We start from the raw sequence: 57,671 nt of genomic DNA, 5'->3' as shown, positions 1-57,671 counted from the left end.
ACTACGAAGAATTTTACCAAAGGGAGTATGCCTTCCGGGAGATGATGGGGTATCCGCCAGCGGAGCACCTGCTAGCGATTCTTCTTAGTTCGCCAGAAGAGGAGCTCTTAGAGAGAGGCGCTAAATACCTAAAAGACTTTACGAAGCTTCTTAATAAAGAGAACCTTTATGGCATCATCGGTCCGGCCACTCCGTACGTGGCTAAGATTAAAGACGTTTATCGCCGGGTAATTTATATAAAAAGTGAAGAATATCAAGCATTAATTCACGCAAAAGACAAAATTGAGGCTTATACTTCAATTAACCGTGGTTATAATAAAATATATATACAATTTGATTTTGACCCTGCCCAGGGAATTTAAGGAGGTAGTATGGCAGTTAGAGAAATACGAGAATTAGGAGATGACGTCCTATATAAGAAAGCAAAACCAGTCAAGGAAATGACGCCTAGGACTAGGGAGCTCATTGAGGATATGTTAGATACGATGTATGAAGCCTACGGTGTCGGTTTGGCCGCACCCCAAGTCGGGGTTTTAAAGCAAGTCGTCGTCATCGATGTGGGCGAGGGACCGATTATTTTAATCAACCCTGAAATTATTAAAGAAGAGGGCGAGCAGACCGGTTCTGAAGGTTGCTTAAGCGTTCCTGGCAAATACGGGATCGTAACGAGACCAGAATATGTGAAGGTAAGAGCCTTAGACGAGAATATGGAACCTTTCGAAGTTGAGGGCACCGATTTACTAGCTAGAGCTTTTTGCCACGAGATCGATCACCTACAAGGAAAAATGTATGTCGATCAAACCTTAGACGGTCTTCACGATGTAAGCGAAGAGCCGATAGAAGAAGAGGAGGAAGCGCTTTGAGAGTAATCTTTATGGGAACTCCCGATTTTGCGGCGCCCACGTTAGAGGCGATTGTAAAAGCCGGTCATCAAGTCGTCTTAGCGGTGACCCAACCGGACAAGCCGAAAGGACGGGGCAAGCAACTAGCTTTCTCGCCGGTTAAAGAGATGGCATTAAAGTGTCAGATTCCGGTTTTTCAGCCGGATCGCATTCGCAAGGAAGAACACTTAGAAGAGCTGCGTAAATACCCAGCTGATGTGATGGTGGTAGTGGCTTTTGGTCAGATTTTACCTAAGGCCGTGCTAGAGATGACCCCTTATGGGTGTATCAATGTTCACGCCTCCCTACTCCCTAAGTACCGAGGAGCCGCGCCGATACAGTGGTCTATTATCGATGGGGAAAAGGAAACCGGTGTCACCACCATGCAGATGGATGAAGGCTTAGATACCGGTGATATGCTTCTTAAGACGGTCATAACTATAGAAGATACGGAAACCGGCGGTAGCCTTCACGATAAATTACAAGTAGCTGGGGCCAAGTTACTAGTGGAGACGTTAAAGGGGCTAGAAGCGGGCACGTTAAAGCCCAAGTCCCAGCCAGAGGCGAGCCCAACAGCGTATGCAAAGATGCTAGATAAAGCCCTAGGTGATATTCAGTGGGAACAAGAGGCCAAGAGTATTGAACGCTTAATTAGGGGATTAAATCCCTGGCCCAGTGCGTATTCACGGATGGAAGATAAAGTTTATAAAATATGGCAAGCTGAGGTTTTAAACCAAGAGAGTGAGGCTCTTCCGGGAACGATTACCGAGACTACTAGAGACGGTATCACCGTGCAGACGGGCAAAGGAAGCTTAAGGATTACCCAGCTTCAGGCACCAGGGAAGAAGCGCATGAAGGCGGAAGAGTATTTGCGAGGCCATCAGCTAGAAATCGGCACAGTATTTAACAGGTAAGGAGGTATTAGAATGGGTTATGGAATGTTTTTTGATCCTACCTATATTTTGGTATTGATAGGGCTTGGCTTAAGTATGCTCGCTTCATCGAAGATGAAGTCCACTTTTGCGAAGTATTCAAAGGTTAGAAGTTTGACCGGGATTACTGGTAGAGAGGCGGCAGCGCGAATTTTACAAGCAGAGGGAATCACCGATGTGCGAATTGAGCACGTCAGTGGTAATTTGACGGATCATTACGATCCTCGGACTAAGACCGTACGTCTTTCTGACGCCACCTATAATAACCCTTCGGTTGCGGCCATTGGGGTAGCTGCCCACGAGTGTGGACACGTGATGCAGCACCATCAAAGCTATGCGCCCCTTAAGTGGCGGACGGCTTTAGTACCAGCGGCGAACTTAGGAAGCAATCTGGCGTGGCCACTAATTATTATCGGTCTTTTGATTAATTCCAGTTCTTCGGCACTACTTATCAACATCGGTATTGCTTTGTTTTCTGCAGCCGTACTCTTTCAGCTAGTGACGCTACCGGTGGAGTTTAACGCTTCTAGCCGAGCCTTAGAGGTGGCTGGAAAGGCCGGACTACTTAATCCTCAAGAGGTAGGCCAGACGAAAGAAGTGCTTCAAGCCGCTGCCATGACTTACGTAGCCGCCGCTGCTGGTTCTATATTACAATTACTACGACTGCTCATATTGACGCGAGGACGCAGAGACTAAGGAAGAATAAATGACAAATAACGATCGGGAAATAATTTTAGAAACCCTCCTTATGGTTACAAAGGAGGGGGCTTTTAGCCACCAAGCGCTGAAAAACGTTTTGGATAAATACCAATACTTAGAAAAGAAAGAGCGTGCCTTTATCACGAAAGTGGTGAGCGGCACGCTTGAGTTCATGTTGCAGCTGGATTATATCATCGATAGCTACAGCAAGGTAAAAGTCAAGAAAATGAAACCGGTTATTCGGGAGATTCTTAGAAGTAGCGTCTTTCAGATTATGTATTTGGACAGAGTTCCTGATGCGGCTATCTGTAACGAGGCGGTTAAGCTAGCTAAGAAGAAGGGCTTTAAATCTCTTTCAGGTTTTGTAAACGGAGTGCTGCGAACGATTAGCCGGGAGAAGGAGAAGATTAGCTTTCCGGATTTGGCTACCCGCTACGCCCTACCTCAGTGGCTAGTGACCTACTGGCAACAAGACTATGATAGTGAGGTGATTGCCACCATGGGAGCCGCTTTTCTTAGCCGGGCGCCATTAACGGTTCGGGTAAACGAAGGGAAAATCGCCGTCGATGCTTTGCTTACCAAGCTGGCAAAAGAAGGTATTACCGCTAGGAAAGTACCTGATTTTCCGGCGGCCATAGAACTGACAGAGATAGATTACCTAGAAAAGTCGGAGAGCTTCCGCGCAGGTGAGTTTTACGTCCAAGATTTAAGCTCCATGCGGGTCGGCGTGGTGGCCGCTCCGAAAGAGGGCGATTACGTCATCGATGTTTGCGGGGCTCCAGGTGGCAAGGCCTTACACGTGTCCGAGCTATTAAAAGGCAGTGGCCAGGTAAGCGTTCGCGATTTGACAGAATACAAAGTAGGATTAATTAAGGAAAACATCGCTAAAAGCGGTTTGACAAACATTCAGGCGAGGGTGCAAGATGCCCTTGTTCTCGATGAACAAGCCGTCGCACAAGCAGATATCGTCATTGCTGACTTGCCTTGTTCGGGACTAGGGGTATTGGGGCGAAAGCCGGATTTAAAGCGACGTATTACCGAAGCGGATTTGAGCGAACTAGCGACCTTGCAGCAAGAGATACTAGCCGTCGTGAAAGCGTATGTAAAGCCTGGTGGTAAGCTGCTTTATAGCACCTGTACCATTAACAAAAGGGAAAACGAAGATAATACCGGGAAGTTTTTAGCCGCCAATCCTGATTTTTCACTAGTTAGCGAAAAGCAGTATTTACCAGGGATAGACCCAGGGGATGGCTTCTACATTGCCCTGATGCAGAGGAAAACACATGGATAAAATAGATATTCTTTCTCTTAATCTAAAAGAGCTAAAAAGAGAAATGGAAATAATAAATGAAAAACCCTTTCGCGCCAAGCAGATATACGAATGGCTTCACGTCCATCTCGTAGGGGACTTTGAAGAGATGACGAACCTTTCTAAGAGTTTACGTCAAAGGTTAGTTGAACATTTTTATCTGCCGAAGATGGAGCTCTTAGAAGAGCAAGTTTCACAGGTTGACGGGACGCGAAAGTATCTCTTTGCCTTAGATGATAATCAGGTGATTGAGACGGTGTTAATGCGCTATGACTACGGAAATTCCGTCTGTATTTCGTCCCAAGCAGGGTGTCGCATGGGGTGTACCTTTTGTGCTTCTACCATCGGCGGCCTGATTCGGAATTTAAAGAACTCTGAGATGCTAAGACAGATTTACCAGGTCCAGACGTTAATCGGGGAGCGGATTTCCAACGTAGTGGTTATGGGGACAGGGGAACCTCTCGATAACTACGACAATCTAGTACGCTTTATCACGATGATTACAGGCGGCGATGGCCTTAATATTTCCCAGCGCAACTTAACCGTCTCTACCTGTGGTCTGGTGCCGGAAATGAAGCGCTTGGCTGATGAGAATTTTCAGATTACCCTGGCTCTTTCCCTTCACGGAACCACTCAGAAGAAGCGGGAGCAGCTGATGCCAGTAGCCAGGACCTCCCCGCTAAAATCGGTGCTTGGAGCTTGTGATTACTACTACAAAAAGACGGGACGGCGGGTTACTTTCGAGTATTCGCTGGTAAAAGGAGTGAACGATACCGATGAGGATGCCCGGGAATTAATCGCCCTTTTGAAAAAAAGACCATTCCACGTGAATCTGATTCCCGTCAATCCCGTTAGGGAAAGAAAATACGAAAAACCAGATGCCGCAAGTGCGCTGTCATTCAAAAATAAACTTGAAAAAAATGCAATAAATGTTACTATAAGAAGGGAACGTGGCACCGATATTGACGGTGCTTGCGGGCAACTTAGAAGACATTACTTGAATAAAGATGAGTAGAGGATATTAGATGAAACAATATGCGCTTACAGATGTGGGTAGGAAAAGAGAAATAAATCAGGATTATGTCTTTGTCAGTGACGAGCCGATAGGGCCTTTCCCGAATCTGTTGGCGGTAGCTGATGGTATGGGCGGGCATAAGGCTGGCGACTTCGCTTCAAAGTACGCCATCAGCGTCTTTAAGGAAGAGTTAGCAAAGACGAAGTTACGCAATCCTGAAGAAATTTTGCGAAGAATTTTTACCACGGTTAATGAAAAAGTGATAGAGGCGGCAGCTAGCGACATTAAGCTTGAAGGCATGGGCACAACGCTAGTGGTAGCAACGGTGATTGGCAACACCATGTATTTTGCCAATATTGGTGATAGTCGCTTATATTTAATCAGCGACAAAATCCTCCAGATTTCCAAGGACCACTCACTAGTAGAGGAGATGGTACGCTTAGGGGGGATTAAGGCTGAAGAAGCCAAATTTCATCCAGATAAAAACATCATTACGAGAGCAATCGGCGTAAAGTCGGATGCGGAAGCGGATGTCTATGAGTATCGCATCGAGAAGGGCGATATTATCTTGATGTGTACCGACGGCTTAAGCAATATGGTCGAGGATGAAGATATGTTTGATATTGTTAAGGGGGCAAGAGACTTAGTGGAGGCTGTACATATGCTGATAGAACAGGCAAATAGTAATGGCGGTCGAGACAACATCGGGGTTGTTATGGCCAAACCACTGGACGGTGAGGTGAATAATTAATGGGTAAGGGAATTGTATTAGGAAAAAGATATGAAGTGCTGTCGAAGATTGGTGCCGGCGGCATGGCAGATGTATATAAAGGTCGCGATCTGATGCTCAATCGGAACGTGGCGATTAAAGTGCTTAAAAAAGAATTTCGAGTCGATGAAAGTTTTGTGGAAAAATTCCGCTCAGAAGCTCAAGCGGCGGCCGGGCTAACCAATCCAAATATCGTTAACGTCTACGACGTTGGCGAGGATAGAGGCCTTAACTATATGGTAATGGAGCTAGTTGAGGGCATTACTTTAAAAGAGTATATTCACAAAAAGGGCAAGATTTCTTATAAAGAGACGATTAGTATTGCCATTCAGATTTGTCAAGGAATCGGCGCGGCTCACGCGGCCGGTATTATCCACCGGGATATTAAGCCTCAGAATATAATTATTTCCCAAGAGGGCAAAGTGAAGGTTACTGACTTTGGCATCGCCAAAGCCATGTCTTCTAATACCACCAGCTCTACGGTGATGGGTTCGGTTCACTATACTTCACCGGAACAGGCTAAGGGTCGCTATTCGGATATGCGAAGCGACATCTATTCGATGGGGATTACCCTTTATGAAATGGTAACCGGTGACGTTCCCTTTGATGGGGATTCGGCCGTAAACGTGGCGATGAAGCACTTGCAGGAAGAGCTGCCGCTGCCTTCGGATATCGTACCGGATATACCCTATAGCTTAGAGCAGATTATCCTTAAGTGTACGCTTAAGAATGCTCAGCGCCGGTATCCTAACACCCAGTCTCTGATTGCGGATTTAAAGCATTCCTTAATCGACCCGGAAGGCGATTTTGTGGAAATTGATCCAGTGGGCAATGCGGATACGGTAATGATTACCGATGTTGAATTAGACGATTTCCGTCGTCAGTACGATGATCTCGATGATGACGATTACGATGACGATGATTTTGAAGATAGTAAGATGCTGCGCAAAAAAGGAGATAAGCTTAATCCGAAGATGCGCAAGATGACCAAGATTCTAACGATTGTGGCCGCGGTTTTAATCGCTTTAGTCCTTATTTTTGCCGTTGGTCGAGCAGTAGGTATCTTCCGCTTCGGTCCCGGGACGTCGGCGGAAAGCTCTAAGCAGGTGACCGTTCCCGATCTCGTAGGGAAGACGGAAGCGGAGGCGAAAGCCGCTCTAGATAAGCTTAACCTAGGCTATAAGATTACCGAGCGTAAAGAGTCAGAAAAGTACGAAGAAGGTCGGGTTATCTCACAAGACCCGAAAGCTGGCAAGAAGGCTAGTAAATACAGCAAGATAAATATTGTTTTAAGCTCTGGCTTAAAGGGTAAGGAATTAACCGTGCCTGATGTTAAAGGTTTAAAAGATAATGAAGCAGAGCAAGCGCTAAATGATGCTGGTTTTATCCATATAGAATTAAAAGCTGAATTTAGTGATGAGGTAGAGCAAGGTCATATTATCAGCACCAATCCCGGTGCTGGCTCAAAGGGTACCAAAGAAACCACCATTACGATGTACGTCAGTAACGGTTCCGAGAAGGTAAAGGTGCCTAATGTAGTCGGTACCGATGAAGGAAGTGCGGTGGCGGCTATTCAAGGCGTCGGTCTAAATGCCAATGTAACCCGGGAATATAGCGATTCCGTAGCTATGGGTGTGGTTATCAGACAGAGTCACAGCGGCACGAAACAGTCAAAAGGCACCACCATTGATGTGGTGGTTAGTGATGGACCAAAGCCAGCAGAAAAAATAACGGTTCCTGAAGTAACCGGACAGACGAAAGAAAATGCAGAAACGTTACTGAAGAACTATGGATTTGCAGTTACGGTGATTCAGGAAAATAGTGACAAGACCCCAGGCACAATTACCCGGATGGATCCAAGCGCTGGCACCCAGCTAGAAAAAGGCGCTACGGTTACCATCTACGTGAGTATCGGTCCTGCAGACAATCCAGACGAGACGCCATAGGCGGATAAAGGAGCATATGCAAGGGAAAATAATTAAAGGTATCGGCGGATTCTACTACGTACACGTAGGCGAATCTGCCGTTTACGAGTGTAAGGCTAAAGGAATTTTTCGCAAGGAGAAAATCAAACCCTTAGTTGGTGACAACGTGGAGATTGAAGTTCTCGATGAAAAGGATATGGAAGGCTCGATTACCAAGATTTTGCCGAGAAAGAATGAGCTGGTGCGACCACTGGTTGCCAATGTGGATCAAGCTTTGGTGGTGTTTGCTATCAAATCGCCAGTGCCTCATCTAAATCTGCTAGACCGCTTCTTAGTGATGATGGAGTACCTAGAGGTACCGGTTATTCTCTGTTTTAACAAAGAGGATATCGCCGGCGAGGAAGAGATAACCGAATTAGGTAATATCTATAAAAATGTTGGTTATCCCGTTATTTTTACCAGTGCCGAAAGCGGGTATCACGTGGAAGAATTGCGCCAATTATTACAGGGCAAGACCACAGTAATTGCCGGGCCCTCAGGGGTGGGTAAGTCTTCGCTGCTTAATCGCCTCTACCCAGAGGCCCAGATGGAGACTGGCGCCATTAGCCGGAAAATTGAACGAGGAAAACACACCACCAGACATTCGGAGCTATTTCGCATTGCCCAGGATACTTATATTTGCGATACTCCAGGGTTTAGTTCCCTTTACGTGCTGGCGACGGAGAAGGAAGAGCTTAAATTTTACTTTCCAGAATTTGCTCCCTATGAAGGACAGTGTCGCTTTCAGACCTGTGACCATATCCACGAACCGGCCTGTGCCGTTAGGGAAGCGCTAGATAAAGGCCAGATTTCGAAGAGCCGCTATGACAGTTATGTCAATATGTACAATGAACAGAAAGATAAAAAGAGGTATTAAGAAAAGCCTATGAGTAAGCGAGTAGTGATTATTAGCGGTGGCGATATTACCGATGAGTTAACCCTAAGAAGCCTTTCAGGGGGAAATATTGGAGTTATCGGCGTGGACCGGGGGATTGAGTTTTTATACAGGCATAAAATAGTTCCCAACTATATTGTTGGGGACTTTGATAGCGTAAATGAAGAAGTGGCTAGGTACTTTCGGGAAGAGACCGATGTGCCGATTAAGGAGTATAATCCAGTAAAAGACGCTTCCGATACGGAGATTGCTATTCGCCTAGCGATGACAATTGGGGCGACGGAAATTGAAATTCACGGAGCCACCGGTGGGCGCCTAGATCACCTCTGGGCCAATGTGCAGTGCCTCTATATCCCATTAAAAAAAGATATTAAGGCAACGCTCGTGGATCCTCAAAACCGCATTTCTCTTCACGACGAGGATTTCGTTCTAAATAAAGAGGAAGCCTATGGCCAGTATTTTTCTCTCTTTCCACTAGGTGAGGTGGTACACGGTCTGACTTTGGAGGGAGCCAAGTATCCCCTGAAGAACCACACCATGGAGCCTCAGGATAGCCTCTGTGTAAGTAACGAGATTAAGGACGAGGCGGTGAAAGTGAGCTTTCGCACAGGAACGCTAATATTGATGGAAACAAACGATAAGGAAGGATTTTAAATCAATGAAATTAGGAATTGTAGGATTACCAAATGTAGGGAAAAGCACCCTGTTTAACTCATTAACTAAGGGGGGCGCCGAGTCAGCTAACTATCCCTTTTGTACGATTGACCCCAATGTAGGCGTGGTGACGGTTCCCGACGAGCGCTTACAGGTTTTAGGAGATATGTACCAGACGAAAAAAATCGTACCGGCGGTAATCGAATTTGTCGATATTGCGGGACTGGTAAAGGGAGCTTCGAAAGGGGAAGGGCTTGGGAATCAGTTCCTTGCTAATATCCGGGAAGTAGATGCCATCGTGCATGTGGTTCGCTGCTTCGAAGATACCAACATTGTTCACGTGGACGGCAGCATCAATCCTCTTAGAGATATTGAAACTATCAATCTGGAACTGATTTTCTCTGATTTAGAGATCCTTGAACGCCGAATTGCTAAGGCGACTAAGTTAGCGAGAAACGATAAAGCCGCGGCGAAAGAGTTAGGCTTCCTGGAGAAAATCAAAGCTCATTTAGAAGAAGGGAAGCTAGCAAAGACCTTTGCCGAAGTAGCCGATGAAGAAGAGCAGGAGTGGCTTAACAGCTACAATTTGTTGACATACAAACCAGTTATCTACGCCGCCAACGTCGGTGAAGAGGATTTGGCTGATGACGGCGCTAGTAACGCCGGGGTAAAGGCTGTTAGAGAGTACGCTCAGGCAGAAAATAGCGAAGTCTTTGTGGTCAGTGCCGGAATTGAACAAGAGCTAGCGGAACTAGATGCCGATGAGAAAAAAGAATTCTTAGAAGACCTGGGCCTTAGCGAATCAGGACTAGAAAAGCTGATTACCGCAAGTTACCACATCCTCGGCCTGATTAGTTACTTAACAGCAGGTGAACCGGAAGTAAGAGCCTGGACCATTACGAAGGGCACGAAAGCTCCTGGTGCTGCCGGAAAGATTCATACGGACTTTGAACGGGGATTTATTCGGGCAGAAGTAGTGTCTTATGACGATTTGGTCGCCTGCGGTTCTAACGCTGCAGCGAAGGAAAAAGGCTTAGTCCGCTTAGAGGGCAAAGAGTATGTGGTAAAAGACGGAGATGTAATTCTCTTCCGTTTTAACGTCTAATTAACAGGGAGTAGAAATGACAGTAAAATCAATTGATTTTCCAAATCTAGGAATCCATTTAGCCGACGTGGGCGATCATATTACCGTTTTTGGCTTTGATATCGCCTACTACGGTATGGTTATCGGTTTGGGAGTGCTTGCCGGCGTCCTCCTGGCTTATATGGAAGCAAAGAGAACGGGACAGAAAGCTGAAGATTATATTGATCTGGCGATTTTTGGGGTGATTGTCGGCGTCCTTGGTGCCCGCCTCTACTACGTGATCTTTTCCTGGGATCAATATCAGGATGACCTTCTTAGTATTTTTAATATCCGCCAAGGGGGACTGGCGATATACGGTGGCATTATCGGGGCGGTTATCGCCGTGCTTGTCTTTGCTAAGTATAAAAAGAAATCACCGCTACTCATTTTCGATACCATTGCCATGAGTTTGCCTATTGGCCAAGCCCTCGGACGGTGGGGTAATTTCTTTAACCGGGAAGTATTCGGTGAGTATACGGATAACTTGGTGGCGATGCGTTTGCCACTAGACGCTGTCCGGGCGTCTGATGTGAGTGAGAAGATGCGCGAGCATCTGGAAGTGATCGATGGAATCAAAACGATTCAGGTTCATCCCACCTTTCTCTATGAATCCCTGTGGTGTGTGATGATTATCCTAGTCATAATGGCTCTGCGCAGGCACAAGAAATTCGACGGCGAATTTTTCTTAATCTACATGTGCCTTTATGGTATTGGTCGTTTTATCTTTGAGGGTATTCGTACGGATACATTGTTTTTAATTGGTACGACCATACCCGTTTCTCAGGTATTAGCGGCAATCTTTGCGGTTATCGCGGGTGGCTTACTAATCTTTGGCTTAGTCAGAAGTAAGAGGAATAAAAAAGAAAACTAGAACTTTAAAAAGGACGTCTCAACGAAGAAACGTCCTTTTTTTGTCCTTAGCATAATTATTTGATAAACCCAAAACAGTTTAGAAGAATTAGAATCATTAAAGCGGGAATAATCACCGTTGCCAAAGCTTTATGAAGGGTACTAATCGTGCCGTCCCTACCATCAGCTGTTAGCTCCTTGCCGTAACCGTTAAAGCCCCACCCTTTGACAATGTAGAAGCAGGTTAGGAGACAACCAAGCGGCAAGAGCAGGTAGGCGGTAAAGGTGTCTAGCCAGTCGTAAAGGTTATAGAAGGCGATGCCGTTTACATCTAACCAAGGGAGCTTTACCATACTTAGGAGACCAAAACCTAAGGAAACGAAGATGCTAGCCACGAAGATAATAGCCGAAACCGCAACGGTAGCTTTCCGATGGGTGACTTTAACTGTTTCTTCAAACCACTTAATCGGAATTTCGATAATGGTGAAGAGGGTGGAAAGAACAGCAAAAATAAGGGCGACAAAAAATAGTAAGCCGATGAGGCGGCCACCAGGTAAATCATCGAAAATCTGAGTCATTACCACGAAGATAAGGGAAGGTCCGCTAGCTACGTCTACTCCAGCCCCGAAAGCCGAGGGGATAATTACGAATCCTGCTAAAAGAGCGACGGAGGTATCACAAATGGTTACCCACATGGAATCCCTTTTGATATTGTGGTCTCGTCCCAGGCTTGCCCCTAAAGTAACGAAGATTCCCCAACCGATACCGACGGAGAAGAGCACCTGAGTAGCGGCATCGGCAATCATCTTGATGCTAAATTTGCTAAAGTCGGGAACCAGGTAATACTTAAGTCCCTCTAGGGCGCCTTCGGAAGAAAAAATAGCCCAAACGCCACAGACCAGTAGCAGAACGAAAAGGGCGGGCATAATAAACTTCGTGACCTTTTCCACCAGGTTCGTTATCCCGAAAAATAAAAGAAAAGCGGTTACGATAATTAAGATGGCGGTATAGACTACCGGTTCTACAGGGGAGGCGATAAAGCCGTCAAAATACTGCCTGGTATCCACGCCAAAATCGGTGCCCGTAATATAAGCTACGGCGTATTTGATTACCCAGCCACCAACAACTACGTAGTACACATCGATACAGGTGGTACAGATGACGGCGATAATACCGATAAAGGTGTACTTCTTTTTGACCTTACCGAAAGAGGCGGCCACGTTGCCCCTACCGAAGCGGCCGATGGCTGTCTCCATCTCCACCATGGGATGCCCCATAAAAATGGCGATCAGGATGTAGAAGAGGATAAAGATACCGCCACCGCCGCGGTAGGCGAGAAAAGGAAAGCGCCAAATGTTACCAAGACCGATAGCTGCCCCGGCAGCTACCATAATATACCCAAAGCGTGAGCCGAATTCGGCTTGTTTCTTTTCTGTATTCATACACATCCTCCGATCTTTCGACTTAAAAGTTTCTGTTTGAAGCAGTGTTATATGGTAAATTATATAATTTTTAAGAAAAATCGTCAAGTTATCTGTAAAAAATATGCATAAAATAGAGAAGTCTGTCAATTGAAAAGCCGATTCTGTACTGAAAAATAAACAATATAGAGCGCTTTCTTCCTTGTTTTTTGGGCATTACAGCGATATAATGAAAGTACGCGCAAATTATTATAAATTTAACTGTTTATTTAAGGAGGAAATCCCAAATGGCAAGAAAAATGAAAACTATGGATGGAAACCAAGCAGCAGCACACGTGGCTTATGCGTACACAGAAGTTGCCGCTATCTATCCAATCACCCCTTCTTCAGTAATGCCTGAACACATCGATGAGTGGGCAGCTGAAGGAAAAGAAAACATCTTTGGTCAACCAGTTAACGTTACCGAGATGCAATCTGAAGCTGGTGCCGCTGGAGCAGTTCACGGTGCATTAGCAGCGGGAGCGATGACAACAACCTTTACTGCGTCACAAGGTTTGTTACTTATGGTTCCTAACATTTACAAGGTAGCGGGAGAATTACTTCCAGGTGTGTTCCACGTATCAGCAAGAACCCTGGCATCTCACGCTTTATCAATTTTTGGGGATCACTCTGACGTGTATGCCTGTCGTGGCACAGGTGCCGCAATGCTTTGCGAGTCATCTGTACAAGAAGTTATGGACTTAGCTCCAGTTGCTCACTGTGCAGCAGTTGCTGGTAAGTTACCATTTATCAACTTCTTTGACGGCTTTAGAACTTCTCACGAGATCCAAAAGATCCAGACTTGGGAATATGATGATTTGAAAGATATGATGGATCTTGAAGCTGTAGACGCTTTCAGACAGAATGCTCTGAATCCAAATCACCCAGTACAACGCGGTTCAGCACAGAACCCAGACATCTTCTTCCAAGCAAGAGAGTCTAGTAATCCATACTACAATGCCCTTCCAGGAATCGTTCAAGATTACATGGATAAGGTAAACGCTAAGATTGGTACAGATTACAAACTATTCAACTACTACGGTGCTCCAGATGCAGAGAAAGTAATCGTAGCTATGGGATCTGTCTGTGAGACCATCGACGAAACCATTGATTACTTAAATGGTGCTGGCGATAAAGTGGGTGTTGTTAAAGTTCGTCTTTACCGTCCATGGGTAAAAGAAGCGTTACTTGCAGCCATTCCAGATTCAGTTAAATATATTAACGTATTAGACAGAACGAAAGAACCAGGTGCTCTTGGCGAGCCTCTATACTTAGACGTTGTTGCTTCATTAAAAGACAGCAAGTTTAAAGATGTAGTGGTTAACTCTGGTCGTTACGGTCTTTCTTCAAAAGACACAACTCCAGCGCAAATCGTTGCTGTATATAACAACACCGATCAAAGAATGTTCACCATCGGTATCGAAGATGATGTGACCAATCTTTCTCTTAAAGTTGGTGAAGAAATCAATACCACACCAGAAGGCACAATTATGTGTAAATTCTGGGGACTTGGAGCTGACGGAACCGTTGGTGCTAACAAGAACTCAATCAAGATTATTGGTGACCACACAGACATGTATGCTCAGGCATATTTTGACTATGACTCTAAGAAGTCAGGTGGTATTACCATGTCTCACTTAAGATTCGGTAAGAAACCAATTCAGTCAACTTACCTAATCAAGCAAGCCAACTTTGTAGCTTGCCACAACCCATCTTACGTGAACAAGTACAACATGGTTCAAGAGTTAGTAGATGGTGGTACCTTCCTTCTTAACTGTTCATGGGATATGGACGGCTTGGAAGAGCACTTACCAGGACAGGTGAAAGCTTATATCGCTAACCACAACATCAAGTTCTACACCATCGATGGTATTAAAATCGGTAAAGAAATCGGACTTGGCGGACGTATCAATACGGTACTTCAGTCAGCATTCTTTAACTTAGCAAACATCATTCCTCAAGAAGATGCAATTAAGTACATGAAAGACGCTGCAAAAGCAACTTATGGCCGTAAAGGTGATAAGATCGTTAAGATGAACTACGATGCAATCGATGCAGGTGCTGAGCAAGCAGTAGAAATTAAAGTACCGGACTCTTGGAAATCAGCAGCTGATGAAGGACTTCACAGCTACGAAGCTAAGGGTGGAAGAAAAGAAGTTCTCGCTTTCGTTGACGGTGTTCAAAAAGCAGTTAACGCGCAAGAAGGAAACAAGCTTCCAGTATCTGCCTTTAAAGAATACGTAGATGGTACGACTCCTTCAGGCACAGCCGCTTTTGAAAAACGTGGTGTAGCCGTTGATATTCCAGTATGGCAAGCAGACAACTGTATCCAGTGTAACCGCTGTGCATACGTTTGTCCTCACGCAGTTATTCGTCCAGTAGCTTTAACGGAAGACGAGTTAGCTAAGGCTCCAGAAGGAACGCAGGCGATCGATATGATCGGTGTACCGGGAATGAAATTCACCATTACCGTATCTGCTCTTGACTGCTTAGGCTGTGGTTCTTGTGCTAACGTTTGCCCAGGTAAGAAGGGTGAAAAAGCACTTCTTATGGAAAGCTTAGAAGAAAACGTAGCAGCTCAAGAAGTATTTGACTTTGGTAGAGAAATCGAAGTTAAACCAGAAGTTGTTGCTAAATTTAAAGCTGACAGCGTAAAAGGTAGCCAGTTCAAACAACCTCTTCTCGAGTTCTCAGGAGCTTGTGCAGGTTGTGGAGAGACTCCTTACGCAAAACTGATCACCCAATTATTCGGTGACAGAATGTATATCGCTAATGCTACCGGATGTTCTTCAATCTGGGGTAACTCAGCACCTTCTACACCTTACACAGTAACACCAGAAGGTAAAGGACCAGCTTGGGCGAACTCTTTATTCGAAGATAACGCTGAGTTCGGTTACGGTATGTTACTCGGTCAAATCGCTATTAGAAAGCGTCTTGGCGAAGTGGCAACAGAACTGCAAGAAACAGCTACTGGTGATCTGAAAGAAGCACTTACCGAATACCTAGATACCTTCCAAGAAGGCGCTAAGAACGGCGATGCTACAGACAAGCTAGTAAAAGCTTTAGCAGGATCTGACGATGCAAAAGCAAAAGACTTATTAAATAATAAAGATTTCTTAGCTAAGAAATCACAATGGATCTTCGGTGGTGACGGTTGGGCATACGACATCGGCTTCGGCGGTGTTGACCACGTACTGGCTTCTGGTAAAGATATCAACGTCATGGTATTCGATACTGAAGTATACTCTAACACCGGTGGACAAGCTTCCAAATCAACACCAACAGGCGCAACTGCTCAGTTCGCAGCTGCTGGTAAGGATACGAAGAAGAAAGACTTAGCGCAAATTGCTATGACTTACGGATACGTATACGTAGCACAAATCGCTATGGGTGCTGACTTCAATCAGACGGTTAAGGCAATTGCTGAAGCAGAGGCTTATCCAGGACCATCACTGATTATCGCTTACGCTCCATGTATCAACCATGGTATCAAGAATGGCGGTATGACCATGTCTCAGACAGAAGAAGAAAGAGCAGTTAAAGCTGGTTACTGGCACTGCTTCCGCTTCAATCCTGATGCTGAAGGCAACAAGTTAGTAGTAGACTCGAAAGAGCCATCTGAAGATTACATCGAATTCCTCAACAGCGAAGTACGTTACAACGCTTTGATGAGAGCGAATCCAGAAAGAGCTACGAAGTTATTCGAGAAATCTGCTAAAGAAGCAAAAGAAAAATATGCACACTACAAGAAGCTTGAAGAGCTATACAAAGCTGAGTAGTTAAAAAAAAGAAGCCCCCGAGTCGCTTATGACTTGGGGGCTTTGTTGATATTCTTGTAACTAATTTGAAACCAAATCCATAAAACAATCCCTTTGATAAAGCTAGAAATCGTAATCGCCCACCAGATGCCGTTTAAACCTAAGGGCGTGCGGACGAGAATCAGCGCTAAGGGAATACGTAGGGCATTGAAAACTATGCTGACAACAGAGGGCGGCTTCGTCTTACCAAGACCAGAGAACATGCCGGCTACGGATAATTCAATGCACATAAAAATCTGACTAAAGCCGAGAATTACTAGGTAGTCAATCCCTAAAGACAGCAGTTCCTTCTCTGGTAAAAAGAAAGAGAACAGCGGTCCTGGGAGACCCACTAAGAGGGCAGTGCAAAAGATACCCCAGCAGACGGCGATACCAAGGGCGGTGTGGTAGCCTTTACGGATACGTTTCGTATTGCCAGCGCCGTAGTTCTGCGCCATAAAGGCGTTGATGGCAGTACCGAAACCTTCGATAATCATCCACGAGATAGACTCGATTTGGGAGCCCACCTTTTGGATAGCGATGGCGTGGTCGCCGAAGCTGGTAACTAGCCTAGCGATAATCATGCCAATGGAGGTAAAGAAGATGTTTTGTAAGGCGGTGGGTAGACCGATGCGGATGATTTCCCGCTGGTAATTACGGTCCTGTCGTTTGAAAATCGCCTGAAAGGAAAACATCTCTTTATTTCCCCGGGCCAGGAAGATAAAGATGAATAACACTACGACTTGGGCCAAGACGGTGGCAATCGCCGCACCTACTACGCCCATTTTGGGAAAAGGACCGATGCCGAAGATCAGCAGGGGGTCAAGGACGATATTGATGATTAACCCAGTGGCAGTGGCTAGTAGCATATTTAGGCTGCGCCCCATAGCGGTCATCACGCCAGCGAAGACCTGGTTTAAAAACTGGGCGACAATCAAGGCACAGGTGATATATTGATAGAGAATAGCGTTGCGGATAGTCTCAGGGTTACTGAGATGAAAGAAACCGATGAGTGGCTTGGCAAAAAGGACACAGACGGCTCCGTATAGTAAGCCACTAATGAATGCCAGACGCAGGCCTACGGCAATATACGTTCTGGCGGCGTCTGGCTTATCTTCTCCGAGAGCGTGACCTAGTTTTACCTGGGTACCGATGCGGGATAGAGAAGCGACACCGCCGGCAAACCACAGATACATGCCAGCAGTTCCGACACTAGTAACCGCTCCGCTTCCTACGCGACCGAGCCAGATCATATCAATCATGTTATACGCCATCTGGATAAAAGAAGTCAGCATGATGGGGAGAGATAACTGAACTAATGATTTTAGAATATTTCCTTGTAATAAATCTACACTTTTTCTCATAAAAAAACCTCACTCTAGACTAGAGTATAGTCTAGGGTGAGATTAATTTCAAGCATTGCTTACTTAGACGATTCCTTGGAAGCTCATGGCTTCGGCAACCTTTTCAAAACCAGCGATATTAGCACCTAAGACGTAGTTGCCATCTTCGCCGTAGCGTTTAGCAGCTTCGTCCATCGCGTGGGTGATATTTACCATGATTCCTTGAAGCTTAGCGTCTACTTCCTCAAAGGTCCAGCTTAAGCGCTCAGAATTCTGAGTCATCTCTAGAGCAGAAGTAGCTACGCCACCAGCGTTAGCGGCTTTACCAGGAGCAAAGAGGACCTTGTTGTCTTGGAAGTACTTAGTAGCTTCTAGTGTAGTAGGCATGTTAGCGCCTTCCGCAACAGCAGTTACCCCGTTAGCAACAAGAGCTTTAGCATCTTCAATATGAAGCTCGTTTTGCGTAGCGCAAGGAAGGGCGATGTCTACTTTCACGCTCCATACGCCTTTGCCTTCATGATACTCAGCGCTAGGACGAGCTTTAGCGTATTCTGTTAAGCGAGCCCGCTTCACTTCTTTTACTTCTTTTAAAAGGGCCAAATCGATTCCGTCTTTATCGTAGATCCAACCGGTTGAATCAGAGCAGGTTACGCATTTTGCGCCCATCTCCGTCGCTTTTTCAATGGCATAGATGGCTACATTACCAGAACCAGAGACGGCACAGGTCTTGCCAGCAATCTCGATACCGTTGATTTTAAGCATCTCTCTAGTTAAGTATAACAAACCGTATCCGGTTGCTTCAGTTCGTGCTAGAGAACCGCCATAGGAGAGTCCTTTACCGGTTAAAACGCCCTCAAAGACACCGCGGATGCGCTTATATTGTCCGAACATGTAGCCGACTTCACGAGCGCCTACGCCAATATCGCCAGCCGGTACGTCGGTGTCAGCCCCGATATATTTGCAAAGCTCAGTCATAAAGCTTTGGCAAAAGGCCATGATTTCCCGGTCTGATTTTCCTTTAGGATCGAAATCAGCTCCGCCTTTACCACCGCCGATTGGCAGTCCAGTAAGAGAGTTTTTAAATACTTGTTCAAAGCCTAAGAATTTGATAATACCTAAGTTAACGGATGGATGGAAGCGAAGTCCACCTTTGTAGGGACCGATAGCGCCGTTAAACTGTACTCTGTAGCCGGTGTTAACGTGTACCTGGCCGTTATCGTCTACCCAAGGAATGCGGAATTTGAATTGGCGTTCTGGGTTAACCATTCTCTCTAAGAGCGCTTGTTTCTTATATTCTTCCTCGTTAGCTTCGATCACCGGTTTTAGCGATTCTAAAACTTCTTTCACGGCTTGGTGAAACTCCGGTTCGCTAGGGTTCTTTTCAATTACTGATTGTAGCACTTCATCTACGTAAGACATGTTTTTCCTCCTATTTATCCACTTCGTTTTACATTTGCAATTTTTATGCGCAATTAATTATACAGTTATCTAGCTACTTTTTCAAGTTAAAACGTTAAAGTAATTGACGGAAGAGGGGGCATATGATAAAACTTATTATAGAGAGAAAAGGAGAGTTATGAATATGAAGAGAGTAAAGTTAAAGACAAAATGGTGGGGAAGTTTATTCGCGGTATTACTGCTTCTCGTTTCGCTGGCGCTACCGGTTGTGGCGGCAGATGGAGAAGAATACGTTCCGGCGATGTTTGGGAGCTTTTGGGCAGTGATTCCGCCCCTAGTGGCGATTATTTTAGCCTTGATTACGAAAGAAGTGTATAGTTCCCTCTTTATCGGGATCTTAATCGGTGGTGTTTTCTATTCCGGTGCTAGCTTTGAAGGGACGATTAATCATATTTTTGAAGGCGGCATTGTAAGTGTCTTATCCGATAGCTACAATGTGGGGATTATCGTTTTCTTAGTGGTTCTAGGAATTATGGTAGCGATGATGAATAAGGCCGGTGGTTCCGCGGCTTTTGGGGACTGGGCTAGTAAGCATATCAAGTCCCGGGTGGGTGTGCAGTTAGCTACCGTAGCCTTAGGTGTCCTGATTTTTATCGATGACTACTTTAACTGCTTGACGGTTGGCAGCGTTATGCGGCCTGTTACCGATAAGCAGAATGTATCCAGAGCGAAGCTAGCGTATCTAATCGATGCCACGGCAGCACCGGTGTGTATTATTGCTCCGATTTCTTCTTGGGCAGCAGCGGTTACTGGTTTCGTTGATGGGGAAGATGGGTTCTCCCTCTTTATCCAGGCTATTCCTTATAACTTCTATGCACTTTTAACGATTGTTATGTTGATTACGATTACTTTGTTGAAGTTCGATTACGGCCCGATGAAACTTCATGAAAAAAATGCTATGAATGGTGATTTGTATACGACACCAGATAGACCATATCAGACGACGGATGAGGTGATGCCAGCGGGAAAAGGAAAGGTGATTGATTTGGTCTTTCCGATTTTGCTTCTGATTGTGGCTTGTACCATCGGTATGATTTACACGGGAGGTTTCTTTAGCGGTGCCAACTTTGTGGAAGCTTTTTCTCAAAGTGATGCTTCTATCGGCTTGGTATATGGAAGCTTCTGCGCGTTTGTTATTACCATTATCTTTTACGCTGCCAGAAGAGTGTTAAGCTTTAGAGAGTCGATGAACTGCGTGCCAGATGGCTTTAAGGCCATGGTGCCAGCGATTCTGATTCTGACTCTAGCTTGGACTCTTAAGGCGATGACCGATAGCTTAGGTCTTAAAGAATTCGTTGAAGGAGCGATGGCAGGAACGGCAGCCGAGCTGATGTACTTCCTACCAGCGGTTATCTTCTTGGTGGCTTGCCTCTTAGCCTTTGCTTCCGGGACTTCCTGGGGAACGTTTGGTATTCTGATTCCGATTGTCCTTTCAGTATTTGAAGGGGTTGACCACAATATGATGGTTATGGGGATGGCCGCTTGTATGGCGGGTGCCGTATGCGGCGATCACTGCTCACCGATTTCCGATACCACGATTATGGCTTCGGCGGGAGCTCAGTGTAATCACGTCAATCACGTGTCTACCCAGATGCCATATGCGATTACGGTGGCGGCAGTGTCTTTTATAACATATATTGTTGCGGGCTTTGTGAAGACACCAGTAATTGCTTTACCGATTGGAATTGTCTTGATGATTGGTACGCTACTAGTAATTCGTAAAAAAACAAAATCTGAATAAGGTTTATTTGTTTTAAATATAGCGATATTGTTTGGCTGATAGTAGCTGACAATATCGCTGTTTTTTATGTAATAGGAAAGTTCAAAGAACTTTCCTATTACATAAAAAGCGCTCCGCTAAGGATGCGCACTTCGGCGATAGGAATTTTGTGCAACAGCACACGCCGAAGGCGCAAGAATTTGCCAAGGCAAATTCTATTTTATGTAAAAAGCAGAAGTTTTCGCGATTACATGAATAAATAGTAGAAAACAGGCAGATAAATGACATAAAAGTAAATAAAAAATAGTATAAATACAGATAAATATAAATAATGCACAATAAAAAGCTCTGAAATTCGTGAAATGTCAAGAAATAGACAAAGATTATTGAAAGTATCGCGATAACATGATATTCTACAAATAGAAAAAGATAATATGCCCTTGCGCAAGGCGGTAACTGTTGAATGTGAGGCCGATGAAAGGCTGAGGAGGAAAGGATGTATGAGTGAGATAACACCTAGTAACACCGTATCTAATTCACCAGGGCAAGCGAGCGCCCAGTGGAATTCGAGGTTCGGCTATATCATGGTTGCTGCTGGTGCAGCAATTGGTTTGGGTAATATCTGGAAATTCCCCTATTTGGCATATCGAGGAGGGGGCGGGATTTTTTTACTAGTATACATTATTATAATCGCGATTATGGCGCATCCGATGGTGGAGATGGAAACAGCCATTGGCCGTCATTCCAAGAGCGATACCGTCACTGCTTTCGAAAAGATTAATAAGAAGTGGGGCTTTGTTGGCTGGATAGCCAATCTTTGTACCATGATGATTAACATGTATTATGTAGTTGTGGGTGGTTGGGTGCTAAAATACGCCGTGCAGTACATAATCAGCGGCGATTTTGGAACAAATAGCGGTGATTACTTTACAAAATTCACCCAGTCTCCAGTAGAACCGATTGTTTGGTCTTTTATTTTACTGGCTTTCGTTTCTGCTTTATTAGTCTTTGGCATAACGAACATCGTTGAAAAAGTTACGAAAGTGATGATGCCCCTTCTTTTTGTTTTACTAATTGTATGTGGTATCTGGGCTTTGACAGTGGACGAGGGCGCGAAGGAAGGGCTTAAATATTATTTGCTCCCAGATTTTAGCAAGTTTAATATTAAAGTATTTGCCGATGCCGCGACCCAGGTCTTGTTCTCAGTAGGTATCGGGTGGGGAATTTTCACCACTCTAGGAGCTAATATATCGGATAAGAGCAATTTGAAGTCAGATGCTATATGGGTTAGTGTGTGCGATACACTGGCGGCAATTCTTGCTGGTTTTGTAATCATTCCTTCGGCGTTTGCCGGTGGCGTAGATGTGCAAAAAGGACCTGGGCTTGTGTTTGAAGTTATGACAGGGATTTTCAGTAAATTACCGGGAGGAAGATTTATTGGCATTCTATTCTTTTTAGCTCTTGCCTTTGCGGTTATATCTTCACTGTTTTCGTTTTTTGAGATTCCGATGAGGACGGTAGAGCAGAAGCTTAAGATGGGGCGCAAAAAGGCTGTTCTGATTGTGGCGGCAATTATTTTTATCGGCAACATCTTTGTCTCTTTAGGCTTTGGAGCATTAAAGAATATTTCCATCCCTTGGCCTTACGTAACGGGCGTTGAGTTTTATGGCTTGTACGACTGGTTTGACTGCTTCACCGGTTATGTGTTGCTTCCGGCTGGCTGCTTACTTACATGCATTTTTGTGGCAAAAGTATGGGGCTTTAAAGGGTATGAGAAGGAACTTACCCAGGATGGTAGAGACGGCAAATTAAGTTCGTTCTCAAAAATTCTTACGATGGTAGTAGTTCCGATATTTATGATTATTATTTTGTTAAATGTCTTTGGTTTCATTAAATAGTCTGGCTCTTGAAGTTCTGTCATGATAATGCTATCGTAAGGAGAAGAACGATACTTATGGAGAGGTGGCAGGAAAATGAGGACAGAAAAGCATATTAAGGATTTGTGTCGAAAGGAATATGTAGAAAAAGCCCATGAAATTCTCGAAAAAGAAGGGGCGGAAGCGATTTCGATTAGACGACTTGCCAAAGAATTAGGATGCAGTAGCACCTCGCTTTATCGGCATTTTAGCAATCTGGAAGAGTTGCTATTCTTTGCTCAGCTAGGTTACTTGCAGGACTATCTGGAGGATTTGCGAGGTCATGAAGGCGCCTGGAATAATGTTTGGGAAAGCCATATCGGTGTTTGGGAGTGTTTTTCGAGACAGGCATTTACTACGCCAGAGGCCTTTGATTGTATATTCTTTGGGACCCAAAGCAAGCATTTACCAGAGGCTCTTAGAGAGTATTACGAGATGTTTCCGGAAGAATTGCAGATTTTAAGTGGTTATCTGCAATATATGCTCCAAGAGGGGGATTTTGTCAAACGCGATTTCTATATGTCGCTGCGTTGTTTGGAGGCGGGAGTTATTACTTTGGATAATGCCATTCGGATGAATCACATGAGTGTATACTGTTTTAAAGGCATCTTCAAAGGAGTTTTGGAACAACGGGAAAAGGGCGAAAAAAAGAAGATTGATGTAGAGCAATTGGTGACAGAAGTGGTGGATTGCATCACCGACATTGTGTGTATGTATGCTAAAGATCCCCTAAATATTAAGCGTAGTAAATAGGATAGCGCGAGCATTTCAGTGCGACGAAATATAGTTATTTCTGATGTGCCGCGCGTTTCTTTTAAGGTTTAGTTATCGTGATAACTTAAAGGAGAAAGCCATGCTGAGAAAGAGAGAGAATATTCTCATAATCACGAATAATGAGAGAGTGGCCGAACGGTTTGGCGAAGGGTTTCAAGTGGAGCTCTTAGCGGAGTACGGTGAAGTTTTGCTTCGGACACGAGACGCTCTGCAGACAGAATATAGACTACTTACTCATCCTATGTCAGGAAGCTTAAAGCCTAATCAGACTCCTTTTAAGACGATTATATTAGAACGAGTTGAAAAACGGGGAGCGCTTGATATGAACAGTATTGAGCTTATTGAAAGGGCAATGGCGGCATATCACAAGTTTTATGAATGCCGTGAAATACCTGCGTGGAGTGAGCGTTCAAGAGAGGATTTTCGGACAGTGGATTTGTCACTTATGGAACCAGCAATAGAGCGTCTATAAAAATAGCAATAACGAAAGGAGGAGAGTTGAGTGAAGCTCGAATTAGGAAAAATTTTTATCAAAGATCTCCAATTTGGTGGAGAGACAAGGGTTGATGGCAGCACTCTGATTGTCTGCAAGGAAGATGTGGAAAAGTTGGTAATGGAGGATGAGCGTTTTCTAAAAGTGTCCGTAGAAATTGCCAAACCAGGTGAGTCTACGAGAATCACGCCGGTTAAGGACGTGATTGAGCCCCGGGTGAAGGTAAGTGGTAATGGGGGTATCTTCCCAGGGGTTATCAGTAAGGTTGACGAGGTGGGTCAAGGAAGAACCCACGCTCTCGTAGGAGCCAATGTGGTAACGGTAGGACGCATTGTTGGTTTTCAAGAGGGCGTGATTGATATGAGTGGCCCGGCGGCTGCTTACTGTCCGTTTTCGAAGACGTTTAACCTCTGCGTGGTGGTGGAACCCCGAGAAGGGCTGGAAACCCATGCTTACGAAGAAGCGGCCCGTTTGGCGGGACTTAAGGTGGCCACTTATCTCGGGAAAGCGGGAAGAGAAGTGGAACCGGATGAGGTGGCTGTCTATGAAACAAAGCCACTATTAGAACAAGTGGCTCTGTACCCTGAGCTTCCGCGAATTGGTTATGTGCATATGCTTCAGTCACAGGGGCTTTTGCATGATACGTATTATTACGGGGTGGATGCGAAGAAATTTATTCCCACCTTTATGTATCCTCAGGAAATCATGGATGGGGCTATTGTTTCGGGGAATTGCGTGGCCCCTTGCGATAAGGTAACGACGTTTCATCATTTGAATAATCCGGTTATCGAAGATTTGTTTAAACGTCACGGAAAGGATTTGAATTTTATCGGCGTTATTTTGACCAATGAAAATGTCTTTCTTGCAGATAAGGAAAGGTGTTCGGATATGACCGCTAAGTTGGCGGAGTTTATGGGACTAGATGGTGTTATTATTACCGAAGAAGGCTACGGGAATCCGGATACCGACTTGATGATGAACTGCAGAAAAATCACTAGGCACGGCGTAAAGGTGGCACTTATTACCGACGAGTTCCCGGGAAAAGACGGGAAATCTCAGTCGTTAGCAGATAGTGTTCCGGAGGCGGATTTATTATTATCCTGTGGTCAGGGGAATGCGATGCTTCATTTTCCGGCAATGGACCGAGTCATTGGCATGCTAGACTATATCGAGTCACAGATAGGCGGAAGTGCCGGCTGTATTGCTGAAGACGGCAGCTTTGATGCGGAGTTACAGATTATAATCGCCTCAACAATTGCTAATGGCTATAATCATTTGGCGGCAAAAGGATACTAGGAAGGAGGAACATCATGAGTAAGAGAATCGTTCATTACATTAATCAATTCTTCGGGGGAATTGGTGGCGAAGAAAAAGCCGATGTTCGTCCTGAGATGCGCGAGGGTGTGGTCGGGCCAGGCGCTAGCTTGGCCCAGGCTCTAGGAGAAGATTACGAGATTGTAGCCACAATTATTTGCGGCGATAATTATTTCGGTGAGAATATTGATGAGGCGGTAGCCGAAATCATGGAAATGGTAAAAAAATATGAACCAGATGTATTTGTTGCTGGACCGGCATTTAATGCAGGGCGATATGGGGTGGCTTGTGGGACCATTGCTAAGGCGGTTGCCGAGCAGCTAGAAATTCCTGTTTTAACAGGGATGTACGAGGAAAACCCAGGGGCAGACATGTTCCGTAAGGATATGTTAGTAGTGGCGACGCCGAATTCGGCAGCTGGCATGAGAAAAGTAGTGCCGGTATTTACGACTTTGATAAAAAAGCTGGCCAATGGTGAAGAAATATTAGGCCCAGCAGAAGAAGGATATTTAGAACGAGGTATTCGGGTGAATTATTTTGCCGAAGAAAGAGCTTCTACAAGAGCGATTGAACAACTTCTGCGAAAGGTAAAGGGTGAAGAGTATCACACCGATTATCCCATGCCTGTCTTTGACCGAGTAGATCCGTGCGGGGCGGTGACAGATGTGTCAAAGATAAAGATTGCCATTGTTACGTCAGGGGGGATTGTGCCTCAAGGGAACCCGGATCACATAGAGTCCTCAAGTGCAACTCGTTATGGAATCTACGACATTACCGGTATGGATACCATGAGTCCGGAAGATTTTATGACCGTCCATGGTGGCTACGATAGGCAGTTTGTTTTGCAAGATCCTAACCTAGTAATACCCTTAGACGTGCTTAGAGAAATGGAAAAAGAAGGGAGAATCGGCGAACTTGCCAATTACTTTGTAACCACAACGGGAACGGGAACATCCACAGGTAATGCCAAAGCTTTTGGTGAAGAGTTTAGTAAGAAGTTGTTAGCGGATGGGGTGGATGCAGTTATTCTTACTTCTACTTGAGGCACCTGTACACGTTGCGGGGCAACGATGGTAAAGGAAATCGAACGAGTAGGAATTCCTGTGGTTCATATGTGTACCGTAGTGCCAATCTCCTTAACGATTGGCGCGAATAGGATTATTCCGGCGGTAGGGATTCCCTACCCCTTAGGTGATCCCACTTTAGGTGAGGTGGAAAGCAAGAAAATCCGTCGAAATTTGGTGGAAAGAGCACTTAAGGCGCTAGAAACACCGGTATCCGGACAGACGGTTTTTGAAGACTAGATTATTTTTTCTTCACTCGGAGGAAGAAGGCGCTAATGAGGAAACAGATACCTGCGAAAATGAAAGGCAAAGTCTTACCAAAACCATAAATGAGACCAGCGATTAAAGCACCGCCAACCAGTCCTAAGGACTTCACTGCATTGTAGAAGCCCATGACTAGGTTGGCGTGTTCTTTTGTTCTACCAGCGACTAAGCTTTGCAATAAGGGAATGAAGATGGCGTTAAAGGTAAAGAAGATTAGCGCCGTTACAATAAAAGGTATGAGACTTGGAAACATTAACATGGTAAAGATACTAATTCCACAGGCCGTTAGTACGTATGAACTGGATTTTTGGAGATTGGTCTTACGAATAATCCACATACAGATGGTGGAATTAGCGATCAAAGTAATGACGCCGATAATCGCCTTTATACTACCGTTATAAGCTGAGCTTAGGCCGAACTGATCCTTTAAGTAGTAATTAAAACACTGGTCGAAAGCATTGGAACCGAGGTAAGAAAAGAGAACGGCGGCAAACAGTAGGGCGAAAGCCGGTGTCATAAAAATGCCACAGTCGAAGAAGGATTTGATGGGATTGATATCCTTAAAGAAAGCCTTCGGTTGGTGGGGATTTGTCTTGGTGTCGGCGTTATCTTTGAGAAAGAGAAAATAAAGAAGACCACAAAGAACGAGAGTGCTTGACTGTAAGATAAAGGCAGCAGGTATGGAGACGACTCCTAATAGGCCGCCGGTTAGATAGCCAAAGGCGGCTCCTAAAGATTGGATAACCGCCAAAACCACTAAGTTTTGACTGATTCGCTCTTTCCTAGAGAAGTCCATAATATACACCATAGTTGAGACACTAATGGCACCAACAAAAAAACCAGAGAAGCAGCGGGCGAACATAATAGCGCCCGCTGTTTTGGCGATAAAAAACAGGTACTGACCGGCAGCGTAGCCTACGCAGCCAACGGTTAGGAGTTTGCGACAAGAAAAATAATCTCGCATTTTTCCCCAAAAGGGCGAAAAGAGGAAATTGGTAAAGGCCATCCCCGCGAAGGCCAGACCAAACATATAATCTCCAAGTTGGAGATCGTGAATGATAGTAGGCGTGACAGGATGGACAAAGTTTGCGGCTAGGTACTGGAGTAAAGTGATGATAAAGTATATTTTAAGGTGGTGTTTTTTCATTTTGAGTCCCTTCATAATAAAAATCTTGTACCATATATACTATAACAATTCGGGAAAAAATGATAGAATGTAATTTAGAGAAAATACAGGAGGAGATTAGTATTGAAGAATATGAAAGCGTATGAACTTCTAAGAGAAGAAGAGTTAGCGGATATTTCTGCCCAGGGGTATTTGTTAAAGCATAAAAAGACAGGGGCGAGAGTCCTGTTGATTAAAAATGATGATCCCAATAAGGTCTTTACCATTGGGTTTAAGACGCCGCCTAGCGATAGCACGGGGGTGGCTCATATTATGGAGCATTCTGTTCTTTGCGGTTCCAAGAATTTTCCGGCCAAAGACCCTTTTGTAGAGTTAGTAAAAGGCTCGCTTAACACCTTTTTGAACGCCATGACGTACCCAGATAAGACGGTATATCCAGTTGCTAGTCTAAACGATAAGGATTTTAAAAATCTGATGCACGTATACCTAGATGCGGTTTTCTATCCGAAGATTTATGAGCGAGAAGAGATTTTTAGACAAGAGGGCTGGAACTATAAGATTGCTAGCCCGGAAGATGAGATTACGTATAACGGCGTTGTATATAACGAAATGAAAGGGGCTTTTTCCTCGCCGGAGAGCGTCCTTGAGCGGATGATTCTTAATACCCTTTTGCCGGATACGAATTACGGTAACGAATCCGGTGGCGATCCGGAGTTCATTCCTGACCTTACGTATGAACAGTTTTTAGACTTTCACCGGACGTATTACCATCCGGCTAATAGCTACATCTACCTATATGGCGATATGGACTTTGAGGAGCGACTGGAATTCCTAGATGAAGCGTATCTTGCTGACTTCGAGCCACTAGCAGAAAATATCCAGGTGGGTGTACAAACGCCGTTTAAGGAGGACGTCTACCGAGAGGAGCCGTACTCTATTGCCTCCGATGAAGACGAGCAAAATAAGACGTATCTATCCTATAATAAGGTGATTGGTAACGTCTTAGATAAAGAGCTCTACTTGGCCTTTCAGATTCTTGATTACGTGCTCCTAGCTTCACCGGGAGCGTATCTTAAGAAGGCCCTTACCGAGGCCGGTATCGGCGAAGATATTTTCGGTGGTTATGACAGTAGCATCTACCAACCACTATTTTCAGTGATTGCGAAGGGTGCCAATATTGAGGATAAGGACCGCTTTATCCAGGTGGTGGACAAGACTCTAAAAGACTTGGTAGCGACCGGTATCGATAGAAGAGCTCTTGAAGCTGCGATTAATTACCACGAATTCCGTTTCCGAGAGGCGGATTTTGGCAACTATCCTAAGGGCTTAATCTACGGCTTACAGCTCTTTGACAGCTGGCTCTATGATGAAAATGAACCCTTTATGCACCTAGAGGCGCTCTCGACCTTTGGCTTTTTGCGGGAGCAACTGCAGACGGATTACTACGAGGAGCTGATTACCAAGTATTTGTTAGAAAATACTCACGGAGCCATGGTGAATGTGGTGCCCGAAAAGGGACGTACCGGTCGCCTGGATAAAGAGTTGGCGGACAAGCTAGCCGCCTTTAAGGCTAGCCTTAGCGAAGGAGAAATAGCGGAGCTAGTAGCGAAGACGAAAGCGTTAGATGACTATCAAAATGCCGAAGAAACTCAGGAGAACATTGAGAAAATACCGCTCCTTAAGCGGGAGGATCTAAGTGAAGAGATTACTCCGATTATCAACGAAGATATGGAAGTGGGGGGAGTGAAAACCGTCTTCCATGACCTAGAGACCAACGGGATTGGCTACGTAAACCTGCTCTTTAATATTCAAGGGGTAGGCGAAGAAGGGGCAGTGTATCTAGGAATTCTTCAAGCCCTTCTCGGCATGGTGGATACGAAGAACTATACCTACGGCGAGTTGTCAGATGAGATCAACGTTCATACTGGTGGTATTGGCACAGAGCTTGATACGTATGTGAATGTAAACGATCTAGAAGGTGACTTTAAGCGAACCTTCGAGATTAAGAGTAAGGCCCTTTATCAGAAGTTACCAGTAGCCCTTGAGATGATTAAGGAGATTATTGGGAATTCCCTCTTAGAAGATGACAAGCGGGTGAAAGAAATCTTAGCTATGCTACTATCCCGGATGCAGATGCGTTTTCAAAATGCCGGCCACTCAGTGGCGGTGGGAAGAGCAGCTTCTTACGGTAGCAAGGTCGCGAAATACAAAGACCAGACGGCAGGCATTGCTTTCTACGACCGGATAAAAGCGATTTATGAGGACTTTGATCAGCAGTTCCCCCAGGTGATCCGGAAAGTAGGGGAAGTGGCACAGGGTATCTTCTGTAAGGAGAATCTCTTAGTTAGCTTTACTGGACGTAGAGAAGGCTTAAGTGAATTAGAAAAAGGCCTTCAGAAGCTAATGGATAATCTGCCGGATAAGGCCGAAGTAACGAAGCCCTATCACGTCCAACTAGAGGTGAAAAACGAAGGCTTTAAAACCGCTGGTAAAGTACAATACGTAGCCCGCTGTGGTAATTTCGTTAAAGCCGGAGAAACTTATACTGGAGTTCTTCAAATACTTAAAGTCATCCTAAGCTATGAATACTTGTGGCAGAACATTCGGGTAAAAGGCGGTGCTTATGGCTGCATGAGCGGTTTTAGCCGAGATGGTTCAGGGTATTTTGTGACGTACCGGGATCCCCATTTGCGTAGGAGTCTAGAAGTGTTTGCTGGGATTCCTGAGTATCTAGAGAACTTTAGCGCCAACGAGCGAGAGTTGACGAAGTATATTATCGGCACGATTAGTAATCTTGATCAGCCCTTAACGCCGTCCGTTAAAGGAGAACGTTCTTTGAATCTGCGTTTGGCAGGGGTAACGGAAGAGATGTTAAAGACAGAGCGGTTGCAGATTTTAAACGCCACCGTTGAGGATATTCGCCGCCTAGCGCCGATTACGAAGGCGGTTATGGATGCCGATTGGCAGTGCGTGGTCGGTAGTGAAGAAAAGATAGTAGAAGCAGAAGACATCTTCAAAGAGATAAGGAGCTTTTAGAGACTATGGAAGAGAACAAAGAATATAAATCGGGGTTTGTAACGATTATCGGACGGCCAAATGTGGGGAAGTCGACGCTGATGAATTACTTAATTGGCCAGAAAATTGCCATTACCTCGAATAAGCCCCAGACCACAAGAAACCGTATTCAAACGGTGCTAACCACACCGGAGGGACAAATCGTCTTTCTGGATACTCCGGGGATTCATAAAGCTAAGAATCGCCTAGGGGATTATATGGTAAATATCGCTGAGAGTACCCTAAGGGACGTGGATGTGGTGATGTGGTTAGTAGAGCCCACTACCTTTATCGGGGCCGGCGAGCGCCATATTATCGAGCAACTTTTAAAGGTGCGGGTGCCGGTAATCTTAGTCATCAATAAAATCGATACGGTTGGCCCGGAGGAGTTAATTAAAGCCATTAATGCTTATAAGGATGAATACGACTTTTCGGATATTGTACCGGTGTGCGCAAGAGATGGAAAGAATACCGATGAACTTTTAAAAGTTATCGTCAATCACTTGCCTTACGGGCCGATGTTTTACGATGAGGATACGATTACGGATCAACCGATGCGCCAGATTGTGGCCGAGATTATTAGAGAAAAAGCCCTTCATAGTTTAAATGAAGAGATCCCTCACGGCATTGCGGTGGCCATTGATCGGATGGAGAAAAAAGGAAAAGTGTATCACATTGAAGGCACGATTATTTGTGAACGAGATAGCCATAAAGGGATTATTATCGGTAAGGGCGGAAGCATGCTGAAGAAAATCGGCAGCACGGCTCGCTACGAGTTAGAGCAGATGCTGGAGTGCCAGGTGAACTTAAAGTTGTTTGTAAAGGTGAAAAAAGACTGGCGAGACTCAGACTTTTTGATTAAGAATTTTGGCTACCGGAAAGAAGATTAGAAAATGAACACGTTGACGGTAACGGGGATGGTCATCGGCAATTCGCCGGCGGGAGAATACGACCGCCGGGTGGTGTTGATTACGAGAGAGCGAGGCAAGATTTCGGCCTTTGCTAGAGGTGCAAGAAAACAGAATAACGCTCTCGTTGGCATGACAGATCCGTTTACGTTTGGAGAGTTTAGTCTATACGAGGGGCGCTCCTCTTACACGTTAACAGGGGTTAAGGTTCAGAACTTTTTTACTGAGCTACGCACCGACATGATAGGGGCTTACTATGGGATGTATTTTCTGGATTTGGCTAATTACTACGCTAGAGAAGGTCTTGATGAGACGGAGACGCTAAAGCTTTTGTATCAGAGCTTGCGGGCTTTGATTAGCGATAAGTTGCCGAATTCCTTAGTGCGTTCGGTATTTGAACTGAAGTTAATCATGCTAAACGGGGAAGGACCTCAGGCTTTTCGCTGCTTAGAAAGCGGAGAGGAAATAACCACAAAGGCCCTTTTCTCGGTGAGCAAAGGTGGGGTATTAAAAGAGCGTTACCAGAGCGCATACCCCGATGCCGTTCCCATTTCTGACAGTGCCCTTTATACGCTTCAGTTTATTAGTAGCAGCCGGATCCAGAAGCTGTATTCTTTTGTTTTAAAGCCAGAGGTGGCCGCCGAAATCAGTCGTCTTAGCAGTGCCTATTTGGCCCATTATGTAGATAAAGAATTTAAATCGAGAACGATTCTCGAGACGATTATAAGTTAAGAATAAGATGTGGAAAGTTGGGGAAAGATGAAAATATTAGTAACAATTCCAGTAAATGAAAAACAAAAACAAGTGTTAGAAGAGGCTAGTCAAGGGGCGACGTTTATCTATCAGAAGGCTGCCGATTTAACCGCCTCTGAGTTAGGCGAAATAGAGGTGGTCGTAGGGCAGTTACTTACGGAACAGCCAGCCCAGATGCCAGCTCTTAAGTTGCTACAGACAGACTCTGCCGGGGTGGACCGGTATTTAGCACCCGGTGTATTACCAGACCAGGTCATTCTCGCCAATGCTACAGGTGCCTACGGAAAATCTGTTTCTGAGCATATGTTTGCCATGCTGATGACCCTTCAGAAGAAGTTAGAGCTCTACCGGGATCAGCAGTTTCGCGGGGCGTGGAATGATTTGGGCGAGGTGATGACCCTTAGCCGCAGCCGGGTTGCCGTCGTGGGGATTGGCGACATCGGGAAACGCTTTGCCGGCTTTTGTAAGGCTTTCGGCGGGGCGGTTATCGGCGTGCGTAAAGACAAGAGCAAAAGTGTTCCTGAAGTAGATGGCATCTACGATATGGAAGAGTTTATGGAAAAGCGAGGAGAATTTGACGTGATCATCTCTTTCTTGCCCCATACGCCAGAAACCATCGGTATTTACAACCGGGAATTTTTTAAGGGTTTAAAGAAGACGGCTATCTTTATGAACGGGGGTCGAGGCACCGCCGTTGTCCAGGAGGATTTGCTAGCGGCGCTAGAAGCTGGTGAATTCGGACAAGCAGCCCTTGATGTGACTACTCCCGAACCGCTGCCGGCAGACCATCCCCTTTGGCAGGAAGCCCGAGTGCTACTGACGCCTCACGTCTCTGGACAATTTCATCTACCGGAGACGCTAGATATTATCACGGAGATAGCGGCCGCGAATATACGTAGCTTCCAAAAGGGCGATAAGCTTAAGAATCAGATTGATAGAAACAAGGGTTACGCGTAAAGGAGAAGGTTTTATGGCGAAGATTGCCGTACTTTTACCGAGAGAGATGATGGTTGAGGAAGTAAAGGCCATTATTGAAGAAGAACAATTAGATATTGGGTATGTTAAGCTGATTACCACCGCTACGGCGGTGGATGAGGCGAGGCAGGCGATGGACGAAGGGGCGACGATTATCGTTGCCAGAGGAGCCCAGGCCTACCTGATTAAAAAGTATACCAAGGTGCCGATTGTGGAGATTAAGATTACGGCCCAGGAGCTAGCCCGTCTCGTCAAAAGAGGACTAAAGATGGTGGATAAACCTTACCCGCAAGTGGCGCTGGTAGGCTTTGCCAACATGTTTGTGGATACCACCTACTTTGAGGAAATCTTTGATATTAAGCGGAAAATCTATTACACCAAGGCCATGGAGGAATCAGACGAAGCGGTCAGAAAGGCAGTAGAAGACGGAGCGGATTTGATTATCGGCGGCGATGTAATTAATGAATTAGCGGCTAAGTACCAAGTGCCGTCTCTTTTCTTTGAATCTACGAAGGAGTCCTTACAGACCGCTCTTCACACGGCTACTAGTATGGCTTATGCCGCAAATATGGAGAAAGAGTACCGGGCGCAGTTTGAAACCGTAATCGATACGTCGGAAAGTGGCATTATCAAAATCGATACTCAGATGCTGATTACCAACCTTAACCGGGCCAGCTTAGACATGCTTGGTAAGAAGGAGGAGCGTCTAATTGGTAAGTCGATTCTGGAGGTAGTAAAGGACTTAGATGGGGAGAGTATCAAGAGTCTGTTAGACAATCAGCGGGATATCTATACCACCTCAGCGCTTCTAGGAAGCCAGGCGGTAATGATTACGTGTGTGCCGATTCGCGGTGAGGAGGAGACCAGCGGTATTATCCTGAATATCTTGAGGATTACCGCCCGTCCCGGAAAAGAGGCTAAGCAGTACGAGGACGTTCACCTTCAGGGCATGTACGCTCGTCACGTCTTTGCCAATTTCCGTTATAAATCAGGCAAAATGAAACCGGTGATGGAAAGGGCTAAAAACTTCGCCCTTTCCAAAAAGCCGATTCTGATTCAAGGGGAAGTGGGCACAGAAAAGGAGCGCTTTGCTCAAGCGATTCACAACAATAGCCCCTACAAAGCAGGACCCTATGTGATGGTAAACGGCAGCGGCCTCACGGAGGAGGAGCAGCTAAAAATTTTCTTTGGTGACCCTGAAAAGAAGGGCGTGAGAGAGCGCCAAGGAGTGCTAGCTACCGCTGATAGTGGTACGCTATTAATTACCGAGGTAGAAAAGCTTTCGCCGGTAGTGCAGCAGCGACTTTTCTGGGTGGTTCGTCACGGCGAGAGTATTCGCAATGCGGTGAATATTAAGGAGTACTACGATTGCCGTCTAATCCTAACCACCAGTATCGATTTACAGGCGGAGGTAGAAGCAGGACGCTTTCGTAAAGATTTGTACTATCTAGTGACAGCCCTTAGCTTGCAGATTCCGCCCCTCCGGGAAAGACCGGAGGATGTGGAGAACTTAGTGAGTGGTTACCGAGATCAATTCGTCAAGCATTACACCCGCTATATCAGTGTTCCTGAAGAGACCATAGAGGTTTTAAAAGAATATCACTGGCCTGGGAATGGCATCCAATTAGAGATGTTTTGCGAGCGTTTGTTTCTCGGCACGCCAAAGAAGAACGTGTCGGTTGAATATGCCAAGTATCTGTTAAGGGAGTTGTATCCGGAGACAGAGGTGGTTGCCGGTGAACGAAAGGTGGTAGTCTATAAGCACCCGAGGGCCAAGGAGATCGCTGAATTATTAGAAAAGCACCACGGTAACCGAAGCGCCGTCGCCAAGGAACTAGGAATTAGTACGACGACGCTGTGGCGCCATATTAAGAAGTATGAAGTGAAAGACGAATTTTAAATGGTAATGGTTTCGTGCCAATACTGAGCAGCCAGGGAGAGAAAATCCTTGGCTGTTTTATTTAGGTAACGCTGCTTTTGGTAGCTAGCGACCACCTTCCAGCGGGGACGCTCAGGCAAAGCGAAGTAGGCGATTTTTTCGTTTTTTCGGTCTACGTAGTAGGCCGGGAGAAAGCCGCAGCACAGTTCCATTTCAATCATAGAGACCATGGTTCGCGGACTGCTGGTCTCAAAGAGAATGTGTGGGGTAAAGTCGGCTTTTGCAAAGAGCTCGTCTAGGAGCGGTCTCTGGGTGGAGTCTTGGTGGAGAAGGACAAAAGGCTCTTCCTTCACCTTAGCTAAGTCTAGGGTAGGCAGATTTTCTTGATTTTCTTGGTAAGAAGCGGCCAAGGGATGGCGTCTGGGGATTGCCAGGTAGATTTCCTCGTCCATAATTTCCTGATAGGCGATGCCACTATGATACTGCCTCGGTGTAAGTGTAGCAAAAGCCAGGTCTAAGGTCCCGCTACGTAAGCCTTCGTGCTGTTCTTTTACACTCATTTCAAATGGATAGACCGTTACGTTTACGTGGTTACGATGAAAATTCGGATAGACCTTCGTAAACATATCGATTCCTCGCGTAGGGGTAAAGCCGACTCGGAGCAGGCTTTTCCGGTTATCCACTAGGTCATCGAGCTGATGATACGTATTCTCTTTGATGGTTAGAACCTCGCGAGCCCCTTTTAAATAAATCTCACCTGCTTCCGTGGGATAGCAGAAATTGCGACCGCGGATAAAAAGAGGGGTACCTAACTCTTTCTCTAGTTTTAAAAGCTGCTGATTAAGCGCTGATTGGGTGATAAAAAGCTTAGCCGCCGCTTTCGTAATGCTCTCTTCTCTGGCAATGGTGGTAATGTATTCTAATTGTTTTACGTCCATAGGGAAAAACTCCTTTTGTATTCGGTGGGTGATAGCCCGTACTCCTTTTTAAAGGCGCGGTAAAAGGTGGTGTAATCGGGAAAACCGTAGGTGGCAGCCAGTTCGGTAATGGGGGTGCCGGTAGGGATTTCGTTTTTGATAGCTTGCAACCTTTTTTGGCTGATGTATTGATGCAAAGTGATGCCCATATGCTCCTTAAATGTATGGGCGAGATGGTACTTACTTAGGTAGAATTCCCTGGCAAGGGTATCTAGGGTTAAGGGCTCTTCTAGATGAGCCGTGATATAGTCGCCAAGCTGCAGATATAGCGGTGTCTTTTGCGGGGTAGACCGAGCTTTTAGGCTCCAGATGGTACTGTTTATCACGGCTAAAAAGTTAGCGATTTTAAGCTTTCCTTCAAGGTCTTTAAAGGGGCTACTGCCTCTTAAGGTTTCGATTAGCTCAATTAGTTTCCCTTGCAGCTCCTTAGTGGAAATGGCGTCGGGGCGAAAGTGATAGACGCTGTTAGTTTTTGCATAGTCGTACCCATAGGTTAGATCGGCAAAACTCCCAGCAAGCTCTTCGTAGAAAGCTTCCTTTAGCCAGAGGATAATTCGGCGATACGGAACACTATCGCCTTTCATAAGGGCTTGATGCCTAACGCTACTAGGAATTAGCATAAAGTCACCCTTTTGCAAGGAATACCTTTGATCAGCTATTTGGTAGTCTAAGTCTCCTTCCATAAAATAGTAGAACTCGTAATGGTCGTGAGCGTGGGGGGCTAGTTTTTGCCGTCCTAAGTCATCGTAATAGAAAATCTCATAATTCGAGGGCAGCATTTGCTGTCTAGGGGTAAATTTGGTCGTTAGTTTTTTCTTCATAGTTTGATTATATACGTTTACCACAACTTTTGCAATGTATACGACAAGGGGTGCCATGGCTCATCTTTTCCCCGAAGGCTATAATATAGTCATAAAAAGCATTAGGAAAAGGAGAAGTGTAGATGAAATTATCATTTAGATGGTACGGAGAGACGGATCAGGTGACATTGCAAAACATTAGACAAATACCGGGGATGGAGTCGATTGTTACAGCCATCTACGATGTACCCGTAGGTGAGGTGTGGCCTGTAGAGAGTATTGCCGCTTTAAAAGCCCAGGTAGAAGCTGCCGGTCTTGGCTTTGCCGTGATTGAAAGTATTCCTGTTCACGAGGATATTAAGTTAGGAAAAGCTACAAGGGATGCCTATATCGAGAATTACTGTGAGAATATTCGCCGGGTTTCAGCGGCGGGCATCAAATGTATCTGCTATAACTTTATGCCCGTCTTTGACTGGACCAGAACCCAGTTAGACCATCGCCTTCCCGATGGCTCGACGACGCTAGTGTATTATCAGGAGCAGGTGGACCAGGTAAATCCTTTAGAAAGCGACAGCGATTTAACCCTTCCAGGCTGGGATGCTAGTTATACCAGGGATGAGTTAAAAGCGGTGGTGGCCCAGTATCAAAATGTGGATGAAGAGAAGATGTGGGAGAATTTGCAGTACTTTCTGGAAAGAATCATTCCTGTTGCTAGCGCTTGCAATGTAAACATGGCAATTCACGAGGATGACCCGTGCTGGAGTATCTTTGGTCTGCCAAGAATTATTACTAGTGAAAAGAATCTTGACCGTTTCCTGCAGCTTGTTGACGATCCTCATAATGGACTCACCCTTTGTACCGGCTCTCTGGGTTGTTCTAGGGATAACGACGTGGTAGCGATGGCGGCAAAATACGCAGCAAAGGGGCGCATTCACTTCGTGCATATGCGCAATGTAAAGGTCTTAGATAACGGTTTTGAAGAGAGCGGTCACCTTTCAAAGGATGGAAGCCTTGATATGTATGGGATTATGAAGGCCCTTTACGATAATGGTTTTGACGGATATATACGACCGGATCATGGACGGATGATCTGGGGCGAGACAGGAAGAGCTGGTTACGGTCTCTATGATAGAGCCCTAGGAGCAACGTATTTAAATGGCTTATGGGAAGCGATTAGAAAGAGCGAGGTATAGAAGATGAAATTACCAATTAATACAGATTTATCAGGAAAAGTAGCGGTAGTAACGGGAGCTGGTGGCGTTCTCTGTGGCATGTTTGCGAAAGCCCTAGCCTTAGCCGGTGCGAAAGTGGCAGTTCTTGATTTAAATGAGGAGGTAGCTGCTGAGGTGGCAAAAGCCATTACTGAAGAAGGCGGTATTGCCCAGGCTTATAAGGCCAATGTGTTAGAAAAAGAGAATCTAGAAGAGGTCCGCAGGATGATTAATCAGGAGCTGGGAAGCTGTGATCTTTTGATTAACGGCGCCGGCGGCAATAACCCGAAGGCGACCACCACCAAAGAATACTATGAAACAGGGGATTTAGAAGCGGATACGATTTCCTTCTTTGACCTTGACCCAGCGGGAGTGGAATTTGTCTTTAACTTAAATTTCATCGGAACCCTTTTGCCAACCCAGATTTTTGCTAAGGATATGCTAGGAAAAGCAGGCTGTAACATCTTAAATATCTCTTCTATGAATGCGTATACTCCACTTACAAAGATTCCCGCGTACAGTGGTGCTAAGGCGGCGATTTCTAATTTTACCCAGTGGTTAGCAGTTCACTTTTCTAAAGAAGGGATTCGGGTGAATGGGATCGCGCCAGGCTTTTTTTCTACGAAGCAAAATGCCAAGCTTTTATTTAACGAAGACGGCACCCCTACACCTCGCACCGGGAAGATAATGGCCGCGACACCGCTCGGTAGATTCGGGGAGTCAGAAGAGCTTTTAGGTACCCTTCTCTTTCTCTTAAATAATGAAGCAGCAAGCTTTATTACTGGGATTGTGATTCCTGTTGATGGTGGCTTTTCTGCCTATTCAGGAGTGTAGCGTATGAATGAAGATTTTTTGTTAAAAACAAAGACTGCTAGCAGGCTTTACCATGAGTATGCGAAGTCACAGCCAATCATTGACTATCACTGCCACTTAAGCCCGCGGGAAATTGCCGAAGACGTTCGCTTTTCGAACATTACGAAATTGTGGCTAGGGGGCGACCACTATAAATGGCGCCTGCTAAGAGCCAACGGCATCCCAGAAAAATATATTACCGGCGAGGGCACGGATTACGAGAAGTTTCTCTGCTGGGCGAAGACGTTGCCACTAGCTGTCGGCAATCCTCTTTATCACTGGAGTCACCTAGAGCTTAAGCGGTACTTCGGCTATGAGGGGATATTAAATGAAGAGACAGCGCCAGCGGTCTGGGAGCTGTGTAACGAAAAGCTAAAGACGATGTCCGCTAGACAGTTTATCATGGCTTCTAATGTAGAAGTAATCTGTACTACCGATGATCCCATAGATGATTTGTGCTATCACGAACAGCTAGCCGTTGATGAGACTTTCAAGGTAAAGGTTTTACCGGCATGGCGACCGGACCGAGCCCTTAATATCGCTAGCCATGATTACTTGGCGTATCTCGAAGAGTTAACAGCTGCAACCGGGAACAAGATTACCACTTTTAAGGATGTAAAAGAAGCGCTAATTAAGCGGCTTGATTACTTCGATGCCCACGGCTGTAAGCTAAGCGATCACGGGTTAGCGTACGTAATGTATCAGCCTGATAGCGAGGACCAGATAGAAGGGATTCTTAAAAAGCGCGGACGAGGTGAGGAACTTAGCGCCTCAGAAATTGCCATTTATCAGACGGCGCTGCTGCTTTTCCTCGGTAAAGAGTACGCTATGCGAGGCTGGGTGATGCAGCTTCACTACGGCGTTCGCCGCAATAATAATCAGAAGCAGTTTCAGGACCTAGGAGCCGATACCGGCTTTGACAGTATTGGCAGCGTGGCGCCAATTAGTGAACTGGCAGAATTTCTCAATGCTTTAGAAGTGGAGGACGCTTTACCGAAGACGATCGTCTATTCTCTTAATCCAGAGGATAATACAGCCATCGATACCATTCTGGCCTGCTTTCAATCGGGAGCAGTAAAGGGGAAAATGCAGCACGGCAGCGCTTGGTGGTTTAACGACCACAAAAAGGGGATGGAAGAGCATTTGGCGACGCTAGCAAGCCAAGGGCTTCTCGGAAACTTTATCGGTATGCTTACCGATTCTCGGAGCTTTCTGTCCTATACGCGGCACGAGTACTTTCGTCGTATTCTCTGTAATTACTTAGGAGAGCTCGTGGAAGGGGATGAATATCCGGCCGATGAAAAGGCCTTAAAGCGGATTGTGGAAGGGATTGCCCACGATAATGGGGCAGAGTATTTTGGAATATAAGTAGTGAAAGGAACAGTCGAGATTTTCTCGGCTGTTTTTTGTGTCAGTAAAAATAGCAATTATTCAGGACAGACCACACATAGTAGAAAAACTAAGAGATATCTTAAAATGTCGAAGTATACATAAGAGTAACGAGCATCTACAATAACTGTGAAGAGAAGTTTTGCCGATATACTATTAGAAGGAAGGGAAGAAAGATGCAAGAGACAAAGAAGTTAGCTCAGACGGTGAAGGTTAATCCCCAGGATAATGTAGCAATTGCACTTTATGACTTAGAAGCGGGTGTGCGAACCACAGAAAATGTGGTAACGTTAGAGAAAATACCTCAGGCTCATAAAGTAGCGCTAAAGGATTTGCATGTTGGCGATGAAATCATTCGCTACGGAGTATTACTTGGATATGCAAACCGGAAAATTAAAGAGGGGAGCTGGATTAATGAAGAGATGGTTACCCTGCCGAAGATGCCATCGCTAGAGCAGATGGATTATGACAGGGACTATCAGGTGGCGTTACCGGTTGCAAAGCAGGGAACGTTTGCAGGTTATGAAAATCCCCGGGGTGGTTTTGCCGGAACCCGTAATATTTTGGCCATTCACACGACTGTTCAGTGTGTAAGTGGGGTTTTAAATGTGGCAGTGAAGAAGATGAAGCAGGAGCTATTGCCAAAGTATCCTCATGTGGATGATATTGTTCCGATTAACCACGCCTATGGTTGCGGAGTGGCGATTAATGCGAAGGAGGCCAAGGTTCCGATTCGCTCGCTACGGAACCTCGTCCATAATCCTAATTTTGGTGGTGAGGTAATGGTGGTGGCTCTTGGTTGCGAGAAGCTTACTCCCGAGATGCTGCTGGAGGAAGAGGATAATAAGTCGGAGAACGTCATTGTTTTGCAAGATTTACCGGGCTTCGAAGCGATGATCCAGGCGCTAATGGCGATGGCAGAAAGCAAATTAGAACGTCTAAACGCTAGGCGCAGAACAGTTCTTCCTTTAGATCAGCTATGCATTGGTATGCAGTGCGGCGGTAGCGATGCATTTTCAGGAATCAGCGCTAACCCGGCGGCTGGGTATGCAGCGGATCTATTAGTGGGTGCCGGGGCGACGGTTATGTTCTCAGAGGTGACAGAAGTGAGAGACGGAGTTCAGTACTTAGCTAAGCGCTGTCAAAGTAGTGAAGTGAGGGATAAGCTAATTGGTGAGATGGCATGGTATGACCGCTATCTTGAACAAGGGGAAGTGGATAGAAGTGCCAATCCTACCCCAGGAAATAAAAAAGGTGGTCTTAGTAATATCGTTGAAAAAGCCATGGGTTCGATTGCCAAGTCGGGAACGGCGCCGATTGCTGAGGTCCTCTCGCCAGGTGAACGGCCAAGGAGCAAAGGATTAATCTATGCGGCGACGCCTGCTAGCGATATTGTCTGCGGACCTTCTCAACTGGCTTCCGGCATTACGCTGCAAGTCTTTATGACAGGGCGGGGAACGCCTTATGGTTTGGCGGCGGCCCCTGTGATTAAGGTTTGCTCTCGTAATGAGATGAAGGATTTGTGGGCGGATTTAATTGATGTGAATGCTGGGGCAGTGGCGACAGGGGGGTCTACCATCGCCGAAATGGGGGGACTGCTATTTGATAAAATTATTCGGGTTGCCTCGGGAGAAGAGCAGTCTTTTGCGGAAAAATATCAGCTCCATAACGATTTTTGCATTTTTAACCCGGCACCCATTACTTAAAAATGAAACGTTTTGAAAGGAAAGTGAAACGATAAAATTCTAAAAATGAAAGAAATAAAAGGATGCTGAATTATATCCTTGAAAATTAGCCAGATTGCGAATGGTAAATAGTCCTCCGAAAAATTATAGTAAAAAAAAGGAAATAATAGGAGGAAAGAATAAAATGAAAACACCCGTAGTAACAAAGATGGAAGTGTACCCAGTTGCTGGTAGAGACCACATGCTCCTTAATTTGAGCGGTGCTCACGCTCCGTACTTTACCAGAAATATTGTGATTTTAACCGATAGTGACGGCAATACCGGTGTCGGTGAGGTGCCTGGTGGCGGCAAAATTACCGCGGGACTAGAGCAGGCAAAGGAGATTGTGGTTGGTAGCAGTATTGGGGCTTATAAAAATACGTTATTAGCCGTTAAGAACAATCTAGCTGATGAAGAGGACGTAAGAGGAAACCAAACCTTTGATCTGCGAACCGGCGTTCACGTAGTAACGGCAATTGAAGCGGCTCTACTTGATCTGGCTGGAAAGTTTTTAGATGTACCAGTAGCCGCCCTTCTTGGTGACGGGATGGTTCGGGATAAAGTGTTGATGTTAGGCTACCTATTCTATGTAGGCGACCGGAAGAAGACGGATCTTGAGTATACTTCCGAACTAGATAGTGACTGTGAGTGGTATCGCTTGCGAAGCGAAGAGGCTTTAACCCCAGAAGCGATTGTGGCTTTAGCGAAGGCTTCAAAGGATAAATACGGCTTCAATGATTTTAAATTAAAAGGCGGTGTCTTAGAAGGGAAGGAAGAGATTAAAGCCATCAAGGCTCTTAAAGAAGCTTTCCCAGAGGCGCGCATCACCTTAGATCCTAACGGCGGTTGGTTATTAAAAGATGCGATTGAAATCTGTAAGGATATGAACGGCATTTTGACATACTGTGAAGATCCTTGCGGTGCCGAAGGCGTGTATTCAGGTAGAGAGGTTCTCGCCGAGTTTAGAAAGGCTACCGGACTACCGACAGCGACAAATATGATTGCCACAGATTGGCGACAAATGGCTCATTCAGTGGCTCTCCATTCCGTAGATATTCCTCTTGCAGACCCTCATTTTTGGACCATGGCTGGGTCGGTACGAGTGGGTCAGATGTGTGATGACTTTGGTTTGACCTGGGGGTCTCACTCCAATAATCACTTTGATATCTCGCTTGCCATGTTCTCCCATACGGCAGCCGCGGTACCAGGGAAAGTCAATGCTATCGACACCCACTGGATCTGGCAAGAGGGGCTGGAGCGACTAACGAAAGAACCTCTGCAAATCGTGGATGGCTACGTGGAGATTCCTAAGAAACCAGGACTGGGGATTGAAGTAGATAGAGAACAAGTGTTAAAAGCTCATGAACTATATAAAGAAAAATGCCTAGGCGCTAGAGACGACGCCCTAGGAATGCAGTACTTAGTTAAGGATTGGAAGTTTGATGCGAAAAGACCCTGTCTTTGTAGATAGGACTAAAGGATAAGAGGAGAAGGAAAAATGAGTGAATCAACGAGAATGTTACTCGGTTTAGTAATTGGTATCGCTTTAATGATCGTTTTAGTAATGAAGACAAAAGTGCATACCTTTATTGCCTTATTATTAGCGGCGATTGTCACAGGTCTCATAGGGGGAATGTCTCCAGTAGATATTACTTTAGCAGACGGGACCGTTCAAGTGGGTCTGATGACGGCCATTAAGGACGGATTTGGTAACACACTAAAGAGTACCGGTATTATTATCGGCTTAGGAGTTATGATGGGCGGCATTTTGGAAAAATCAGGAGCCGCCGAAAAGCTAGCCTACACCTTTATTAAAGCAGTAGGCAAAAAGAAGGAAGAATGGGCGCTGGCTATCACCGGCTGGTTTATCTCCATTCCCGTATTTGCGGACTCGGCGATCGTAATCTTTGCGCCCCTATGTAAAGCTCTATCGAAAGTGACGGGCAAATCCGTAGTTGGCCTAGCGCTGGCGCTAGCAGCCGGTTTGCAGTTAACGCACTGTATGGTACCACCAACACCAGGACCGCTGACAGCGGCGGGTATGTTAAACGTGGATGTGGGTCAGATGATTATGTTAGGTGCCTTGTTATCTGTACCGATGTTAATTGTAGCTGTTTTTTATTGCCAGTACATCGGAAAGAAAATCTATCAGATTCCTTTAGATAACGGCGGTTACGAGCGGAAAGAATTCCGTCCTGAGTACTTAAAGTCAATGGAAGAGTTAGATAAGATTATGGGCGAAAAGCAGTTACCATCTCTTTGGAACTCGATGGCGCCAATTATTGTGCCTCTTGTGCTCATTCTGACGAAAACCATTTATAACCTGGTCGGCGGAATGGATAATGCCGTTATCAACTACACGATTGAATTGTTTGGTGAGCCGATTATTGCTTTAGGTATCGGAACCATCCTAGCAATCTACGGCTTAGTTAAAAAGGAAGAAAACAAAACCGTTCTTGGGATGATGGATGGTGCCATTAAAGATACAGGTATTATTATGTTGATTACCGGAGCTGGTGGTTGCCTTGGTAATGTGATTAAAGTAAGTGGTATCGGTAATGCTCTAGGAGAATTAGTACTTGGTTGGCCAATCCCGGCAATTTTGATTCCGTTTATTATTGCGGCCCTGATGCGAATCGCTCTTGGTTCGGCAACGGTAGCGATTACGACGGCAGCTTCTTTAACGGCACCACTGATGGCGGCAATCGGCGTTAACCCAGTATTATTAGCTCAGGCCTGTTGTGTTGGTGCGATTTCCTTTTCTTACTTTAACGATAGTGGATTCTGGGTGTGGAACGGAATGTTTGGCGTTGGCGAATTAAAGGATCAAGTGCGTTGTAAGACGGCGATATCCATGATTATGGCCGGTGTAGGTGTAGTAGAATTATTAGTATTGCAATTGTTTATAAAATAAATTTGGAGGTATGATAATGAAAGTTGGATTTGTTGGATTAGGTATTATGGGAAAGCCGATGAGCAAGAACCTATTAAAGGCTGGCCACGAGGTGGTGGTATATAACACCAGTCAGCCAGCGATAGATGAGTTAGTGGCAGCCGGAGCAATCGCTGCAAAAAGCAATGCAGAGGTTGGGGCTCAGTGCGAAGTGATTATAACCATGGTGCCTAACTCGCCTCAAGTAAGAGAGGTTTGCCTAGGGGAAAACTGTATTTCGGAAACCGCTAAGCCAGGAACAGTAGTTATCGATATGAGTTCCATTGACCCCATGGAGTCAAAGGCGATTGGAGCAGAACTAGCAACCAAAGGGATTGAATTGATGGATGCTCCTGTTTCCGGGGGAGAGCCAAAGGCTATAGATGGTACGTTATCGGTAATGGTGGGTGGCAAAAAGGAGACCTTTGATAAGTACTACGATCTATTGATGTGCATGGCCGGAAGCGTTACGTATGTAGGGGGACTAGGAGCCGGTAATACGGCTAAGCTGGCCAATCAGATCGTGGTGGCGATTAACATTGCTGCAGTCTCAGAGGCACTTACTTTAGCGAAAAAAGCCGGAGCGGATCCAGAGCTTGTCTATCAGGCGATTCGCGGCGGACTAGCAGGTTCTACCGTTATGGACGCGAAAGCACCAATGATGTTAAACCATGACTTTAAGCCAGGTTTTAGAGTGGAACTTCATATTAAGGATCTAACCAATGCGCTGAACGCTTCTCATCTAGTGAACGCTTCATTACCGCTGACCGCTCAGATTATGGAGATTATGCAGTGTCTTAAAGCGGACGGCTTCGAAAAGGATGATCATAGCGCCATCGCCAAATATTATGAAAAAGTTTCCAACGTTTCATTGGCAGATTAGGAGGGAAAATTATGGCATTTAAACCACAGGGAATTATTCCACCAGTGATTACCCCTCTTACAGATAGTGGGGAAGTGAATTACCAGGTATTGCGTCAACTGGTGAATCATCTAATTGATCAAGGTGTTCATGGGCTGTTTCCCATGGGGACGACAGGAGAGTTTTACGCTTTTGATGATGAAACTTTCAGAAAAATATTAGAAACGGTAAAAGAAGAAGCTGCAGGTCGGGTGCCAGTGTACGGCGGAGCCAACCATATTACCACTAGGGGGGCTATTCGTCTAACGAAAATTTGTGAAGAAGTAGGCGTAGACGCGGTCTCGGTCCTGACCCCGATGTTCATCTCTCAAAGTCAGGACGAGCTCTACGAGTTCTTTAAGACTATCGCCGAGAGTACAACGCTGCCGATTATTCTTTACAATAACGCGCCGAAGACCAATGTAACGATTGCGCCGGCGACAGCTGCTAGATTAGCAGAGATTCCCAATATTGTGGGGATTAAAGACAGCACCGGCGATATGACCAATGCTACCGAATACATCCGTTTGACAAGAGATAATCCGGATTTTCACGTCTTGATGGGGAGAGATACTCTCATTTATGGAGCGCTCTGCTACGGAGCCACAGGCGCCATCGCTTCCTGTGCTAATGTAGCTCCGCGAATCGCGGCTGATATCTACGATAAGTTTGTAGAAGGTGATTTGGCCGGTTCACTAGAAGCTCAGTATAGATTTGCCCCCTTGCGTATCGCTTGTGGCATGGGCACGTTTCCAGCGGTTATTAAAGAAGGCCTGGTAATGCAGGGAATCCCTGTTGGTAAGTGCTTAGAGCCGATTGCGGAGCTTAGTAGCGAAGAAAAAGAGAAGCTACGAAGCGTGCTTGGGGGAATGGAATTACTGTAGACGATTTTCGAGTACAATACTTAGGATGATAAGAATGGCACCGCCTTACTCGGTGCTATTCTTTTTTTTACGCTATTTTTCATAGGTTAATTCTATCATTTGGGATACAAAATGGCAATAAATTGACGCTTCCATAATGGGGGTAAAGGTAACTGAGAAAGGTGTGAATTGTTCGCGAATTGTTTCAATTTTTTATATTGCATATTATTTAACAATGGGGCATAATTAGACTGGAAATCTATAATAGATAGTTATTTAACGAACAAGACTTAGGAGGAATGAAATGTTAGAACAGTCGTTTTACCAAAAGGCTGATGAGATCATCGAATCCCACGGACGCATGCAACGGGCGTTGATCCCTATCATCCAGGATATTCAAAACGAATATCGTTATCTACCCCCAGAGCTTTTAAGCTACGTCGCCAAAGAAATCGGTATTACCGAAGCGAAAGCCTATAGTGTAGCTACTTTTTATGAGAATTTCTCATTTGACCCCAAAGGGAAATACATCATTAAGGTTTGTGATGGCACGGCCTGTCACGTACGTAAATCACTTCCCATCTTAGAATATCTACATAAAGAATTAGGTCTATCAAAGGACAAGCATACCACCGATGATATGCTTTTTACAGTAGAGACCGTATCCTGTCTTGGAGCCTGTGGCTTAGCACCGGTTCTAACGGTAAATGAAAAGGTGTATCCAGCGATGACGCCGGAAAAAGCAGGAGAACTTTTAGCAGAACTGCGAGGTGATGAATAATGGCAGTGAATTTTAGTTTAAAATCACGAGAAGATTTACAAAAGGCGCGGAGCGAAAGCAAGGCACAGATGGTAGCAGACGATTGCCGGATCTTAATCTGTGCGGGGACAGGTTGTCTAGCTGGCGGCTCTCAGGAGATTTGTGACCGTTTTACAGAGCTGAGTAAAGATGTGAAGAACGTATCGGTGGAGTTTGGTAAAGAGATTGCTCACGTAGGCGTTAAGAAGAGCGGCTGTCACGGCTTCTGTGAGATGGGACCACTGGTGCGGATTGAACCTATGAACATTCTCTATATCAAGGTGAAACCAGAGGATTGTCAAGAAATTTTTGAAAAGACCATTTTGAGAGGGGAACCGGTAGAACGTCTGGTTTACGAAATTGATGGAGTGAAGTACGAAGCCCAAGAAGACATTCCTTTTTATGCGAAGCAGACTCGTTTAGTCCTTAAGAACTGTGGTCATATCGATGCCGAGCACATCAGCGAGTATTTGGCTGTTGGTGGTTATTCAGCAATTGAAAAGGCCTTATTTGACATGAAACCAGATGAGGTAGTAGATGTAGTCGAAGAAGCGAATTTAAGAGGCCGTGGCGGCGGTGGTTTCCAGACCGGTTACAAATGGCGTCAGGTGGCCAGACAACCAGAGAAGATTCGCTACGTTGTCTGTAATGGCGACGAGGGTGATCCGGGTGCTTTTATGGACCGCAGTATTATGGAAGGCGATCCCCATAAGATGATCGAGGGCATGATGCTAGCGGCTTATGCAACGGGTGCTCAGGAAGGTTATATCTATGTGCGGGCAGAGTATCCGCTAGCGATTAGCCGTTTGAAGACAGCCATTGCCCAGGCGGAAGAGATGCAGCTTTTAGGAGATCATATCCTGGGTACGGATTTCTCTTTCAAATTACATATTAACCGGGGTGCCGGTGCGTTTGTCTGTGGAGAAGGTAGTGCCCTAACCGCTTCCATTGAAGGGGAGCGAGGAATGCCAAGAACGAAGCCGCCAAGAACGGTGGAGCAAGGCTTATTTGGCAAACCGACAGTTCTCAATAATGTGGAGACGTACGCTAACGTTCCGATGATTGTGGAAAATGGAGCGGCTTGGTTTAAGAGCATCGGGACAGAAGGAAGTCCGGGAACGAAAGCGTTTGCGCTCACTGGTAGTGTTAACAATACGGGGCTGATTGAAGTGCCTATGGGAACCACTCTTCGTGAAGTTATCTATGACATCGGTGGCGGTGTCAAAGGCGGTGGTGCCTTTAAAGCGGTGCAAATCGGGGGACCCTCTGGTGGTTGTCTCGTGGATGCGGATTTGGATATTCAACTTGACTTTGATTCTCTTAAGAAGCGGGGCGCAATGATTGGTTCTGGTGGTCTTGTAGTTATGGATGAAAATTCTTGTATGGTGGAAGTGGCAAGATTTTTCATGAACTTTACCCAGAATGAAAGCTGTGGTAAGTGTGTACCTTGTCGCGAAGGAACGATGCGGATGCTGGAGATTCTGGAGCGCATGGTTATCGGCGAAGGTAAGGAAGAAGATTTGGATATGCTGGAAGAATTGGGACACGCCATTACCGATACCGCTCTTTGCGGTTTGGGTAAAAGTGCGGCCTTGCCGGTTCTTAGTACGCTCGCTAACTTTAGAGATGAATATATAGCTCATATTAATCGCAAATGTCCTGCTGGAAGCTGTGAAAAGCTTAGAAGTTACGTAATCGACGCAGACGCCTGTAAAGGCTGTTCGAAATGTGCGCGGAACTGTCCGGTGGAGGCTATTGATGGTGTCATCAAAGAACCTTATCAGATTAATCAAGAGAAATGTATCAAGTGTGGCGCCTGCGTGGACACCTGTCCGTTCGGGGCTATCCATATAGCGAGCTAACGAAGGAGGAAGTTATGGATTTTATTACAATCGATTCAAGATGTGTGCCGCTTGAGGGCGAAAAGAATCTGCTTTCCGTTATCCGAAAAGCCGGCATTGATTTACCTACCTTCTGCTATCACTCCGAGCTATCTATTTATGGTGCCTGTCGGATGTGCGTGGTAGAGGATGAGAGAGGTCGGGTGTTCGCCTCTTGTTCAGAACAACCAAGACCGGGAATGGTGATTAAGACCAACACCATTAAGTTACAAAATTATCGTAAGTTAATTATGGAGCTCTTGCTTTCTTCCCATTGTCGGGATTGTACAACGTGTCACAAAAACGGTATCTGTACCCTTCAAAGCTTGGCCTACAAATTAGGCGTGGATGCGGTTCGTTTTACTAATAATAAGGAAGAACAACCTCTTGATTTTAGCTCGCCGAGTATTGTGAGAGATCCGAATAAGTGTATTCTCTGCGGTGACTGTGTGCGTACCTGTGCCGAGGTACAAGGTGTGGGTGCTCTTGACTTTGCCTTTAGAGGGTCGAAAATGCAGGTTATGCCCGCGTTTAATAAGGATATTAACGATACTGAGTGCGTGGGCTGTGGCCAGTGCCGCGTGGTCTGTCCGACAGCAGCGATTACCATTAAGAAGGACGAAGATAGAGTCTGGGAAGCCCTTAATGATCCGAATACCCGGGTGGTTGCCCAAATCGCGCCGGCTGTACGAATTGCTGTAGGTGATTCCTTCGGTATCCCGAAAGGGGAAAACTCTATGGGAAAACTCGTCAGTGCCCTTCGCCGAATTGGCTTTGACAAGGTTTTTGATACTTCTTTCGGTGCCGATTTAACGGTATACGAAGAGTCGGCTGAGTTGGTGGAGCGTTTAACGAAGAACGAGAACTTGCCACTTTTCACCTCGTGTTGTCCAGGCTGGGTAAAATTTTCGGATTATAAGTTTCCAGAACTGAAAGAAAATATCTCTAGCTGTCGTTCACCTCAAGGGATGTTCTCAGCTGTTCTTAAAGATTACTTTAAAGATGACGAGAAGAAGACTTTTGTGGTTTCTATTATGCCTTGTACTGCGAAAAAGGGCGAGGCTTTAAGACCGGAAAATCATACCGACGGCGTTCAGGACACAGATGCAGTTATTACCACGGCAGAAGCGGCCAGAATGATTCGAAAAGCGGCCATCAAATTCGAAGAATTAGATGAAGAAGCTGTGGACATGCCTTTTGGTATCGCTAGTGGCGGTGGCGTTATCTTTGGCGTAACCGGTGGGGTAACCGAAGCCGTACTGCGAAAGATTTGCTATGACAAAGACAATAACTTAAGCGAACTTAGCAGAATAGAGTTCTCCGGCGTAAGGGGACTTGATAGTGTGAAGGAAACGTCCATTATGCTAGGAGATAGAGAAGTAAAAATCGCTATCGTTCATGGACTGGGCGTTGCTTCTCAGTTGATTGAAGAGATGAAGGCTGGCAAGCGTCATTACGATTTCGTAGAAGTGATGGCTTGTCGCCGGGGCTGTGTTATGGGTGGTGGTCAGCCAGTACCAGCCGGCCCGAAGACGAAAAAGGCAAGAGTGAAGGGTCTTTATAAAGTCGATACCGGTTCTCAGGTGAGAACATCTAACGAAAATCCGATGGTAGAAGTTATCTACCGCGACATCATTAAGGGCAGAGAGCACGAACTTCTGCACACTCGCCACTAGGAAAAGACGAATGATAATTCCCGAGGGTAGCGCTTGCAAATACCCTCGGGAAATTGTATTATAAGAATGATGTGACGATTCAAGAAGGTGAGGATGAGATACGTATGGTAGAAAAAACGATGGAAAAAATTGTGGCACTGGCGAAATCAAGAGGATTTGTTTACCCTGGGTCTGAGATTTACGGCGGCCTTGCAAATACATGGGACTATGGAAATCTAGGAGTTGAGCTTAAGAACAACGTAAAAAGAGCGTGGTGGCAGAAGTTCGTTCAAGAAAGTCCTTATAATGTAGGCGTGGACTGCGCGATTCTGATGAACCCTCAGACCTGGGTGGCTTCTGGTCACGTAGGTGGCTTTAGCGATCCGCTGATGGATTGTAAAGAGTGTAATGAAAGGTTTCGAGCAGATAAATTAATTGAAGATTTTGCCAAAGAGCATGACATGGACTTAGGAGAAGCAGTAGATGCTTGGTCTCATGAGAAGATGAAGAAATTTATCGATGACAATCAAGTTCCTTGTCCTACCTGTGGCTCTCATAACTTTACCGATATTCGGGAGTTCAACCTGATGTTTAAGACCTTCCAAGGGGTAACTGAGGATGCAAAGAACGCCGTGTATTTACGCCCAGAGACAGCCCAAGGTATTTTTGTAAACTTTAAAAACGTTCAACGGACTTCTAGAAAGAAGATTCCTTTTGGCATCGCCCAAATCGGTAAGTCTTTCCGTAATGAGATTACACCGGGTAACTTTATCTTTAGAACGAGAGAGTTTGAGCAGATGGAGTTGGAATTTTTCTGTGAACCGGGAACCGACTTAGAATGGCATGCCTATTGGAAGAAGTTCTGTATGGATTGGCTTCATGATCTTGGTCTTAAGGATGATGAGCTTAGAGCTCGCGACCACGATCCAGAAGAGCTTTCTCACTACTCAAATGCGACTACGGATATTGAGTTTATGTTCCCCTTCGGCTGGGGGGAACTGTGGGGAATTGCCGATAGAACCGACTTTGACTTAAAGTCTCATATGGATCACTCAAAGCAAGACATGACTTACTTTGACGACGAAAAGAAAGAAAAGTACATTCCTTACTGTATTGAACCTTCTCTCGGTGTGGATAGAATGCTACTGGCTTTCCTCTGTGCAGCTTATGATGAAGAGGAGCTAGAAGGAGGCGATACCCGAACGGTTCTTCATTTCCATCCGGCCCTAGCGCCTGTTAAAATTGGCGTGCTTCCCCTTTCTAAGAAGCTTAACGAGGGGGCAGAAAAGGTCTTCGCCCAGCTTAGCAAAAAGTACTACTGCGAGTTTGACGATCGCGGCAATATCGGTAAGCGTTACCGTCGTCTCGATGAAATCGGCACACCATTCTGTGTTACCTACGACTTCGAGTCAGCTGAAGATGGCTGTGTGACAGTTCGTGAGCGCGACACCATGGCTCAAGAAAGAATTAAAATTGAAGATTTAGATGCTTACTTCGAAAAGAAATTTGCTTGGTAAGTAAAAAAATACTAGAAAGACCTCTCTTATGTGAATAGGAGAGGTCTTTTTTTGGTGAACCTACCCAAAAGGGTAGGCATTGATTGACATACTTTAGACGATTACTTAAAATAAAAGAATGATTAACTTAGAAAAGAAAGAAGGTGTTTGTATGGTTCCGAAACAGCAGCATAAGCTACGAATAGTAGAGGGAATGAGCTGGGACGAACGGAAGATGGCAATTCAAGCATCTCTCGCCTGGGGCTTTCAAAGCGAAGCGGCAGAGTTTCCTATTGCTTCGTTAACTGAGGGGGAGCCCTGTCCAACGAAGCTAGAGGAATTAAAGGCGCTGCTCACCCAGGAAGAGAATAATCCGCCAGTAGCTTATCAGGCAGCCTCAGACGCGGCAAGACCAGTAGCGGATTTTGACTGGCGGGCGAAAAAGGGACTGGAGTCATTATTTAGTAAGGGTGAGTTTCTCCTTGATAATAATCTTGACTTGCTACCGGATAAGCTGAATTTTTATTTCGTTGTACCAGAAGAGGGCAGTGAGTCACTGATGGTGGCAGCTTGCAACTTTGCTTTTCGCTTTGGAATGGAGACGACCGCTCTTGATTGCTGGCTCGCCGCCCCTTCGTATATAGGCGGCAATGCGGTGATTTTTAGAGAGGGTGAGATATGTCGAATTTACCAGGAGGAGAGCGACGACGGGACTTTAGTATATGTGGAAGGGAAGGGAGAGGAGCTAGAAGTATTTTCTAGTTGGTTTTGTGAACATTTCCCCTACAGCTGGGAGCGGGAGACGTGGACTAGCCATTTGCAGGAGATGACGGAGAGTTTCGCTATGAAAAACTTGCAAGGGCAGCTGGCCTATTTATCAACCGTAAATGAGACGGGAATTCAGGCTTATGTTTCACCGGAAATCGCCGCTCAACAAGAAGAGGTTCAGCAGTTGTTTCCTGATGTTGAGTTTATTAACTATAAGGAGATGCGCAAGGTATATGACAAAGAGTACGATATCCCCTGGGAGGTGGATACGTTCCGAGAGCTTCTTTTAGAAAAAGTCTATCCTCAAGTGAAAGCCGGTGATCAAGTAGAGATACTGGCAGCGTTAAGTGAGGAGCAACCTCTCCGAGAAGAACTTGCTAGTGAACTAGAACAAAAGTTGCAGGAAAAGCAAGCAAAGCTTAAGGAGTGCCAGATTTATTGTGCGTATAAGCAAGGGTTTTCTTGGTTGTCGGAGTCGGTGATTCCCAAACTTAAGCAGGAGACAGCTTTGGAGCGAGTTGAAATCGGCTTTCGGCCATTTTTGCCGGAGGGCGTTACTGATTGGCTAGATGAGAACGGGGCGACTCCGTCATATAATAACGTGGGCGGAGACGAAAATAAGTGGTACGATTTGCCGATTCGTTATTTGCAGGAATTATATCCGATTGAAGACGTCTTGGTGAAAGAACTTGGTCTGACGAAGGAACAGATATCCTTTGTTACCTATGAAGGCGACCAGGATATTACCTATGAGTGTAAAAGCTACGGGAAGGAGGGTACGTGCCTTTCAAATAGCGTATATAAAGCAGCGTATTCTGAGCGTCCTTACTTAGATGCCTACAAAGAGATGGGAAAAGTGCATCCCTCAACAGGATACTTAAGGGTGAAGGTAAACGGCGTAGCAATTGTTGACGAACAGATTAAGACAGATGTAGAAAACATCTGGGATATTTACCAGAGAAACGTGCTAAAAGACTGTCGAGAATTTATTGAACGAAAGACTGGCGGTGAAGTCAGCGCCGAAAAGCAGCCGCTATTTTCTCAGTTGCGCTTAGAAGTCGTTGCCAGTGAACCAGATTACCGTTTGGATAGCCGAGAGGATATGATTTCTACCCTAGACGGGTTGCACGAAGATATGTATTTTGCCGGTGCCGATTATTTTAAGAATTACGGCAATGAGAAGTGTCAGCAGATGCTTGAAGAGCCGGGACTTATTCTACCGGTAATTAGAAAGGGTTCTGGAAAACCTACGTTTAAGGTGATTCTATATGACCAAGCGGCAGAGGCACCAGGAATTTACGCCGAAGGCCGCCAGCTAATTAAAGCACCGACGCCGGCGGAGATTAAGCTTTATCTGAAGGAAATCAGACGCCAAGGAGAAATGTTTCAGGTAATTATTCAAAGTGAAGGTGTCTCTCATGAGGTGGCACAGGGCTACATAGAGGTTTTGACCCAAAGAGAGATTGCCTTTGGGGAGGCGCTAACTCTGCAGTTATTAGCTGGAGAGGAGAGCTATTCCGTAGATTTACCAGCAAGGGAGCGGATCCGCAAGGACTTGGAGATTACCTGGATCGATATAAAGGAAGAAGAGCTAATTGGCTATGAGGCATATCTGGAGATTATTAACCAGTTAAAGCGGGTACCGGGGCTCTTAGTTTACCAAACAGCGACTTCCTATATGGGACGTCAGGTATATGCTATCGAGCTCTTACCAAAGGCCAAAGGTTACGTATCCCAGACGAAGCGAATCACCAATCACCCTTCAGAGATTATTAATTGCCGCCATCATGCCAATGAGGTTTCTAGTACTAACGCTGCCTTTATCTTGCTGCGGACGCTGCTGAGTGAACCCCAGTATAAAGACGTAGCTGAAAGCCTTAATCTGGTGATTGTTCCGATGGAAAATGTGGATGGTTCGGCGATTCACTATGAACTACAAAAGGATAATCCATACTGGAAGCTACACGTAGCACGGTTTAACGCCGTCGGCAAAGAGTTTTATCACGAGCACTTTAAAGTGGATACGAAGCATACGGAGGCGATGAGTCTTACCCGCTTGTACGAACGGTTTTTGCCGGATGTAATCGTGGACAATCACGGAGTGCCAAGTCATGAGTGGGAACAGCAATTTTCCGGCTATACCTCGCCGTCCTACAAAGGCTTTTGGCTACCGAGATCCCTACTTTATGGGTATTTTTGGACTGTCAAAAATGCTGAGTACGCTAGTAACGAAGTGGTTAATAAGAAGATAGAGGATGTGGTTGCCGAAGCAATCGCCTCAGATGAGGAGATGCGCCAATGGAATAAGGAGTGGGCCCATCAATTTGAAATCTTTGCCCATCAGTGGATGCCCAAGCTTTTTCCGGCAAACTACTATAAAGAGATGATTAATTATTGGATTTACTTTGAAGCAGATCCCCATCATCGCTATCCGTCTATCCGTTTTCCATGGATAACGACGGTGGCTTATACTAGCGAGGTGGCTGATGAAACCGCTCAAGGAGAGTATTTAAATCTTTGTGCCAGAGCTCACGTAAAGCACGATTTGGCGATTATTAATTTGCTGATAAATGCCCAGTGCATTTATGAGAATACAGCAGTGATAACTGCAGAACAACTAAAGGTAAGTCATACTCGGCTACGACCAATCGTAGTATGATGACGACAACGAGAAAAGGAGAAGAGAAAAATGGAGTGGATTAAACTATTGGGGATCTTGATTGTAATTATCGGCTTTGCTTTGAAAAAGGATTCAATCTTGATCATCATGTTAGCGGCAATCGTGACCGCCTTTACGGGCGGCTTAGGCGTGAAAGGTCTATTAGAGACCCTAGGGTCTAGCTTTGTCGCTAACCGCAGCATGGTTATCTTTATCTTAATCATGTTAGTTACAGGTACGCTAGAGCGTAACGGTTTGAAAGAATCGGCAGCAAAATTAATTGGCAAATTAAAGAACGCCTCTTCTGGGGCAGTAATTGGCGCTTACGGCGTAATGCGAGGAATTTTTGCCGCCTTTAACGTTAGCTTCGGTGGTGTAGCGGGCTTTGTACGTCCGATTATTATGCCAATGGCTATTGGTGCAGTTGAAGCGAAGGGACACGAGCCTAATGAAGAGCACGTAGAACAACTTAAAGGAATGGCTTCCGGAATGGAAAACGTGGCTTGGTTCTTCTGTCAGGTGCTATTTGTCGGTGGCGCTGGTGGTCTTCTGGTACAGTCTACTTTAGAGCCTCTAGGCTATAAGGTAGAGCTACTTGATCTTGCTAAGGTAGAAATTCCCATTGCCCTGTTCTGTGTAACGGTAGCAATTATCTACTATTACTTAAAAGACAAGAGACTTCGTAAGAAATATTACGGCGATACAAAGTAGAAGGGGAGGTAAAAAAGAATGGGATTTTTTACAAGTGCTGATTTTACAATCGGTCAGAAAATTTTAGAAGTACTATATATTATCATGGGCTTGATGGCCATCTATACAGGAGTTAAAAACGCTCGCGATGAAGAAAATCCATCACGCCTAGGAACGGCAGTTTTTTGGTGTGCAATGGGTGTTGTTATCGGCTTTGGCCGTTGGATTCCGCCGATGGCAAACGGAATCTTAATTGTTATCATGACGCTTCCAGCCATCTTTAAGAAAGTTAAGATTGGTAAGGTGGATGCGCCAAATACAGAATATACGAAAGCTATGTCGGATAAATTAAATATGAAAATATTTATTCCGGCGCTATCGATTGGTGTCTTTGCGATTATTTTTGCACTTCAACCAAACTACGGTGCGTTAGTAGGTGTTGGTGTAGGTGTGTTTGTAGCCGTTGTGTTGTTGATAATCTTTAATAAAGACAACAAACCCAAGGTTTTCCTACAGGATTCGGAGCGGCTCCTATCAACGGTAGGTCCTCTTAGTATGCTGCCGATGCTCTTAGCAAGTCTCGGTGCGATCTTTACGGCTGGTGGTGTTGGCGATGTAATTGCCGAAATGGTCGGTAAGGTGATTCCTAAGGGCAATGTAACCGTTGGGATAATCGTCTTTGCCGTT

The 57,671-nt window shown here is 45.4% G+C and carries 45 protein-coding genes (2 of these 45 only partly in view); 39 read left to right on the top strand and 6 right to left on the bottom strand.

Annotation, left to right across the window (positions count from 1 at the left end; genetic code table 11):
- The 12 genes in view from priA to lgt are tightly spaced (at most 16 nt apart) and all read left to right on the top strand, a layout consistent with a single transcriptional unit that may run on beyond the window.
- Positions 1 to 362: the 3' end of a replication restart helicase PriA gene (gene priA, locus NHH16_RS00910; RefSeq protein ID WP_262067717.1), read on the top strand. Its footprint begins 1,867 nt before the window's first position; the window shows 362 of its 2,229 coding nt (coding positions 1,868-2,229); the start codon falls outside the window, past its left edge; it ends in the stop codon at positions 360 to 362.
- A gap of 9 nt (positions 363 to 371) precedes the next feature.
- Positions 372 to 863: a peptide deformylase gene (def, locus tag NHH16_RS00905; RefSeq protein WP_262067716.1), complete on the top strand. Its 492-nt coding sequence runs from the start codon at positions 372 to 374 to the stop codon at positions 861 to 863.
- The gene (gene fmt, locus NHH16_RS00900) at positions 860 to 1,795 is read left to right on the top strand and encodes a methionyl-tRNA formyltransferase (RefSeq protein WP_262067715.1); all 936 of its coding nucleotides are present in this window, start codon (positions 860 to 862) and stop codon (positions 1,793 to 1,795) included. The genes def and fmt overlap by 4 nt, the downstream gene beginning before the upstream one ends.
- Before the next feature lie 12 nt (positions 1,796 to 1,807).
- On the top strand, positions 1,808 to 2,509 hold the full coding sequence (locus NHH16_RS00895; protein ID WP_262067714.1) for a zinc metallopeptidase: 702 nt from the start codon (positions 1,808 to 1,810) through the stop codon (positions 2,507 to 2,509).
- A gap of 10 nt (positions 2,510 to 2,519) precedes the next feature.
- Complete coding sequence (rsmB, locus tag NHH16_RS00890; RefSeq protein WP_262067713.1) at positions 2,520 to 3,803, top strand: 16S rRNA (cytosine(967)-C(5))-methyltransferase RsmB; 1,284 nt, start codon at positions 2,520 to 2,522, stop codon at positions 3,801 to 3,803.
- Entirely contained in the window at positions 3,796 to 4,836 is a 1,041-nt protein-coding gene (gene rlmN / locus NHH16_RS00885; protein WP_262067712.1) for a dual-specificity RNA methyltransferase RlmN, read from the top strand. Before rsmB ends, rlmN begins: the two co-directional genes overlap by 8 nt.
- Positions 4,837 to 4,846: 10 nt before the next feature.
- A complete protein-coding gene (locus tag NHH16_RS00880) occupies positions 4,847 to 5,587 on the top strand; it encodes a Stp1/IreP family PP2C-type Ser/Thr phosphatase (RefSeq protein WP_262067711.1) in 741 nt (246 codons plus the stop codon).
- Entirely contained in the window at positions 5,587 to 7,551 is a 1,965-nt protein-coding gene (pknB, locus tag NHH16_RS00875; protein ID WP_262067710.1) for a Stk1 family PASTA domain-containing Ser/Thr kinase, read from the top strand. Before NHH16_RS00880 ends, pknB begins: the two co-directional genes overlap by 1 nt.
- A gap of 16 nt (positions 7,552 to 7,567) precedes the next feature.
- Positions 7,568 to 8,446 (top strand): ribosome small subunit-dependent GTPase A, encoded by an 879-nt coding sequence (gene rsgA, locus NHH16_RS00870; protein ID WP_262067709.1) that lies wholly within the window; start codon positions 7,568 to 7,570, stop codon positions 8,444 to 8,446.
- Between the two features lie 9 nt (positions 8,447 to 8,455).
- A complete protein-coding gene (locus tag NHH16_RS00865) occupies positions 8,456 to 9,118 on the top strand; it encodes a thiamine diphosphokinase (RefSeq protein ID WP_262067708.1) in 663 nt (220 codons plus the stop codon).
- A gap of 4 nt (positions 9,119 to 9,122) precedes the next feature.
- Complete coding sequence (gene ychF, locus NHH16_RS00860) at positions 9,123 to 10,223, top strand: redox-regulated ATPase YchF (RefSeq protein WP_262067707.1); 1,101 nt, start codon at positions 9,123 to 9,125, stop codon at positions 10,221 to 10,223.
- A gap of 16 nt (positions 10,224 to 10,239) precedes the next feature.
- The gene (gene lgt, locus NHH16_RS00855; protein ID WP_262067706.1) at positions 10,240 to 11,112 is read left to right on the top strand and encodes a prolipoprotein diacylglyceryl transferase; all 873 of its coding nucleotides are present in this window, start codon (positions 10,240 to 10,242) and stop codon (positions 11,110 to 11,112) included.
- A gap of 55 nt (positions 11,113 to 11,167) precedes the next feature.
- On the opposite strand, the gene NHH16_RS00850 is transcribed toward lgt, so the two are convergent.
- Positions 11,168 to 12,532, bottom strand: coding sequence for a sodium-dependent transporter (locus NHH16_RS00850; RefSeq protein WP_262067705.1), 1,365 nt, complete (start codon positions 12,530 to 12,532; stop codon positions 11,168 to 11,170).
- A gap of 266 nt (positions 12,533 to 12,798) precedes the next feature.
- On the opposite strand from NHH16_RS00850, the gene nifJ reads away from it, so the two are divergent.
- The gene (nifJ, locus tag NHH16_RS00845; protein WP_262067704.1) at positions 12,799 to 16,329 is read left to right on the top strand and encodes a pyruvate:ferredoxin (flavodoxin) oxidoreductase; all 3,531 of its coding nucleotides are present in this window, start codon (positions 12,799 to 12,801) and stop codon (positions 16,327 to 16,329) included.
- Positions 16,330 to 16,355: 26 nt separating this feature from the next.
- Here the strand turns inward: nifJ and NHH16_RS00840 are convergent, their stop codons facing one another.
- Positions 16,356 to 17,711: an MATE family efflux transporter gene (locus tag NHH16_RS00840; RefSeq protein WP_262067703.1), complete on the bottom strand. Its 1,356-nt coding sequence runs from the start codon at positions 17,709 to 17,711 to the stop codon at positions 16,356 to 16,358.
- A 63-nt stretch (positions 17,712 to 17,774) separates the two neighbouring features.
- Positions 17,775 to 19,109, bottom strand: a complete 1,335-nt coding sequence (gene gdhA, locus NHH16_RS00835; protein WP_262067702.1) for an NADP-specific glutamate dehydrogenase — start codon at positions 19,107 to 19,109, stop codon at positions 17,775 to 17,777.
- 163 nt (positions 19,110 to 19,272) lie between these two features.
- On the opposite strand from gdhA, the gene NHH16_RS00830 reads away from it, so the two are divergent.
- The 6 genes from NHH16_RS00830 (at position 19,273) to grdF (ending at position 26,669) form a co-directional block, all read left to right on the top strand.
- On the top strand, positions 19,273 to 20,889 hold the full coding sequence (locus NHH16_RS00830) for a Na+/H+ antiporter NhaC family protein (RefSeq protein ID WP_262067701.1): 1,617 nt from the start codon (positions 19,273 to 19,275) through the stop codon (positions 20,887 to 20,889).
- Between the two features lie 479 nt (positions 20,890 to 21,368).
- Positions 21,369 to 22,766, top strand: coding sequence for a sodium-dependent transporter (locus tag NHH16_RS00825; protein ID WP_262067700.1), 1,398 nt, complete (start codon positions 21,369 to 21,371; stop codon positions 22,764 to 22,766).
- Positions 22,767 to 22,841: 75 nt separating this feature from the next.
- Positions 22,842 to 23,537: a TetR/AcrR family transcriptional regulator gene (locus NHH16_RS00820; protein ID WP_262067699.1), complete on the top strand. Its 696-nt coding sequence runs from the start codon at positions 22,842 to 22,844 to the stop codon at positions 23,535 to 23,537.
- A 100-nt stretch (positions 23,538 to 23,637) separates the two neighbouring features.
- Positions 23,638 to 24,030, top strand: a complete 393-nt coding sequence (locus tag NHH16_RS00815; RefSeq protein ID WP_262067698.1) for a GrdX family protein — start codon at positions 23,638 to 23,640, stop codon at positions 24,028 to 24,030.
- Between the two features lie 30 nt (positions 24,031 to 24,060).
- Positions 24,061 to 25,347, top strand: a complete 1,287-nt coding sequence (grdG, locus tag NHH16_RS00810; protein ID WP_262067697.1) for a sarcosine reductase complex component B subunit alpha — start codon at positions 24,061 to 24,063, stop codon at positions 25,345 to 25,347.
- A 14-nt stretch (positions 25,348 to 25,361) separates the two neighbouring features.
- On the top strand, positions 25,362 to 26,669 hold the full coding sequence (gene grdF / locus NHH16_RS00805) for a sarcosine reductase complex component B subunit beta (RefSeq protein ID WP_262067696.1): 1,308 nt from the start codon (positions 25,362 to 25,364) through the stop codon (positions 26,667 to 26,669).
- A gap of 1 nt (position 26,670) precedes the next feature.
- Here the strand turns inward: grdF and NHH16_RS00800 are convergent, their stop codons facing one another.
- Positions 26,671 to 27,840, bottom strand: coding sequence for an MFS transporter (locus NHH16_RS00800; protein ID WP_262067695.1), 1,170 nt, complete (start codon positions 27,838 to 27,840; stop codon positions 26,671 to 26,673).
- A 111-nt stretch (positions 27,841 to 27,951) separates the two neighbouring features.
- On the opposite strand from NHH16_RS00800, the gene NHH16_RS00795 reads away from it, so the two are divergent.
- From NHH16_RS00795 to NHH16_RS00775, 5 genes are read left to right on the top strand one after another with little or no spacing between them, the layout of a single operon-like run.
- Positions 27,952 to 30,855 (top strand): insulinase family protein, encoded by a 2,904-nt coding sequence (locus NHH16_RS00795; RefSeq protein ID WP_262067946.1) that lies wholly within the window; start codon positions 27,952 to 27,954, stop codon positions 30,853 to 30,855.
- Positions 30,856 to 30,860: 5 nt separating this feature from the next.
- Positions 30,861 to 31,763, top strand: a complete 903-nt coding sequence (era, locus tag NHH16_RS00790) for a GTPase Era (protein ID WP_262067694.1) — start codon at positions 30,861 to 30,863, stop codon at positions 31,761 to 31,763.
- Positions 31,764 to 31,766: 3 nt separating this feature from the next.
- Positions 31,767 to 32,513: a DNA repair protein RecO gene (recO, locus tag NHH16_RS00785; RefSeq protein WP_262067693.1), complete on the top strand. Its 747-nt coding sequence runs from the start codon at positions 31,767 to 31,769 to the stop codon at positions 32,511 to 32,513.
- A 27-nt stretch (positions 32,514 to 32,540) separates the two neighbouring features.
- Positions 32,541 to 33,491, top strand: a complete 951-nt coding sequence (locus tag NHH16_RS00780) for a D-2-hydroxyacid dehydrogenase (protein ID WP_262067692.1) — start codon at positions 32,541 to 32,543, stop codon at positions 33,489 to 33,491.
- A 13-nt stretch (positions 33,492 to 33,504) separates the two neighbouring features.
- Complete coding sequence (locus tag NHH16_RS00775; RefSeq protein WP_262067691.1) at positions 33,505 to 35,409, top strand: PrpR N-terminal domain-containing protein; 1,905 nt, start codon at positions 33,505 to 33,507, stop codon at positions 35,407 to 35,409.
- Here the strand turns inward: NHH16_RS00775 and NHH16_RS00770 are convergent.
- A complete protein-coding gene (locus NHH16_RS00770; RefSeq protein WP_262067690.1) occupies positions 35,406 to 36,326 on the bottom strand; it encodes a LysR family transcriptional regulator in 921 nt (306 codons plus the stop codon). The two genes, NHH16_RS00775 and NHH16_RS00770, sit on opposite strands and share 4 nt — an antisense overlap.
- A complete protein-coding gene (locus NHH16_RS00765; protein WP_262067689.1) occupies positions 36,317 to 37,243 on the bottom strand; it encodes an AraC family transcriptional regulator in 927 nt (308 codons plus the stop codon). The genes NHH16_RS00770 and NHH16_RS00765 overlap by 10 nt, the downstream gene beginning before the upstream one ends.
- A gap of 65 nt (positions 37,244 to 37,308) precedes the next feature.
- Between NHH16_RS00765 and uxuA the strand changes: the two genes are divergently transcribed.
- From uxuA to NHH16_RS00690, 15 genes are all read left to right on the top strand, one after another.
- Positions 37,309 to 38,358 (top strand): mannonate dehydratase, encoded by a 1,050-nt coding sequence (uxuA, locus tag NHH16_RS00760; protein WP_262067688.1) that lies wholly within the window; start codon positions 37,309 to 37,311, stop codon positions 38,356 to 38,358.
- A gap of 3 nt (positions 38,359 to 38,361) precedes the next feature.
- A complete protein-coding gene (locus NHH16_RS00755) occupies positions 38,362 to 39,210 on the top strand; it encodes an SDR family oxidoreductase (protein WP_262067687.1) in 849 nt (282 codons plus the stop codon).
- A 3-nt stretch (positions 39,211 to 39,213) separates the two neighbouring features.
- Entirely contained in the window at positions 39,214 to 40,596 is a 1,383-nt protein-coding gene (gene uxaC, locus NHH16_RS00750; protein WP_262067686.1) for a glucuronate isomerase, read from the top strand.
- Positions 40,597 to 40,793: 197 nt separating this feature from the next.
- The gene (gene garD / locus NHH16_RS00745; RefSeq protein ID WP_262067685.1) at positions 40,794 to 42,323 is read left to right on the top strand and encodes a galactarate dehydratase; all 1,530 of its coding nucleotides are present in this window, start codon (positions 40,794 to 40,796) and stop codon (positions 42,321 to 42,323) included.
- A gap of 163 nt (positions 42,324 to 42,486) precedes the next feature.
- Positions 42,487 to 43,812, top strand: a complete 1,326-nt coding sequence (locus tag NHH16_RS00740) for an enolase C-terminal domain-like protein (RefSeq protein WP_262067684.1) — start codon at positions 42,487 to 42,489, stop codon at positions 43,810 to 43,812.
- Between the two features lie 27 nt (positions 43,813 to 43,839).
- Positions 43,840 to 45,255 carry a GntP family permease gene (locus NHH16_RS00735; RefSeq protein ID WP_262067683.1) on the top strand — a complete coding sequence of 472 codons (1,416 nt, stop codon included), beginning with the start codon at positions 43,840 to 43,842 and terminating at the stop codon, positions 45,253 to 45,255.
- Between the two features lie 16 nt (positions 45,256 to 45,271).
- A complete protein-coding gene (garR, locus tag NHH16_RS00730; RefSeq protein ID WP_316043917.1) occupies positions 45,272 to 46,156 on the top strand; it encodes a 2-hydroxy-3-oxopropionate reductase in 885 nt (294 codons plus the stop codon).
- Between the two features lie 11 nt (positions 46,157 to 46,167).
- Complete coding sequence (gene dapA / locus NHH16_RS00725) at positions 46,168 to 47,058, top strand: 4-hydroxy-tetrahydrodipicolinate synthase (RefSeq protein WP_262067681.1); 891 nt, start codon at positions 46,168 to 46,170, stop codon at positions 47,056 to 47,058.
- A gap of 283 nt (positions 47,059 to 47,341) precedes the next feature.
- Positions 47,342 to 47,818 carry a complex I 24 kDa subunit family protein gene (locus NHH16_RS00720; protein ID WP_262067680.1) on the top strand — a complete coding sequence of 159 codons (477 nt, stop codon included), beginning with the start codon at positions 47,342 to 47,344 and terminating at the stop codon, positions 47,816 to 47,818.
- Positions 47,818 to 49,698, top strand: coding sequence for an NADH-quinone oxidoreductase subunit NuoF (locus NHH16_RS00715; RefSeq protein ID WP_262067679.1), 1,881 nt, complete (start codon positions 47,818 to 47,820; stop codon positions 49,696 to 49,698). The genes NHH16_RS00720 and NHH16_RS00715 overlap by 1 nt, the downstream gene beginning before the upstream one ends.
- Positions 49,699 to 49,712: 14 nt before the next feature.
- The gene (locus NHH16_RS00710) at positions 49,713 to 51,392 is read left to right on the top strand and encodes a [FeFe] hydrogenase, group A (RefSeq protein WP_262067678.1); all 1,680 of its coding nucleotides are present in this window, start codon (positions 49,713 to 49,715) and stop codon (positions 51,390 to 51,392) included.
- A gap of 104 nt (positions 51,393 to 51,496) precedes the next feature.
- Positions 51,497 to 52,888 carry a glycine--tRNA ligase gene (locus tag NHH16_RS00705; RefSeq protein ID WP_262067677.1) on the top strand — a complete coding sequence of 464 codons (1,392 nt, stop codon included), beginning with the start codon at positions 51,497 to 51,499 and terminating at the stop codon, positions 52,886 to 52,888.
- Between the two features lie 151 nt (positions 52,889 to 53,039).
- Positions 53,040 to 56,294 (top strand): M14 family metallopeptidase, encoded by a 3,255-nt coding sequence (locus tag NHH16_RS00700; RefSeq protein WP_262067676.1) that lies wholly within the window; start codon positions 53,040 to 53,042, stop codon positions 56,292 to 56,294.
- 30 nt (positions 56,295 to 56,324) lie between these two features.
- Entirely contained in the window at positions 56,325 to 57,005 is a 681-nt protein-coding gene (locus NHH16_RS00695) for a DUF969 domain-containing protein (RefSeq protein WP_262067675.1), read from the top strand.
- A gap of 18 nt (positions 57,006 to 57,023) precedes the next feature.
- On the top strand, positions 57,024 to 57,671 hold the 5' portion of the coding sequence (locus NHH16_RS00690) for a DUF979 domain-containing protein (protein WP_262067674.1). Its footprint extends 297 nt past the window's final position; only the first 648 of its 945 coding nucleotides appear in the window; the start codon lies at positions 57,024 to 57,026; its stop codon lies off the right edge, out of view.

The sequence above is a fragment of the Ohessyouella blattaphilus genome, assembly GCF_024721265.1.
Taxonomy (GTDB): Bacteria; Bacillota; Clostridia; order Lachnospirales; family Lachnospiraceae; genus Aequitasia; species Aequitasia blattaphilus_A.
The sequence above is the reverse complement of the archived record's forward strand: the minus strand, read 5'-3'. Positions and strand labels throughout refer to the sequence as shown.

Excerpts from the sequence above, each read along its gene's own strand:
- NHH16_RS00720 (WP_262067680.1), top strand. The coding sequence starts at position 47,342 with ATGTTAGAACAGTCGTTTTACCAAAAGGCTGATGAGATCATCGAATCC.
- lgt (WP_262067706.1), top strand. The coding sequence starts at position 10,240 with ATGACAGTAAAATCAATTGATTTTCCAAATCTAGGAATCCATTTAGCC.
- ychF (WP_262067707.1), top strand. The coding sequence starts at position 9,123 with ATGAAATTAGGAATTGTAGGATTACCAAATGTAGGGAAAAGCACCCTG.
- NHH16_RS00740 (WP_262067684.1), top strand. The coding sequence starts at position 42,487 with ATGAAAACACCCGTAGTAACAAAGATGGAAGTGTACCCAGTTGCTGGT.
- NHH16_RS00800 (WP_262067695.1), bottom strand. The coding sequence starts at position 27,840 with ATGAAAAAACACCACCTTAAAATATACTTTATCATCACTTTACTCCAG.
- era (WP_262067694.1), top strand. The coding sequence starts at position 30,861 with ATGGAAGAGAACAAAGAATATAAATCGGGGTTTGTAACGATTATCGGA.
- NHH16_RS00765 (WP_262067689.1), bottom strand. The coding sequence starts at position 37,243 with ATGGCACCCCTTGTCGTATACATTGCAAAAGTTGTGGTAAACGTATAT.
- NHH16_RS00755 (WP_262067687.1), top strand. The coding sequence starts at position 38,362 with ATGAAATTACCAATTAATACAGATTTATCAGGAAAAGTAGCGGTAGTA.
- NHH16_RS00795 (WP_262067946.1), top strand. The coding sequence starts at position 27,952 with ATGAAAGCGTATGAACTTCTAAGAGAAGAAGAGTTAGCGGATATTTCT.
- NHH16_RS00850 (WP_262067705.1), bottom strand. The coding sequence starts at position 12,532 with ATGAATACAGAAAAGAAACAAGCCGAATTCGGCTCACGCTTTGGGTAT.
- rsgA (WP_262067709.1), top strand. The coding sequence starts at position 7,568 with ATGCAAGGGAAAATAATTAAAGGTATCGGCGGATTCTACTACGTACAC.
- garD (WP_262067685.1), top strand. The coding sequence starts at position 40,794 with ATGCAAGAGACAAAGAAGTTAGCTCAGACGGTGAAGGTTAATCCCCAG.
- NHH16_RS00735 (WP_262067683.1), top strand. The coding sequence starts at position 43,840 with ATGAGTGAATCAACGAGAATGTTACTCGGTTTAGTAATTGGTATCGCT.
- NHH16_RS00780 (WP_262067692.1), top strand. The coding sequence starts at position 32,541 with ATGAAAATATTAGTAACAATTCCAGTAAATGAAAAACAAAAACAAGTG.
- NHH16_RS00880 (WP_262067711.1), top strand. The coding sequence starts at position 4,847 with ATGAAACAATATGCGCTTACAGATGTGGGTAGGAAAAGAGAAATAAAT.
- NHH16_RS00715 (WP_262067679.1), top strand. The coding sequence starts at position 47,818 with ATGGCAGTGAATTTTAGTTTAAAATCACGAGAAGATTTACAAAAGGCG.
- NHH16_RS00815 (WP_262067698.1), top strand. The coding sequence starts at position 23,638 with ATGCTGAGAAAGAGAGAGAATATTCTCATAATCACGAATAATGAGAGA.
- pknB (WP_262067710.1), top strand. The coding sequence starts at position 5,587 with ATGGGTAAGGGAATTGTATTAGGAAAAAGATATGAAGTGCTGTCGAAG.
- dapA (WP_262067681.1), top strand. The coding sequence starts at position 46,168 with ATGGCATTTAAACCACAGGGAATTATTCCACCAGTGATTACCCCTCTT.
- NHH16_RS00775 (WP_262067691.1), top strand. The coding sequence starts at position 33,505 with ATGGCGAAGATTGCCGTACTTTTACCGAGAGAGATGATGGTTGAGGAA.
- rlmN (WP_262067712.1), top strand. The coding sequence starts at position 3,796 with ATGGATAAAATAGATATTCTTTCTCTTAATCTAAAAGAGCTAAAAAGA.
- recO (WP_262067693.1), top strand. The coding sequence starts at position 31,767 with ATGAACACGTTGACGGTAACGGGGATGGTCATCGGCAATTCGCCGGCG.
- NHH16_RS00700 (WP_262067676.1), top strand. The coding sequence starts at position 53,040 with ATGGTTCCGAAACAGCAGCATAAGCTACGAATAGTAGAGGGAATGAGC.
- NHH16_RS00770 (WP_262067690.1), bottom strand. The coding sequence starts at position 36,326 with ATGGACGTAAAACAATTAGAATACATTACCACCATTGCCAGAGAAGAG.
- NHH16_RS00705 (WP_262067677.1), top strand. The coding sequence starts at position 51,497 with ATGGTAGAAAAAACGATGGAAAAAATTGTGGCACTGGCGAAATCAAGA.
- rsmB (WP_262067713.1), top strand. The coding sequence starts at position 2,520 with ATGACAAATAACGATCGGGAAATAATTTTAGAAACCCTCCTTATGGTT.
- uxuA (WP_262067688.1), top strand. The coding sequence starts at position 37,309 with ATGAAATTATCATTTAGATGGTACGGAGAGACGGATCAGGTGACATTG.
- NHH16_RS00825 (WP_262067700.1), top strand. The coding sequence starts at position 21,369 with ATGAGTGAGATAACACCTAGTAACACCGTATCTAATTCACCAGGGCAA.
- gdhA (WP_262067702.1), bottom strand. The coding sequence starts at position 19,109 with ATGTCTTACGTAGATGAAGTGCTACAATCAGTAATTGAAAAGAACCCT.
- NHH16_RS00820 (WP_262067699.1), top strand. The coding sequence starts at position 22,842 with ATGAGGACAGAAAAGCATATTAAGGATTTGTGTCGAAAGGAATATGTA.
- NHH16_RS00830 (WP_262067701.1), top strand. The coding sequence starts at position 19,273 with ATGAAGAGAGTAAAGTTAAAGACAAAATGGTGGGGAAGTTTATTCGCG.
- garR (WP_316043917.1), top strand. The coding sequence starts at position 45,272 with ATGAAAGTTGGATTTGTTGGATTAGGTATTATGGGAAAGCCGATGAGC.
- NHH16_RS00840 (WP_262067703.1), bottom strand. The coding sequence starts at position 17,711 with ATGAGAAAAAGTGTAGATTTATTACAAGGAAATATTCTAAAATCATTA.
- NHH16_RS00895 (WP_262067714.1), top strand. The coding sequence starts at position 1,808 with ATGGGTTATGGAATGTTTTTTGATCCTACCTATATTTTGGTATTGATA.
- uxaC (WP_262067686.1), top strand. The coding sequence starts at position 39,214 with ATGAATGAAGATTTTTTGTTAAAAACAAAGACTGCTAGCAGGCTTTAC.
- NHH16_RS00710 (WP_262067678.1), top strand. The coding sequence starts at position 49,713 with ATGGATTTTATTACAATCGATTCAAGATGTGTGCCGCTTGAGGGCGAA.
- nifJ (WP_262067704.1), top strand. The coding sequence starts at position 12,799 with ATGGCAAGAAAAATGAAAACTATGGATGGAAACCAAGCAGCAGCACAC.
- NHH16_RS00695 (WP_262067675.1), top strand. The coding sequence starts at position 56,325 with ATGGAGTGGATTAAACTATTGGGGATCTTGATTGTAATTATCGGCTTT.
- NHH16_RS00865 (WP_262067708.1), top strand. The coding sequence starts at position 8,456 with ATGAGTAAGCGAGTAGTGATTATTAGCGGTGGCGATATTACCGATGAG.
- def (WP_262067716.1), top strand. The coding sequence starts at position 372 with ATGGCAGTTAGAGAAATACGAGAATTAGGAGATGACGTCCTATATAAG.